53 protein-coding genes and 2 riboswitches are annotated in these 54,317 nt (G+C 66.2%); of the genes, 18 read left to right on the top strand and 35 right to left on the bottom strand.

Annotated elements, in window-relative coordinates; genetic code table 11:
* Positions 1–174 precede the first annotated feature (174 nt).
* The 7 genes from ACLQ7E_RS09080 to ACLQ7E_RS09050 form a co-directional block, all read right to left on the bottom strand.
* Entirely contained in the window at positions 175–339 is a 165-nt protein-coding gene (locus ACLQ7E_RS09080; RefSeq protein WP_411732261.1) for a hypothetical protein, read from the bottom strand.
* A gap of 12 nt (positions 340–351) precedes the next feature.
* Positions 352–1,068 (bottom strand): response regulator, encoded by a 717-nt coding sequence (locus ACLQ7E_RS09075; RefSeq protein ID WP_411732260.1) that lies wholly within the window; start codon positions 1,066–1,068, stop codon positions 352–354.
* Positions 1,069–1,077: 9 nt separating this feature from the next.
* On the bottom strand, positions 1,078–2,415 hold the full coding sequence (locus ACLQ7E_RS09070; RefSeq protein ID WP_411732259.1) for a sensor histidine kinase: 1,338 nt from the start codon (positions 2,413–2,415) through the stop codon (positions 1,078–1,080).
* A 30-nt stretch (positions 2,416–2,445) separates the two neighbouring features.
* Entirely contained in the window at positions 2,446–3,309 is an 864-nt protein-coding gene (locus ACLQ7E_RS09065) for an ABC transporter permease (protein ID WP_411732258.1), read from the bottom strand.
* Positions 3,306–4,256 (bottom strand): ABC transporter ATP-binding protein, encoded by a 951-nt coding sequence (locus tag ACLQ7E_RS09060; RefSeq protein WP_411732257.1) that lies wholly within the window; start codon positions 4,254–4,256, stop codon positions 3,306–3,308. Before ACLQ7E_RS09060 ends, ACLQ7E_RS09065 begins: the two co-directional genes overlap by 4 nt.
* Positions 4,257–4,461: 205 nt before the next feature.
* Positions 4,462–5,130 (bottom strand): response regulator, encoded by a 669-nt coding sequence (locus tag ACLQ7E_RS09055; protein ID WP_411732256.1) that lies wholly within the window; start codon positions 5,128–5,130, stop codon positions 4,462–4,464.
* Positions 5,118–6,359 (bottom strand): sensor histidine kinase, encoded by a 1,242-nt coding sequence (locus ACLQ7E_RS09050; protein ID WP_411732255.1) that lies wholly within the window; start codon positions 6,357–6,359, stop codon positions 5,118–5,120. Before ACLQ7E_RS09050 ends, ACLQ7E_RS09055 begins: the two co-directional genes overlap by 13 nt.
* Before the next feature lie 133 nt (positions 6,360–6,492).
* Here ACLQ7E_RS09050 and ACLQ7E_RS09045 point away from each other — a divergent pair, with 133 nt between their 5' ends.
* On the top strand, positions 6,493–7,557 hold the full coding sequence (locus tag ACLQ7E_RS09045) for a lysostaphin resistance A-like protein (protein ID WP_411732254.1): 1,065 nt from the start codon (positions 6,493–6,495) through the stop codon (positions 7,555–7,557).
* Between the two features lie 155 nt (positions 7,558–7,712).
* The gene (locus tag ACLQ7E_RS09040) at positions 7,713–8,450 is read left to right on the top strand and encodes an SGNH/GDSL hydrolase family protein (RefSeq protein WP_411732253.1); all 738 of its coding nucleotides are present in this window, start codon (positions 7,713–7,715) and stop codon (positions 8,448–8,450) included.
* 12 nt (positions 8,451–8,462) lie between these two features.
* On the opposite strand, the gene ACLQ7E_RS09035 is transcribed toward ACLQ7E_RS09040, so the two are convergent.
* From ACLQ7E_RS09035 to ACLQ7E_RS09010, 6 genes are all read right to left on the bottom strand, one after another.
* Positions 8,463–9,098 (bottom strand): response regulator transcription factor, encoded by a 636-nt coding sequence (locus ACLQ7E_RS09035; protein ID WP_411732252.1) that lies wholly within the window; start codon positions 9,096–9,098, stop codon positions 8,463–8,465.
* Positions 9,098–10,321 carry a sensor histidine kinase gene (locus ACLQ7E_RS09030; RefSeq protein ID WP_411732262.1) on the bottom strand — a complete coding sequence of 408 codons (1,224 nt, stop codon included), beginning with the start codon at positions 10,319–10,321 and terminating at the stop codon, positions 9,098–9,100. The genes ACLQ7E_RS09035 and ACLQ7E_RS09030 overlap by 1 nt, the downstream gene beginning before the upstream one ends.
* Before the next feature lie 238 nt (positions 10,322–10,559).
* Positions 10,560–11,972 (bottom strand): phytoene desaturase family protein, encoded by a 1,413-nt coding sequence (locus tag ACLQ7E_RS09025; protein WP_411732251.1) that lies wholly within the window; start codon positions 11,970–11,972, stop codon positions 10,560–10,562.
* A complete protein-coding gene (locus ACLQ7E_RS09020) occupies positions 11,962–13,401 on the bottom strand; it encodes a glycosyltransferase family 87 protein (RefSeq protein ID WP_411732250.1) in 1,440 nt (479 codons plus the stop codon). Before ACLQ7E_RS09020 ends, ACLQ7E_RS09025 begins: the two co-directional genes overlap by 11 nt.
* A 75-nt stretch (positions 13,402–13,476) precedes the next feature.
* The gene (locus ACLQ7E_RS09015; RefSeq protein WP_411732249.1) at positions 13,477–13,923 is read right to left on the bottom strand and encodes an SRPBCC family protein; all 447 of its coding nucleotides are present in this window, start codon (positions 13,921–13,923) and stop codon (positions 13,477–13,479) included.
* 209 nt (positions 13,924–14,132) lie between these two features.
* Positions 14,133–14,447, bottom strand: a complete 315-nt coding sequence (locus ACLQ7E_RS09010; RefSeq protein WP_411732248.1) for a DMT family transporter — start codon at positions 14,445–14,447, stop codon at positions 14,133–14,135.
* An 11-nt stretch (positions 14,448–14,458) separates the two neighbouring features.
* Positions 14,459–14,523: riboswitch (guanidine-III (ykkC-III) riboswitch) on the bottom strand.
* A gap of 228 nt (positions 14,524–14,751) precedes the next feature.
* Here ACLQ7E_RS09010 and ACLQ7E_RS09005 point away from each other — a divergent pair.
* A complete protein-coding gene (locus tag ACLQ7E_RS09005; RefSeq protein ID WP_411732247.1) occupies positions 14,752–16,446 on the top strand; it encodes an alkaline phosphatase D family protein in 1,695 nt (564 codons plus the stop codon).
* A 53-nt stretch (positions 16,447–16,499) separates the two neighbouring features.
* Here ACLQ7E_RS09005 and ACLQ7E_RS09000 read toward each other — a convergent pair whose 3' ends face one another.
* Positions 16,500–17,453, bottom strand: coding sequence for an acyl-CoA thioesterase (locus ACLQ7E_RS09000; protein WP_411732246.1), 954 nt, complete (start codon positions 17,451–17,453; stop codon positions 16,500–16,502).
* A 205-nt stretch (positions 17,454–17,658) separates the two neighbouring features.
* Positions 17,659–18,213, bottom strand: a complete 555-nt coding sequence (locus ACLQ7E_RS08995) for an NAD(P)H-dependent oxidoreductase (RefSeq protein WP_411732245.1) — start codon at positions 18,211–18,213, stop codon at positions 17,659–17,661.
* Between the two features lie 644 nt (positions 18,214–18,857).
* Here ACLQ7E_RS08995 and ACLQ7E_RS08990 point away from each other — a divergent pair.
* Positions 18,858–19,622 (top strand): matrixin family metalloprotease, encoded by a 765-nt coding sequence (locus tag ACLQ7E_RS08990; RefSeq protein WP_411732244.1) that lies wholly within the window; start codon positions 18,858–18,860, stop codon positions 19,620–19,622.
* A gap of 109 nt (positions 19,623–19,731) precedes the next feature.
* Here the strand turns inward: ACLQ7E_RS08990 and ACLQ7E_RS08985 are convergent, their stop codons facing one another.
* Together ACLQ7E_RS08985 and ACLQ7E_RS08980 are read right to left on the bottom strand one after the other, a co-directional pair.
* The gene (locus ACLQ7E_RS08985) at positions 19,732–20,400 is read right to left on the bottom strand and encodes a hypothetical protein (protein WP_411732243.1); all 669 of its coding nucleotides are present in this window, start codon (positions 20,398–20,400) and stop codon (positions 19,732–19,734) included.
* Positions 20,401–20,489: 89 nt separating this feature from the next.
* A complete protein-coding gene (locus ACLQ7E_RS08980; protein WP_411732242.1) occupies positions 20,490–20,900 on the bottom strand; it encodes a DUF302 domain-containing protein in 411 nt (136 codons plus the stop codon).
* 233 nt (positions 20,901–21,133) lie between these two features.
* Between ACLQ7E_RS08980 and ACLQ7E_RS08975 the strand changes: the two genes are divergently transcribed.
* Both ACLQ7E_RS08975 and ACLQ7E_RS08970 read left to right on the top strand, forming a co-directional pair.
* Positions 21,134–21,673: a hypothetical protein gene (locus ACLQ7E_RS08975; protein ID WP_411732241.1), complete on the top strand. Its 540-nt coding sequence runs from the start codon at positions 21,134–21,136 to the stop codon at positions 21,671–21,673.
* 406 nt (positions 21,674–22,079) lie between these two features.
* The gene (locus ACLQ7E_RS08970) at positions 22,080–22,391 is read left to right on the top strand and encodes a hypothetical protein (RefSeq protein ID WP_411732240.1); all 312 of its coding nucleotides are present in this window, start codon (positions 22,080–22,082) and stop codon (positions 22,389–22,391) included.
* A 93-nt stretch (positions 22,392–22,484) separates the two neighbouring features.
* On the opposite strand, the gene ACLQ7E_RS08965 is transcribed toward ACLQ7E_RS08970, so the two are convergent.
* Positions 22,485–23,789, bottom strand: coding sequence for an NERD domain-containing protein (locus ACLQ7E_RS08965; RefSeq protein ID WP_411732239.1), 1,305 nt, complete (start codon positions 23,787–23,789; stop codon positions 22,485–22,487).
* Between the two features lie 292 nt (positions 23,790–24,081).
* Here ACLQ7E_RS08965 and ACLQ7E_RS08960 point away from each other — a divergent pair, with 292 nt between their 5' ends.
* Positions 24,082–25,983 (top strand): metallophosphoesterase family protein, encoded by a 1,902-nt coding sequence (locus tag ACLQ7E_RS08960; protein WP_411732238.1) that lies wholly within the window; start codon positions 24,082–24,084, stop codon positions 25,981–25,983.
* 87 nt (positions 25,984–26,070) lie between these two features.
* Here the strand turns inward: ACLQ7E_RS08960 and ACLQ7E_RS08955 are convergent, their stop codons facing one another.
* Both ACLQ7E_RS08955 and panD read right to left on the bottom strand, forming a co-directional pair.
* Positions 26,071–27,759, bottom strand: coding sequence for a long-chain-fatty-acid--CoA ligase (locus ACLQ7E_RS08955; RefSeq protein WP_411732237.1), 1,689 nt, complete (start codon positions 27,757–27,759; stop codon positions 26,071–26,073).
* A gap of 48 nt (positions 27,760–27,807) precedes the next feature.
* Positions 27,808–28,230: an aspartate 1-decarboxylase gene (gene panD / locus ACLQ7E_RS08950; protein ID WP_411732236.1), complete on the bottom strand. Its 423-nt coding sequence runs from the start codon at positions 28,228–28,230 to the stop codon at positions 27,808–27,810.
* Positions 28,231–28,718: 488 nt separating this feature from the next.
* On the opposite strand from panD, the gene ACLQ7E_RS08945 reads away from it, so the two are divergent.
* A complete protein-coding gene (locus ACLQ7E_RS08945) occupies positions 28,719–29,762 on the top strand; it encodes an NAD(P)-dependent alcohol dehydrogenase (protein ID WP_411732235.1) in 1,044 nt (347 codons plus the stop codon).
* Between the two features lie 107 nt (positions 29,763–29,869).
* Positions 29,870–30,142 carry a DNA gyrase subunit A gene (locus ACLQ7E_RS08940; protein ID WP_411732234.1) on the top strand — a complete coding sequence of 91 codons (273 nt, stop codon included), beginning with the start codon at positions 29,870–29,872 and terminating at the stop codon, positions 30,140–30,142.
* On the opposite strand, the gene moeB is transcribed toward ACLQ7E_RS08940, so the two are convergent.
* From moeB to thiO, 5 genes are all read right to left on the bottom strand, one after another.
* Positions 30,137–31,321, bottom strand: a complete 1,185-nt coding sequence (moeB, locus tag ACLQ7E_RS08935; RefSeq protein ID WP_411732233.1) for a molybdopterin-synthase adenylyltransferase MoeB — start codon at positions 31,319–31,321, stop codon at positions 30,137–30,139. The two genes, ACLQ7E_RS08940 and moeB, sit on opposite strands and share 6 nt — an antisense overlap.
* A gap of 118 nt (positions 31,322–31,439) precedes the next feature.
* The gene (locus ACLQ7E_RS08930) at positions 31,440–32,117 is read right to left on the bottom strand and encodes a 4a-hydroxytetrahydrobiopterin dehydratase (protein WP_411732232.1); all 678 of its coding nucleotides are present in this window, start codon (positions 32,115–32,117) and stop codon (positions 31,440–31,442) included.
* Between the two features lie 24 nt (positions 32,118–32,141).
* Complete coding sequence (locus tag ACLQ7E_RS08925) at positions 32,142–32,945, bottom strand: thiazole synthase (RefSeq protein WP_411732231.1); 804 nt, start codon at positions 32,943–32,945, stop codon at positions 32,142–32,144.
* A 50-nt stretch (positions 32,946–32,995) separates the two neighbouring features.
* The gene (gene thiS, locus ACLQ7E_RS08920; RefSeq protein WP_411732230.1) at positions 32,996–33,235 is read right to left on the bottom strand and encodes a sulfur carrier protein ThiS; all 240 of its coding nucleotides are present in this window, start codon (positions 33,233–33,235) and stop codon (positions 32,996–32,998) included.
* Positions 33,232–34,464, bottom strand: coding sequence for a glycine oxidase ThiO (gene thiO / locus ACLQ7E_RS08915; protein WP_411732229.1), 1,233 nt, complete (start codon positions 34,462–34,464; stop codon positions 33,232–33,234). Before thiO ends, thiS begins: the two co-directional genes overlap by 4 nt.
* Positions 34,459–34,592, bottom strand: a riboswitch (TPP riboswitch). Its footprint overlaps the gene before it by 6 nt.
* A 14-nt stretch (positions 34,593–34,606) precedes the next feature.
* Here thiO and thiE point away from each other — a divergent pair.
* A complete protein-coding gene (thiE, locus tag ACLQ7E_RS08910) occupies positions 34,607–35,287 on the top strand; it encodes a thiamine phosphate synthase (RefSeq protein ID WP_411732228.1) in 681 nt (226 codons plus the stop codon).
* Positions 35,288–35,416: 129 nt separating this feature from the next.
* Here the strand turns inward: thiE and ACLQ7E_RS08905 are convergent, their stop codons facing one another.
* Complete coding sequence (locus ACLQ7E_RS08905; protein WP_411732227.1) at positions 35,417–36,100, bottom strand: hypothetical protein; 684 nt, start codon at positions 36,098–36,100, stop codon at positions 35,417–35,419.
* A gap of 411 nt (positions 36,101–36,511) precedes the next feature.
* Here ACLQ7E_RS08905 and ACLQ7E_RS08900 point away from each other — a divergent pair, with 411 nt between their 5' ends.
* Positions 36,512–38,899: an ATP-binding cassette domain-containing protein gene (locus ACLQ7E_RS08900; protein ID WP_411732226.1), complete on the top strand. Its 2,388-nt coding sequence runs from the start codon at positions 36,512–36,514 to the stop codon at positions 38,897–38,899.
* A gap of 4 nt (positions 38,900–38,903) precedes the next feature.
* On the opposite strand, the gene ACLQ7E_RS08895 is transcribed toward ACLQ7E_RS08900, so the two are convergent.
* From ACLQ7E_RS08895 to ACLQ7E_RS08870, 6 genes are all read right to left on the bottom strand, one after another.
* Complete coding sequence (locus ACLQ7E_RS08895) at positions 38,904–39,395, bottom strand: hypothetical protein (protein ID WP_411732225.1); 492 nt, start codon at positions 39,393–39,395, stop codon at positions 38,904–38,906.
* On the bottom strand, positions 39,392–39,994 hold the full coding sequence (locus ACLQ7E_RS08890) for a signal peptidase I (protein ID WP_411732224.1): 603 nt from the start codon (positions 39,992–39,994) through the stop codon (positions 39,392–39,394). The genes ACLQ7E_RS08895 and ACLQ7E_RS08890 overlap by 4 nt, the downstream gene beginning before the upstream one ends.
* Before the next feature lie 38 nt (positions 39,995–40,032).
* Positions 40,033–40,575: a hypothetical protein gene (locus tag ACLQ7E_RS08885; RefSeq protein ID WP_411732223.1), complete on the bottom strand. Its 543-nt coding sequence runs from the start codon at positions 40,573–40,575 to the stop codon at positions 40,033–40,035.
* A gap of 37 nt (positions 40,576–40,612) precedes the next feature.
* Positions 40,613–41,140, bottom strand: a complete 528-nt coding sequence (locus ACLQ7E_RS08880; protein WP_411732222.1) for an alternate-type signal peptide domain-containing protein — start codon at positions 41,138–41,140, stop codon at positions 40,613–40,615.
* A gap of 378 nt (positions 41,141–41,518) precedes the next feature.
* Positions 41,519–41,752: a hypothetical protein gene (locus ACLQ7E_RS08875; protein WP_411732221.1), complete on the bottom strand. Its 234-nt coding sequence runs from the start codon at positions 41,750–41,752 to the stop codon at positions 41,519–41,521.
* A 68-nt stretch (positions 41,753–41,820) separates the two neighbouring features.
* Positions 41,821–42,351, bottom strand: coding sequence for a MarR family winged helix-turn-helix transcriptional regulator (locus ACLQ7E_RS08870; protein ID WP_411732220.1), 531 nt, complete (start codon positions 42,349–42,351; stop codon positions 41,821–41,823).
* A 573-nt stretch (positions 42,352–42,924) separates the two neighbouring features.
* Between ACLQ7E_RS08870 and ACLQ7E_RS08865 the strand changes: the two genes are divergently transcribed.
* From ACLQ7E_RS08865 to ACLQ7E_RS08835, 7 genes are all read left to right on the top strand, one after another.
* On the top strand, positions 42,925–44,148 hold the full coding sequence (locus ACLQ7E_RS08865) for a cytidylyltransferase domain-containing protein (RefSeq protein ID WP_411732219.1): 1,224 nt from the start codon (positions 42,925–42,927) through the stop codon (positions 44,146–44,148).
* A gap of 87 nt (positions 44,149–44,235) precedes the next feature.
* Entirely contained in the window at positions 44,236–45,129 is an 894-nt protein-coding gene (locus ACLQ7E_RS08860; protein WP_411732218.1) for an N-acetylneuraminate synthase family protein, read from the top strand.
* Between the two features lie 129 nt (positions 45,130–45,258).
* Positions 45,259–46,284 carry a glycosyltransferase family 2 protein gene (locus tag ACLQ7E_RS08855; protein WP_411732217.1) on the top strand — a complete coding sequence of 342 codons (1,026 nt, stop codon included), beginning with the start codon at positions 45,259–45,261 and terminating at the stop codon, positions 46,282–46,284.
* Positions 46,281–47,645 (top strand): polysialyltransferase family glycosyltransferase, encoded by a 1,365-nt coding sequence (locus tag ACLQ7E_RS08850; protein WP_411732216.1) that lies wholly within the window; start codon positions 46,281–46,283, stop codon positions 47,643–47,645. The genes ACLQ7E_RS08855 and ACLQ7E_RS08850 overlap by 4 nt, the downstream gene beginning before the upstream one ends.
* Entirely contained in the window at positions 47,632–48,648 is a 1,017-nt protein-coding gene (locus ACLQ7E_RS08845; protein WP_411732215.1) for a hypothetical protein, read from the top strand. Before ACLQ7E_RS08850 ends, ACLQ7E_RS08845 begins: the two co-directional genes overlap by 14 nt.
* Positions 48,645–49,877 (top strand): DUF6716 putative glycosyltransferase, encoded by a 1,233-nt coding sequence (locus tag ACLQ7E_RS08840; RefSeq protein ID WP_411732214.1) that lies wholly within the window; start codon positions 48,645–48,647, stop codon positions 49,875–49,877. The genes ACLQ7E_RS08845 and ACLQ7E_RS08840 overlap by 4 nt, the downstream gene beginning before the upstream one ends.
* Before the next feature lie 130 nt (positions 49,878–50,007).
* Positions 50,008–51,093 carry an inositol-3-phosphate synthase gene (locus tag ACLQ7E_RS08835; protein WP_411732213.1) on the top strand — a complete coding sequence of 362 codons (1,086 nt, stop codon included), beginning with the start codon at positions 50,008–50,010 and terminating at the stop codon, positions 51,091–51,093.
* A gap of 97 nt (positions 51,094–51,190) precedes the next feature.
* Here the strand turns inward: ACLQ7E_RS08835 and ACLQ7E_RS08830 are convergent, their stop codons facing one another.
* The 3 genes from ACLQ7E_RS08830 to ACLQ7E_RS08820 form a co-directional block, all read right to left on the bottom strand.
* The gene (locus ACLQ7E_RS08830; protein WP_411732212.1) at positions 51,191–52,003 is read right to left on the bottom strand and encodes a DUF559 domain-containing protein; all 813 of its coding nucleotides are present in this window, start codon (positions 52,001–52,003) and stop codon (positions 51,191–51,193) included.
* A gap of 235 nt (positions 52,004–52,238) precedes the next feature.
* Positions 52,239–53,921, bottom strand: a complete 1,683-nt coding sequence (locus tag ACLQ7E_RS08825; protein WP_411732211.1) for a formate--tetrahydrofolate ligase — start codon at positions 53,919–53,921, stop codon at positions 52,239–52,241.
* Between the two features lie 49 nt (positions 53,922–53,970).
* Positions 53,971–54,317: glycosyltransferase (locus ACLQ7E_RS08820; RefSeq protein WP_411732210.1), on the bottom strand; the 347-nt coding region annotated here is incomplete at its 5' end.

Raw genomic sequence — 54,317 nt, 5'->3', positions numbered from 1 at the left:
CCCGCCTCGGCGGCGGCGTGGAAGGATGAGGGAGAGTCCGCGACGAAGGCGGAAAGGTCGTTGATGTGCTCGATTGCTGCGCTGGACATGCGTGGGTTCCCTTGACTCGTGGACGTGCGGGGGTGCCGGCAGGACGGCGGTGGCGGCAGGGTGCGCGGGGGCTCCCGGGGGCGCCTAGGCGCGGGTGCGGACCAGGGCCACCACGAGGGCGCCGACCCCCAGGACGATGCTAGCCCACCCGGGGATGGGCAGGGCGAAGAGGGTCAGCAGGAAGGCGCCGAGGACTCCCAGCACCACGGCCAGCAGCAACCAGGGGCTGCGCAGGAATTCGGAGTTCATCGGCATCCGTCCCTAGTAATCCAGTCCCTGGCTGGGGATGACCAGCCCGGTTTCGTACGCGTAGACCACTGCCTGCACGCGGTCGCGCAAATGCAGCTTGGTCAGGATCCGGCGCACGTGGGTCTTCACCGTGGCCTCGGAGAGGAAGAAGCGGTGCGCGATCTCGGCGTTGGACAGCCCCTCGGCCATGGCCCCAAGCACCTCGAGCTCGCGCGGGGTCAAATCCCCCAGCAGCGGGTCGCGTTCCGGCGCCGGGGCGCTGGAACGGTTCGGGGCGCCGTCGCGCACATAGGTCTCCAGCAGCCGGGCCGTGACCCGGGGTGCCACCACCGCATCCCCGGAGGCCACCAGGCGCACCGCGTTCACCAGTTCCTCGGGCGCCACGTCCTTGAGCAGGAAGGCGCTGGCCCCTGCCTGCAGCCCGGCGAACGCATATTCATCGAGGTCGAAGGTGGTCAGGATGATGACCTTGGTGTCGGGTAGTTCCTTGACGATGCGGGCGGTGGCCTCGATGCCGTCCATGGTGGGCATGCGCACGTCCATGAGCACCACGTCGGGCCTCAGCTTGGTGGCTTGCCGCACGCCCTCGGCCCCGTCGGAGGCCTCGCCGAGGATTTCCAGGTCGTCCTCGCCCTCGAGGATGAGCCGGAATCCCATGCGCAGCAGCGGCTGGTCATCTACCAGCAGCACCCCGATGTGCGCGGCGTTCTTGTCGGTGGTTTCGGCCATGGGTGGTTCTCACGATCCTTGGTGTTGGGTCTTGGGTGCAGGGTGCCTGCCTTGCGGCGGCGCGGTGTCCGGCGGGCAGCGGGTCGGGTGCGGCAACTTGAGTTTAGCCACGACGGTCCACCCGCCACGGGAGGCGGGCCCGGCGCACAGCGTGCCGTCGAAGAGCGCAGCGCGCTCCTTCATGCCGCGGATGCCCTGGGCGGATCCGATGATCTCGCGGCGCGCTTCCTGGTGCGTGCCGTCGTCGTGGATGCGCACCGTGACATCGTCGCGAAGCCTGTGCACCGTCACCTCCACCGCGCCCACGTTGCGTCCGTAGCGCAGCACATTGGTCAGGGACTCCTGGATGATGCGGTGGACGGTGAGCTGGAAGGTGGCATCCTCCGGCAACGCGGGGCCCGACTGGGTGTAGCGCAGCGGCAGGCCCGCAACCGTGAAGCCGGCCAGCATCTGTTCAAGGGATCCGCCGGCGGGCTGCGGTTCCAGCGATGCCCCGTCCCCGGTGCGCAGTACCCCGATGACCCGCCGCATGTCAGCCAGGGCCCGGCGCCCGGTGGTGGACAGTTCGCCGAGCACCTCCCCGGCCCGCACCGGGTCGCGCTTGAGCACCACCGCGGCACCGTCGGACAGGGCGATCATGACCGAGAGCGAGTGCGCGACCACGTCGTGCATCTCGCGGGCAATGCGGTTGCGTTCGCGCACCTGGGCCAGGGTCTGGACGCGTGTGGCCCAGTTGTCCAGCTCGGCCTCGTGCAGCCGGTGGTTGCGCACCGCCGCGCCGATGGCCACGGCCGCGGCGTTGGTGCCCAGCAGGAAGGCCAGGGACAGCGTGATCGTGAGGGGCAGGCCGCCGATTTCCGCCAGCGCCGCCTGGTCCTCGGGTGAATCGGTGAACATGGACGGCAGCCCCAGCGTGACGAAGACCAGCCCCTGAAGGGCGGTGATCAGTGCGGTGAGCGCGAACATGCGCCGGGCGGCATACTTGGTTGACGCCGTATACAGCGCGATCCACAGCCCGACGCTGCCGCCGAAATACGAGGAGTCCAGCATGATCGCGGCGGAGTCGAAGAGCACCACCACGATGAGCACGAGCATGGGCCGGCGACGGCGGAAGAACAGTGAGGCCCCTGTCAGCGTCAGCAACCCGAGGGTGGGCCAATGCGCCGAAAGCGCCGCCTCGACAATGCTCGGGGCGGTCATCAGGAAGTACAGCAGCACCACGGCGGTATCGACCAGCACCGGGCGGCGGCGCATGAAGCCGCGCAGCGGGCCGATGCGTTGCGCCGAGATCTCGGCAAGGCCCGCCTCCGGGTCCCCGGAGGCGAGCGGTGCCATGTTTTCGCTCATGTCCCTGAGCCTATCGAGCAATGGCCTGTTTTAGATATCGCGGCGCTGCAGCAACAGGGCGGCGGCGGCCAACGGGATGACTATCCAGGCGCAGACCACGAGCCCGGAGGCCCAGGTTTCCAGGGCGCCCTCGGCGCCGGGCATCTGCATCAGTGCGCTTCCGGCATGGTCCGGCAGGAAGCGTGCGGCGTCGGCCAGCCAGGACACAATGCCCGACAGCCCGTCCACGGCGATGGGAATCACGAAGAACAGGGCGGCGAGCACGACGATGCCGCCGGCCGAGTTCTTCAGCAGCGTCCCCAGGGCCAGGCCGATCAGCGACACCATCACCACGTAGAGCACCCCGAACCAAAGGTTGCGCTGATACACCTCGGAGGCGAAGTCCAGCGGCAGGTCGTAGTTGTCGGCGATCGGCTTGGCCACCAGGAATGCGGCCAAGATGGAGGCGAGGGCAACAAGGGCCGAAACGACGGTGACCATCAGGGTCTTGGCCCAGAACACCGGTTGCCGGGTGGGAGTTGCCACGAAGGTGGAGCGGGCCGATCCCGTCGCGAATTCGGAGCTCATCACCATCACGGCGAGGGCGCCGATGATCAGTTGGGCAAAGATCAGCCCGCTGGCCGGAAGCGAGGCGGAGAGCTCATTGATGTCCCCCATTTGGGCCGCCATCTCCGGATCGGCCGCCATGGTTTCCAGGGATGCGCCGACGCCCCAGACGCTGAGTGCTGCGATCCCCACCATGACCACGAAGGTAGACAGGATCAGGATGAGCGTGGAGGGCAGCGAGAAGAACTTGATGAACTCGCTGCGCAGCACGCCGGCAAAGCTGAGCTCTCCGCTTCCCGCGGCACCGGGAGCGGCGGAACGTGGTCGTTTCATGGTTGTGGTGCTCATGGCTGGTCCTGCTTTCCGGTGGTCGTGGCGGCAAGCTCGTTGCCAAGGTGCGAGTGGTATTCGACCTCGTCCTGGGTCAGTTCCATGTAGGCCTCTTCGAGGGATTGCGTCACCGGCGTCAGCTCGTAAACCAGGATCTGCGTTTCCAGCGCGCGGGCAGCAATTGCCCGGCCGTCGAGGCCGGCGACCTGGATGGTTTGGGCGTCCAACCGGGTCAGGTGCACGTCCTGCGCGGCCAGCGCGTTCATCAGCTCCTCAACCGAATCGGTCTTGACCTTGACGGTGGGCACATTGCGCCCGCCGATGATCTGCTCGATCGGCGCATCGGCAATGATGCGGCCGCGGCCGATGACGATGAGGTGGTCGGCTGTCAACGCCATCTCGCTCATCAGGTGCGAGGAGATGAACACCGTCTTGCCTTGCGCCGCCTGGTGGCGGGCAAGGTTGCGGACCCACAGCACGCCCTCGGGGTCCAGTCCGTTCACCGGCTCGTCAAGGATCAGCGTCTGCGGGTCGCCCAGCAGTGCCACGGCGATGCCCAGGCGCTGGCCCATGCCCAGGGAGAAGCCGCCAACCTTCTTGGACGCGACGGCGCCGAGCCCGGTGAGTTCGATGACCTCGTCGACCCGGGTGTTGGGGATCGAGTGGGTTGCCGCAAGGGCCCGCAGGTGGGTGCGGGCACTGCGGGACCTGTGGACGGACTTGGCTTCGAGCAGGGCGCCGACCTCGCGCAGCGGCGCGGAGTGTTCGGCGTACCTGCGGCCGTTAACAGTCACGCTGCCGAAGGTCGGCCGGTCCAGGCCGACGATCATGCGCATGGTGGTGGATTTCCCTGCGCCGTTGGGGCCGAGGAATCCAGTGACTTTCCCCGGCTGGACGGTGAAGGAAACCCCGTCCACCGCACGCTTGGTGCCATAGTTCTTGGTCAGTGCCTCTGCTGTGATCATGTCTTCAACGTTACGGAGGATCGCTCCCGCAGTCGCCGCCCAAGCGGATGATCTTCACCGAATAAACCCTCACTCTTTCGGCGTACGGGCGATCCACTAGGGGGCTCCCCCTGCCCTCCGGGCTCCCGTTCGGGGCCAGACCTGCGCAAGAATGCATATGGGCATGCCAGGTCCGGATTGTCACGCCCTGCGAAGTCACCGCGCGCTAGCCTGCCTCTGATTCAAAGACGCATAGCGCAACCTGGACGCGGTTGTCCGCGTCCAGCTTTTCCAGCACTCGGCCGATGTGGGTTTTCACCGTTGCCAGCGGGATGAACAGCCGGTCGGCGATTTCCTGGTTGGAGCAACCTCGCGCCATTGCCGCGGCGACCTCGCGTTCGCGCTCGGTGAGCACGGCAAGCCGTTCAAGTGCCTCGTTGCGCCGTGAGGATTCGGGCCGGGAGCCCGCGACGGCAATGAGCTGCTTGGTCACCGATTCCGAGAGCATGGTCCGCCCGGCGGCCACCTGGTTGATGGCAGCCATGAGCTCGGCCGGCGGGGTGTCCTTGAGGAGGAAGCCGCTGGCTCCCATCCTGAGCGCCGAAAGCACCATGTCGTCGGTGTTGAATGTCGTCAGGATCAAGATCTTCTGGTCCGGGCGGGCCTGCAGGATCGCCTCGCTGGCCGCCAGCCCGTCCATCAGAGGCATGCGGATGTCCATGAGCACCAAATCCGGCGCCAGCGTCTCGACCATGGAAACCGCCGAACGGCCGTCGGCGCATTCGCCGACCACGTCGATGCGCGGGTCGGATTCGAGGATCATGCGCAGTCCGGCGCGCACCAGGTTCTCGTCATCGACCAGCACCATGCGAATCGACTCGCTTACGCTCCCCATGGCAGCCACACTTTCAGCACGAATTCTCCCTTGGTATTCGGGTCGAGATGCAGTTCCCCTCCGGCCAGCCGGACCCTTTCGGCCAGACCCGTCAAGCCCAGGCCCGAGCTGGGCATGGCCCGTGCACCGCAGTCCTGGTGCGGCACCTCGGCCAACCGGTTGGAAGCGCGCAGGAACAACCGCTCCTCCGCGTGGCCGCCGATCTCCAGCGTGACGTCCTGCCCGGGCGCGTGGCGGCGGGCATTGGTCAGCACCTCCTGGACGATCCGGTACAGGTGGCGGCCGGTGGCCTCGGGCAGGGATTCCAGGCGATCCCTGGTTGCCGGTTCCAGGTGAAGGTCCACCGCGGTGCCGACGGTTCGACTTTCTTCCAGGATTTCCTGCAGTTGTCCCAGGTTCGGTTGCGGTCTGGCCAGCTCGTCGTCAAACAGCGTGTTGGGGTCGCGCAGCATGCCCAGCACCTCGCGCAGTTCGCCCAGGGCCAGATGTGAATTCTCCCGGACGACGCCTGCCGTCAGCTTCGTTTCCTCCGGCGTCAGGTCGCTGCGGTATTCCAGCGCGCCGGAGTGCAGGGCGACCAGCGAGAGCCGGTGCGCCAGGACATCGTGCATCTCGCGGGCAATGCGGGTGCGTTCGTCGGCCTTGGCCGCGTGGATCTGCGCCTGCCTTTCGCGCTCGGCGCTGTGTACCTGTTGGCGCAGGGATTCCGCCAGTTGCCGCCGTCCCCCGATGTACATGCCCAAAAGCACCATCAGGCCAACCATCACCACGAAAACGATGCCCAGCTGCCACCAGGTGGTTCCATCGTCCTCACGCGGCAGTACGGTGCCCACAAAATGTTCCCCCGCAAAGGCGGCGGCAAGGAACAGCGCGGAAACGCCAAGAATCTCGAGCGGCCTGCGCCGGGTGGCCAGGGAGACGACGCCAAGGATGGCGAAGCCGGCGGCGGACGTGGAGGGGCCCGCGAGCAGCACCAGTACCGCCACGACGGGCACCGGGAAGCGATCCCGCAGGGGGTAGAGGACCAGCACCGCCAGCCCACAGAGCATGTCGAGAGCGATCACCGCCCCCAGCGCATCCACGTCGGGTGCCGTGTCCGGCGAGTACTCCCCATAGGTCAGGGCGAGAAGGATCAGGCCCAGCACCAGGCCCAGCCCGATTCGCCATGACTGCGACAAAACCCGACGCACTCTCGAGCGCGGTGCGGCCGGTTCGTAAACGGTGGTCATTGGCTTAACGTTACCGGCGGGGCCCACGGGCGGGCATCGACCGAAAGGACCACAACGGTCCGCCCCGCCGGAGGCGAAAAGATCGTCCCAAATGTCGAGGCGATTAGGCCACTTGTTGATACAGAATGGTGGCATGAACACGATCCCGCCGCCGTACCAGCCACCGGCACAGAATCCGCAGCCCGGCCAGTATCCAGCCCGATGGGTTCCGGTGCCCCCGACCCCGACGGCCCCGGCCGAACCGTTGCCGTTTCACCGGCTGGCCCGCACCTACGCCGCCTACCGCTGGTGGAAGCCCTTGATGGTGGGACTCATTGCCCTGGGCCTGTATCTGGGCCTGATCTTCCTGTCCGCGATCGTTTTCCTCTTCGTTGCCATGGGCAACCCTGAGCTGGAGAGCACCGCTGACGAAGCCCTGATCTCCCTCGAGTCCGTCGACATGTCCGACCCGTTCATTTTTGTCATCTCCATGGTCTCCCTGGTTCTGATGCTTCCGGTGATCCTGCTGGCCACCCGGATGATGAATGTCCAGAAGGTCGGGTCCCTGACCTCGGTTGCCGGACGCATGCGTTGGGGCTGGCTGGGGCGGTGCATGGTGGTGGCCCTCGGGGTCCTGGCGCTCAGCTTCGGGATCACCTTTGCCATCGACGCCTTGGCCGGGCATGCCTTCGAGCCGGATTTCGGCGCCCCGGACATGTGGCTCCTGCTCGGGCTGACCATCCTGCTCGTCCCGTTCCAGGCCACGGCCGAGGAATACGTTTTTCGCGGGTACCTGATGCAGCTGGTTGGCGGCTGGCTGCGCCACCCCGCCTTCGCGATCCTGTTGCCCATCCCGATCTTCGTGCTGGGACACGCCTACGACATCTACGGGCAGCTGGATGTGGGCTTCTTTGCCCTCGCTGCCGGTTGGCTCACCTGGCGCACCGGCGGACTGGAAGCGGCCATCGCCCTGCACGTGGTCAACAACTCCGTCATCTTCGCACTCGGCGCCATCGGCCTGGTCGATGTCAGCGTCACCGAAAGCGATCTGCCCAGCCTCCTCGCCTCGATGGCCACCACCACCGTGTTCGTCCTGGTCATCGTCCGGCTTGCGAGCAAGCGCAAGATCCAGCGGCTCAGCGTCCCGCCCGTGCCGGCACCGGCGATCGCCGCACCCGGCTATTGGGTCCAGCCCGGGGACGCACCGCGCCAGCCCTGAGCCGGGGCGCCCCCCGGCAAACCCCTGGCTGGCTGGGGTCGTGCACGGAGAACCATGGCGGCCCCACGACGCTGCGCTTACGCTGGGATATCGACGGGCGAACCAGACGGCGCCACAAGGATGGACGCGCCCTTCGCCCGAAGAAGGGACCACACATGGAGCACTCCCCACGGCGTTGGAGACAATCAGTTGCTCCCCTTCTGCTGTCGCTGTCGGCGGCACTGGTCCTGACCGGTTGCCAAGGCGCCGGATCCACAACAAACGCCCCGGCGTCTTCGTCCGCATCGTCGGGAACCGCGCGCAACGTGGTGGTCATCGGTGATTCGATGAGCACCGGTTTTGGCACCAGCGCCGGGATCGCATGGCCGAACCTCATCGCCGCGGCACCCCGGGATGACTCGATGCCGCTTAAGATCCTCAACACCGCACAAAATGGCAGCGGCTACCTCAACGTCGGCATCACCGGCTCCACCTTCGCATGGCAAGTGGAGCAGGCGGTGTCGCCGGACGCCGACCTGGTGGTGTTCTTCGGCTCGGTCAACGACCTGCACCACGACCCCACGGAGCTGGCGGCCGCCATCGCCGGGATCTACGCATCGGCCAAGGAAAGGGCACCGAGTGCCACCCTCCTGGTGATTGGACCGCCTGCATACAGCACCCTGCCGGAGGCCCACTACCTGGCGGTCCGGGACGCGGTCAAGCAGGCGGCGCAGGCCGCGGGCGCCATCCACGTCGACCCCATCGCGCAGGGCTGGTTCGTCGAAGATGTCGACCGTCTCGTGGGGCCCGACGGCCTGCATCCCTCGGTGGCGGGTCAGCATTATCTGCGGGAAAAGATCGAGCCCCTCATTCTCGAGACGCTCAGGCAACACTCCGACGTCGCCGGCCGGTAGCCAACCAAGGGCTCAGCGGATCAGCCTGATGCCCCGGGCCCTGTCGATGGCGGCAGTGCGGTTGTCCACCCCGAGCTTGTCGTAGATGTGGATCAGATGCGTCTTGACCGTGGACTGGGAGATGAAGAGTTCCGCGGCGATCTCCTTGTTGCTCTGCCCGCGGGCCAGCAGCTGCAGCAGCTCGAGCTCGCGCGGACTCAAATCAGTGGAGTTGGCACGCGCCTCGGGGGTGATGCGCGCGGCGATGTCTGCCGAGAGCACCTGCTCCCCCTTTGCGGCGGCCTCGACCGCTGCCAGCACGTCGGGCAGCGGGGCGTCCTTGAGCAGGTAGCCTGCAGCCCCGGCAGCCAGCGCCGCCCGGATGTCGGCATCGGAGTCGTAGGTGGTCAGGATCAGCACCGGCGGTCCGTCCGCCGCGCGGATGCGTGCGGTCGCGGTGACCCCGTCCATGCCGTCCATCTGCAGGTCCATGAGCACCACGTCCACGCGCTGGCCCAGGGTCTTCAGCCGCTCCAGCTGCGCCAGGGCCGCGGCCCCGTCGGAGGCCTCGGCCAGCACTTCCAGCCCGCCCTGTTCGGTGAGCACCGCGCGCAGGCCCGCGCGCACCACGGGATGGTCATCGACCAGCATGATCTTCAGGTTGGGCATCAAGAGTCGCTTTCTGCCGTGGCGAGCGGGATGCGAACGGCCAATACCGTGCCCTCCCCGGGGGTGGATTCGATCTCCAGGCTTCCTCCCAGCAGTCCCAGGCGCTCGCGCAGCCCGGCCAGCCCATATCCGGTTCCGTCGGCGCGCGGCTTGGCGGGCAGGTCCCCGGGACGCATGCCGGTTCCGTCGTCAAAGACATCCAGGGTCACGGCATCGGGCAGGTACCCCAGGCTGAGGACCGCGCGTTTGGCGTGCGCGTGGGCGGCGACGTTGGCCAGCCCCGACTGGGCGGCTCGAAGGAGCGCGGCGGAAATCTCCGCCGGAAGCGGGGTGGCGGTGCCGTCCTGCCGGAAGGCGACGTCGAATCCGTGACCCGCTGCGGCAGCGCTGCGCTCGGTGCCTGCGCAGAGCCGGCGCAGCTTCCCGGCCAGGGAATGGGCTCCGTCGCCGGCGGAGGACAAATCGGCGACGAAATCGCGGGCCTCGGCGAGGTTCTCGGCGGCGGTGGCGCCGATGGTTTCGAGCCGTTCGGCCGCGGCATTGGTGTCCCCCGCCGCCAGGGCAGCCGATGCGGAGCGGGAGACGAGCACGATGCTGGAGAGCCCCTGGGCCAGGGTGTCGTGGATTTCGCGGGCCAGCCGGGTGCGTTCGGCCAGGGTCCCGGCGCGGTGCTGCTCCTCGGCGAGCGCCGCACGGGTGGCGCGCAGTTCGTCCAGGGCCAGCCGCTGGTTCACGCCCTCGGTGTACAGGGCCTGGTACGCCATGCCCATGATGACAGCGAAGATCGCTCCGACCACCGGACCCAGGATCTGGGGAAGCGCGAGGGACCCGGAGTGGTACCGGCCGGCGGCAACGACGGCGGCGGTCAGCAGCGCGACGGCAACCAGGGAATGGCGCTGGCCCAGGATGTGCAGGTGCAGGAAGAAGAGGGGGAATGCCAGCCAGGAGTAGTCGGCGTGCAGGTAGAGCAGCACGAGCCACAACAGCACGACCCCCGCAAGCCACCATGGGGCCCAGCGCACCGTGCTGGGTGCCCGACCGGCGGCATGCCGCTTTTCCGCGACGGTCCCGGCCAGGTAGAGCGCGGCCAGCAGGCCGGTGAGCGCAATGGCGGTGATCCGCCGGGGCATCGTCGTTTCGGAAAGCAGCACGCGCACGAGTCCGACGCCCAGCAGGGCGGCGAAGCCGACGTGCAAAGCCACGCGCAAGACGCGCAGCACCATCTCACCGGCCGAGGCCCCAGGGGCATCTGCGAGGCTCGGCGTGGCACCGGGGCTTGGATGCTGGGCAGGAACGGTCACATCACCCAGCGTAGCGCCGCGGGCGCGCGGGCCGGCTCCACCAAATGGTTGAGTCCATGCTTCGTCTCCCTCAGGAAATGGCCGGAGCTACGGAAGTATGTGGATGTGTACGTCCGTATAGGAAATTTTCTATACTTTCGCTCCGCGGAACACCTGGCGCCTACTGATGAATCCCGAACTCGTGGCGCAGGGCGCTTTGTGCGGCCAGGTGGCCACTCATTCCATGCACGGAGGGACCTGGCGGGGTTGAGCTGGAGGCCAGGTAGATTCCCTTCGTCGGGGTCCGCCACGGATCGGTGGACAGCGTGGGGCGGACAAGCATGCCGCGCATGTCGGTCACCCCGCCCGAGAGGTCCCCTCCGACCAGGTTGGGGTTCTGGGCGGCCAATCCCGGCGCGGTGACGGCCTGGCTGTATTCGATGGTGTCGGTGAAGCCCGGGGCCACTGCCTCCAGCTGGCGGCTCATGACGGCCGTCAAGTCGGCGGGGTTTCCGTTGGGCACGTGGCAATAGGCCCAGAGCACGTGCTTGCCCTCGGGCGCCCGGCTGGGATCGAAGCGGCTGGGCTGGGAAACGATCGCGTAGGGCGCATTCGAGACATCGGTGCGCACCCGGCGTTCCTCCCGCCCGATCTGCGCGGCGGTGCCGCCCAGGTGGATGGTGCCGGCGTCGGCAAGCTGCCGGTTGCGCCACGGCACCGGCGCACCCAGCACATAGTGGATGAGGCAGGAACCGGGGGCCCGGCGCGTGCCGGTGAGGATGCCCTTGTACTTTTGCGGCAAGGCCCGGTCCGCAATGGCGGCCAGGGCCTCCGGCGAGGTGTCGAAGAGGACTGTCTTTTCCGGGATCTGGGCCAGGTCGGTGACCTCGGCACCCAGCTCGATGTTGCCGCCGGCCTCGGTGAAGAGGTCGGCCAGCGCGTCGGAAATGGCCTGGGAGCCGCCGACGGGAATCGGCCAGCCGCCGGAGTGGGCGGCTGCACCAAGGAAGAGTCCGGCCCCCGTTGCGGCGGGTCCCCGTCCACCTCCCGCGGCGTGTGCGGCGCACCCGGCAATCATCGCCGCCGCGAGCTCCCCGGTGCCCAGGCCCGGCACCATGAGTTGGGCCGCGCGCAGCCCGAAGACCGTGAGTGCACCGAGTTGCCGCGGGAAGCGCAGCAGCGGATGCAGCAGCAGATCCGAAGTCGCTGCCATTCGCTCGACGACGGGTCCAAGGATCCTGCGGTAGCCGGGGCCGTCGGCGCCCAGCGCCTGGACGGTCCGTTCCAGGTCCCGCCAGGCGATGCCGGCCCGCCCGTCGGCCAAGGGGTGGGCGAAGGAGATCTCCGGAACCACGAAGTCAACGCGGTCCCGCAGGCCGATCTCCTGGAAGAACGGGGAGAGCAATGCCATCGGGTGCACCGCCGAGCCCAGGTCGTGGATGGCGCCGGCGTACCCAAGCTCCTTGGTCCGCGCTGCACCGCCCACGGTGTCGTTGCGCTCGATGAGCCGCACCGACAGCCCCGCCCGGGCCATCGTGAGGGCGGCTGCCAATCCGTTGGGACCTGCACCGATCACCGCGACGTCATGCGCCATGCCTTGCCCCCAAAACGAACTTGTCTTTCGCCCCGGCAAACGCGCCGGCCTGCGGATCGGACTGGCCCACCCGGCGCACCGGGTCCAGCTCGGGGTCGTACATCGACTGGACCACCCGGAACATCAGGTACCCGGTGGCGACCATGTGCCCCAGCACGGCGAACACATAGAAGGAGGTGGGGAACGTGTTGGAGGGCTGGATGTCGGCGGTCGTGGCGTAGAGGTACATCCAGATCGCCCAGAAGTGCAGCACCTCGAAGAGCTGCCAGAGCAGGAAGTCCTTCCACTTCGGCCAGGCCAGCGCCGCGAGCGGGATCAGCCACACCACGAATTGCGGGGAGTAGACCTTGTTGAACATGATGAAGGAGGCGACGATGAGGAACACCAGCTGGCTCAGCCGCGGGGCCACCGGCGCGCGCAGGCCCCAGTAGGCGATGGCAGCGCAGCTGGCCACGAAGAGCCCCAGGGCCAGGGCGTTGATGGTGGCGGCATCCAGCGCCTCCATCTTCGGCACGACCGCGGCGGTGACGTTGAAGATGTGCCAGAAGGAGGACAGCCCCGCCCCGCGGTCCTCCGTGAAGGTGAAGAAGTGCTTCCATGCGTCGAAATTCGTCATCGCCAGCGGCAGATTCACCGTTAGCCAGGACAGTGCCGCCCCGGCCAGGGAGACGATGAGCGGCTTGTATCGGCCGCTGCGGATGGCCAGCACGATCACGGCGCCGAAGAAGAGCAACGGGAAGACCTTCATCGCGGTGCCCAGGCCGATGAGCACTCCGGCCAGGAAGATGCTCTGCCGCGACCAGGCGAGCATGGCCAGGGCCAGGAACGCCACGGCCCACATGTCCCAGTTGATCGAGGAGGCCAGGATCATCCCCGGGGCCAGCGCCACCATGGCCGCGTCCCAGGGCCGGCGCCCGGCGGTCCGCGCGGTGGCCACAACCACCACCAGCCACAGGACAGCCACCAGGAAGAAGTTCAGGTCGAAGAATGCAAGTGCCCGGTCGAATTCACCTTTCGGGATCAGCGCCGCGGTCAGCGAGGCAACCACCGACATCAGCACCGGGTACTCGAATTCTGCACCGGAGGCGAAGGGCGCGAACGCGTTCTCGGCGAAGCCGCGGGCATGGAAAAGCGCTGTCCAGTCCGAATAACAGGCCCACGCGTAGGGGTTGGTCCCGCCCCAGCCGTTGAGTCGGCAGGCATTCTTCGCAAGAACCGCCAGCAACGCCCCGATCACCGTGAAGACGACCAGTACGCGCTCGATGGTGAAGAAGCCGGGGGTTATCCGCCCGGGGCTGGTGTGCCTGCCCAGCGGCCCGCCAATGACCTCGGTGAACTTGCGCAAGAAGGCGTCGCTGCGGCTCGGCACGGTGATGCGCATCGGGGCGAGCCGCGGTTTCGACGGGCCCGGGACGGGTGGTTGGCTCATGGCTTTCAGCCTAGTGCCCCACGCCCGGCGGTGCGTGATGCACGCTGCCGCACGGTGTTTTGCCCTCCGTAGGGTCTACTCTGCGCGGTCGGGGAATTGCGCGGCGAGCCGCTCGAGGGTCCGTTCCATGTTCGGCCCGGTGGTCCGGGTGAAGCCCAGGAGCCGAAGCATCCATTTGTGCCGCAACCGGCTGGCATCCCAGGTTTCGCTGACCATTGTCCCGGACCCCTCGGGTTCAAGTTCGTAGCGCCAGCGGTGTCCGCTGAAATGCCTCCACGCAATCGACCGGTCCTGCTCGAATTCGACCACGGTGTTGCTGATGCGGTAGGGCACGCCCAGGCGCATCTGCATGCCAAATTCGCTGCCCAAGGTGAGCCTCTGTGCCTGGCTGCTTGAGGCCCGCACCGTTCCGGAGCCGTCGATGACCGGGTGCATCGCAGGATTCGTCAGCAGCTCGAAGACGTCATGTGGAGCGGCGGCGATGAACCGTCGGCGGGTCTGCAGGTATGCGGAGAGGCTCATCAGCCCATACTATGCATTGCCCGGGCCGCGGCGAAGCGCATCGGTGTCCGGGACAAGGTGCCGGCCAGTCGCACCTTGCGACGTTTGCGGCGCAGCCTGCCGCCCGGAACCCTCACATGCAAGGATCCCCAACCGGTGGTCCGCACGGCAATCCGCAAGCAGGACGCACCCCAACGGCTCAGGGAACCCAAATCCGGGCAGGCGGCCTGTTAGTGAAGGGACTTGAGCCCCACGACGCCGCCGACAATCATGATGAGGAAGAGAACTTTCAGCAGCGAAACGGATTCGCTACCCGTGGCCATCGCATAGATGACAGTTAGGGTCGCACCGATTCCGACCCACACGGCATATGCGGTACCAAGCGGAAGTTCCTTCATCGCGTATGCCAGACCAAGCATGCTGGCAATAAGGCCCACAACAAAAACGATGGACGGCGCCAGACGGCTAAAGCCTTCGGACTTTCCCAGGGCCGTGGCCCAAACGGCCTCGAGAACACCGGAAACAATAAGAACGAGCCAGGACATGGCAGTCTCCTCAAGGGCCGTCTTGTCGCACACCGGGTACGGCACCCATCGTCCGGATCCCCTGTATAGGGTCTTCTCCAAGATCGCACACCCCCTGCCCGATGGCAACTTCACCGATCAGGCCTTTGATGCCCCGGCAGCGCACTCGAATCGGGCGTTTTGACCGCACTTCGGAACTGAGGCAGTACCCCAGTCGATCGAGTGCCGGAAAACGGGCCGGATCCGACTTCCACCGGAAACCGGTCTATGCCGAAAGATTCCGGTGTGCCATTCTTGATTGATCGGCACCACCAGGGGAGATCCGATGAGCACTGGAACCACACCCGCCGGCTCCGGTCCGGAAACCGCCCAGGGCCTGCTGCTCGGGCCGATGCTCCGCCATGTGGACGACACCTCCGCCAGCATCTGGGTCGAAACGGCAACGGCCTGCACCGTCGAGGTCCGTTCCGGCCCGGACGCCTGGCGGGCCGCGACATTTGCCGCCCACGGCCACCACTACGCCCTGGTCGAGGTGTCGGGATTGACGGCCGGAAGCGTTCGTCCCTACGCCGTGTACCTGGACGGGGTTCCCGCCTGGCCGCTCGAGGACGGCTTCCCTGACTCGATGATCGCCACCCTCGACCCCTCCAGGAAACCACGGTTGGCCTTCGGGTCCTGCCGCACGAGTGTTCCGCACGACGAATCCGGCAACCGCACGCACGGGGTCGACGCGATGCGCGCCTATGCCCTGTCCATGGCCGCCCCCGGGCACGGTTCCTGGCCCGATTTGGTGCTTTTCCTCGGCGACCAGGTTTACGCCGACTCCACCAGCTCGGAAATGCAGGCGTTCATCCGCAAGCGCCGTAACATCAAGGAAGAACCCGGGGCCGAGCTGAAGGACTACGAGGAATACGCCCACCTGTATCGGTTGGCCTGGTCGGACCCTGCCAACCGCTGGCTTCTCTCAACCCTGTCCAGCGCCATGATCTTCGACGACCACGACATCCGTGACGACTGGAACTCCTCCATAAGCTGGAAACGTGACATGCAGAAGACCAACTGGTGGCACGAACGCATTGTTTCCGGTCTCGGTTCCTACTGGATCTATCAGCATCTTGGCAACCTCGCGCCCAAGGAACGGGCGGCGGATCCGTTGTGGCGGCGCATCCTGGCCCACGAAGGTCCCGGCGAGCTGGATCTGACCGCGGACCTGGACGAGTTCGCCGGGCGCGTCGATGCCGCACCGGAAAGCTACAGGTGGAGCTACTGCCGCGACTGGGATGCGGTGCGCCTGATCGTGGTGGACTCCCGGGCCGCCCGCAAGCTCGAACCCGGGCAGCGAGCCCTGCTCGACCCGGCGGAACTCGCGTGGCTCGACGAGCGGATGCGCGGCGGCTTCCGCCACTTGCTGATCGGCACGTCCCTGCCGTTCCTGCTGCCCATGGGCCTGCACCACGTGGAATCCTGGGATGAAGTCCTCTCCTCCGGGAAACGCGGACGACCCCGGGCGTGGCTCGGCGAACGATTGCGCAGGGCAGTGGACCTTGAACATTGGGCGGCGTTCCAGCGCAGCTTCCAGGATGTGGCCCGTTTGGCCACCGAGGTCGCCGACGGCAAGCGCGGACCCGCCCCGCAGACCGTCACGTTTCTCTCCGGCGACGTGCACTTCTCCTACGTCTCCGAAGTCGCGCGCAAGAACGGGAGCAGGATCCTGCAGGCGGTCTGTTCGCCAATCCGCAACCCGCTACCCCGGTTCCTGCGCTACTTTGCCGCAGCCTTGGCCTTTGGGCCCGCGGTCCCGTTCGGTGCCTGGATGGCGCGGACTGCGCACGTGCCAAACCCGCCGTTTCGCTGGAACGGCATCAAGGGCCCTTGGTTCGACAACAACCTGGCCATCCTCGAGGACACCGGCGAGGGCCTGGAGTTCAGCTGGCTCACCGGGGTCGTTCGGGACGGGGACCACCTGCACCCGAGGCTGGACACCGTGGAAGTCGCCACGCTTCAGTCGCGCAGGGAATGAAATCCCTCAACGGGGGGGTGCTGCAACCTGCCGCGTATTGCCTTGCGGCTGCCTCAGTACACCCGGGCCTCGGCGAAACGCAGTGGGGCCAGCGCCGCCCGCCGGCGCACCAGGTCAAGGGCGTGCGCGTCCAGCCGTCGGTCTTCCTCGCTGGCGAGCACCAGCTGCCGCACCTCGGAGGCGTGACCGGAATCGTCGCGGGTGACGAAGATGGTCATGCACTGGGTCGTGCCGCGCCACTGGGTTTCGCGCGGGTCCCGCGCCCGCACATGCACCGCAATGTGCATGGAGTGCGGGCCGGTGTGGATCAACCGGGCCTCGAGTTCCACGATGTCGCCGATGTGGATCGGGTTCATGAAGTGGATGCCGCCGGAGTAAACGGCCACCGCATCCTTGCCGCACCAGCCCATGGCGCAGGCGCGTGCGACCTCGTCGATCCAGCGCATGACGATCCCGCCGTGCGCATTCCCGCCCCAGTTCACGTCGCCGGGCGAGGCCAGGAACCGGAATCGCTCCCGCGGCGCGGTGCCCGCATCCGTGTATTCCTGGGCCCGCATGGCGTCGCGGATCTCGGCACGCGCGGCAACGCGGTCGGCGGCCCCCTGGGCCAGCTGGGCCGCCGCGGCATCGGCCGGCTCCCAAGGCGGGACTGCCTTGGCGCGGCGGTCCTCGTCCATCGCCACGAAGACCAGGATGCAGTCCATGGCGGGCCTGAAGATACGTTCGCGCACGTCGGCTGCGTCAACAGTGACCACCACCTGCATGCTGCTGCGCCCGGTGTGCACGATCCGGGCGGTGACCTCGATCAGGTCGCCGTTTTCGATGGGACGGGTGAAGTGGACGTTCCCGACGTAGGCGGTGACGCAATACCCTCCGGAATAGCCGACGGCGCAGGCGTACCCGGCCTTGTCGATCCATTCGAGCACCCGTCCGGCCTGGACCGTGACCCCGTCTTCGGAAACATCGGTCGGTGCCGCAAGGAAGCGCAGCGTCATCACGTCGTTCATGTGCCAATACTAGCCAGGCACGCGTTCCCGCAACGATCCATTACGGGCACGGAAAACCAACCCCGGTACCCGGCCCCGGGCGCCGGGCGCCGGGCATACGCTTCATCAGCGCACCGCCGCCACAGACACCTGTGGCCGGCACCTAGGGAAAGGCGCCGGCCACGGGTGTGTTCATCGACCCGGACGGGTCAGCGGGATTTCGGGACTAGTTGCTCTCGGCGGCGGCGCGGATGCCTTCGAGCACGGCTGCGACCTGGCCGACAACCTCTGCGTCGTCCTTCGGGTGGGTCTCGGCGAAGCGGACCAGCGAACCCGGGATGGAGAGCTTGACGTCTTCCAGCACGGTGGCGCCGGCGATGCCAACTGCCTTGCGGGCCTCGTCTTGGGCCCACACGCCGCCGAACTGGCCGTAGGCAGTGCCGATGACGGCGGCCGGCTTGCCGGTGAGCGCGCCCTCGCCGAACGGGCGGGAAAGCCAGTCGATGGCGTTCTTCAGTACGGCCGGCATGGTGCCGTTGTATTCCGGGGAGACCAGCAGCAGGGCGTCGGCCTGGCCGGCTGCCTCACGCAGGGCGGCGGCGGCGGCCGGAACCTGGCCCACGACGTCGATGTCTTCGTTGTAGAACGGGATGTCCTCGATGCCGGAGTAGAGGTTCACCTCGACGCCCTCGGGGGCATTCGCGACAGTGGCCTCGGCCAGCTGCTGGTTGGTGGAACCGTTGCGCAGGGAACCGACGAGGGTAAGAACTGTGGTTGCCATAAGAGGGAGTCTCCTGTGTGTTTTTGGGGGGTGTGCTTGATGCGTCAATCAAAGATAACCGCGCAGCGGAGCTCGCGATTCCCGGCATGGATGTGAGTAGAAACACACTTGATCATTCAAATGCTTCACCATGAGGTCTTGAGTTGTCCGCGACTTATCCACCGTTCCCCAACGCGCTTCCCCGCGGCAATTCCGCTCAACAAGGTCGGGCTCTTCCACAGAGTGGCCACCGGAGGCACCGACGCGGTGAAAGCGAACGCGTCAGGCTTGCGGTTTTCCGCACGCCGGGAAGCGACGCTCGCGACATGGGAACCATCAAGTCGGGAACGGGAAGAAGCTTCCGGCCCCAAATTGCCGCGCCTTCGGCCTATGCTGGGTTGTGGGGGGCTGGGGAGCCCCGCACAGGCACAAACCTTGGGGGGAAAATGCCGCACGAGAACCAGTGGAACCAGGAACCCGGATTCGGGAACCGGAGTGAGCGGCCGCGGCGTTCGCCCAGCGGAAGGGTCCCGCAATGGGTACTTGACGAGGATGTACGCCGTGCCGAGGCCCTGGTGTTCGGTTCCCGCCCCGGTCCTCCCCCCAGGCCGTCCGGCCTTCGGAAATCCCGGCGCGGGCGCGGGGCGCGCCGCACATGGAACCTCTTGCTGGTCATCGCACTGCTGGTCGGGCTCTATTACAGTCCGGTGATCCTTGATCGTCACATCATGCCCGCGCTTAATCCCTTGGTTCCCGGATCCAATGTGCCGCCGCGCGGCGTCGAGGCGGCCGCGGATCCCTTGGGCAGGCCGCCGGCGGGGACCGGCTCCGGATCCTTTCGCCTGCAGGAGTCCCCCGATCCCAAACAGGAATTCGTCGCCTACGACCCCTGCCGCCCCATCCATTACGTGATCCGCCCGGATAACTCCCCGGTCGGCGGCGAGATCCTGATCCACCAGGCGGTTGCCGAGATTTCCGCCGCCAGCGGCTTGCGATTCGTCTACGACGGTCCAACCGCCGAGGGGCCAAGCAAGGAACGGGACACCTACCAGCCCGAGCGCTACGGCAAACGCTGGGCTCCGGTCCTTCTCACCTGGTCCGACCCCGCGGAAACACCCGGCTTGGCGGGGGACGTGGGCGGCCTGGGTGGAAGCGACTACGCCCACACTCCCGGGCACCCCTTCGTCTACGTTGCCGGACAAGTGATGCTCGATGCCCCGGGCCTGGCCCCGATCCTGGGTTATCCCGGAGGTGCCGAGCTGCTCCGCTCGGTCGTCATCCACGAGCTCGGACATGTCCTGGGGCTCGACCATGTCGATGACCCGAGCCAGCTGATGTACGGCGGCAGGAATGACCGGCCGTCGTTGGCGGACGGGGACCGGGCCGGGCTTGCCCTGCTGGGCACCGGGGCCTGCGTGCCCCAGCTCTAGCCTCCGATGGCAAACATGGTCGGCCGGCCGTCGCGTCCAGGACGCCCACGTGACCTTGCGCTGGCGGGGGGCGAACACTCCGCTCCCCGTCAGCGCACGCGGCCGGAGATCAGCCCGGGAAGCCGAAGCACGGGAAGAACTCCTCAACCCCGCGCCGGGCCACCTCCACGCAATTGGCCTTGACCAGTTCCAGGGTGGCCTCCGGATCGGTTCCCGACACCGAACGTCCGGCGACCTTCACACTGACCTCGGCGACCGCGGCGCGGCGCAGGTTGTTGTCGACAGCCACTACGTTGCCCTCCGGGAAATGGGTCGCGTCGCTGAGTGTGGTGTGTTCAAGCTCCCCGGTTCCGGTCCAGGTGGCGTCAAGTTCCACGGTGACCGGGTTGCCGTCGGCGTCCGTGCCCTCCATCGCGGTGGACACCGAAGCCTTGCGCAGCCTCGGGTCGGCCACCATTTTGGCCATGTTCATGGCCTGGGCCTCGAACAGGACGTCCCCGCCGCCACCGGCGGCCGCGGCCACTGGCACGCAGGTGTCGGTGACGCGCACGAAGACGGAGGTCAGCCCCTGCTTGTTGACCGGGCCCGGCTGCGCCGCATACATGGCCACGCTCGACGAGAGGAACACCTCCGTCAATTCACAGCCGTCCGGGACTGCAACATATGCACTCCCATTACTGGAGGAAATCACATGGTAGATGTTCGGGGCCGCAACCGCTGGACCGGCGCCGAACGTGGCCAATGCCAAGACCGCAACCACGGCCAACAAGCGCTTCATGGCGTACTCCCTCTCGTGCGACACCTACAGGGTAGATCCCGCGGTGTCGGCATTCAATGGCCAGTATGAGCCGACGGCAACGCCGCCCTTCAGGCGCCGCGCAGCTGGTCCAGCGCCGCCTTCAACCGGGTGTCCGCGTCAGCGGCGACCTCGCGTATGGCCGGGTTTCCGCTGATCCGGGCCAGGACCTGCGCGTCGATGGTTTCTATAGTGGTTTCGGTCGCACCCAATGCCCGGCGGACCACCACGTTGCACGGCAACAACGCACCGAGCTCGGGCTCGGTGAGCAGTCCCCGATTGGCCAGATGCGGGTTGCAGGCCCCCAATATCAGGTAATCGCCGATCCGGTCGGCCGATTCCTGGCTGATCTTCGCCGTCAGGACGGCACGCACGTCGATCTCGGTGAGCACCCCGAAGCCCTGGCGTCCCAGGGCCTCTCTGGTGCGGGCCACTGCTTCCTCCCAATCCAGCGAAACGGTGATGCTGTGCGTGTATCCCATGGCAGTGGTCCTCCTGCTCGTGCGGCGCGCTGCGCGTCGGGTTGCCGGTGTTTGCGGCCCAGCCTAGTCGCGATCCGGGCCGCTGTCTGCCCCGGGGCAGGGCGCCGCTGCGGCCATTTTCCTCGCGGGTTGCACGGACTCTTTACAGGGTCAACAAGCATCTGCTAACGTCCATGCCAGCGCCCTTTTTAAGGCCGTGTTTTTGGGGAAACAACTGAATCATGGGGGAAATCATGAAGAAATCGATGGCTCTATTTGCCATGTCCGGAATCGCGGCTGCGGTCCTGTTTGCAACCACACCGGCATCGGCTGACTGGTCGGTGGATGCGTCCACCGGAACCGGGTTCGTGGGCAAGGGCGACGTGCAGGACGCGTTCGGCTGGAACGACCGCGACCTGCAGGCCAACCACGGCGGAGTGTCATTCGCGCTGACTGCGGAATCGACGTCAACCACTACCTGGTCCTGCTTCAACTCAAAGAACCAGAAGACCCAGGACCGCTGGCACACTGTCACGGCCAACACCACCGGCGGGCTCGTGCACGACGCACGCACCAATCCACAGGACAAGGTCACGGGGTTCCTGCTCACAGGGCTGGCCGAGGGATCGACCTCCGTGTCGGAAACCGACGGCCAAAACCTGAACACCTGCCCCGGTGGCCCCTGGGCGATCGTTGACGGCAGCTCGAGCACCACTGTCACCGGCGACGAATCGGAATTGACAGTCCGCTTTGCCGACCATTCGCAGGTGCTCACGCACGCCATCGCCGAGTAGCTAGATGGTGGGGCCGGATGCCGCGCAGCGGTGTCCGGCCTTGCAGCACCGCCGCGGGCATGGACCCTTCGGTCCCGATTCCGCACCGGAAGGCAAGGGCGAAATTCACGTCGCGGCCGGTGGTTCCGGCGCCCTTGACGGCCGCACCGCACGGGGTAGACCGGGGCTTCAGGGTTCCTGCATTCCGGGGAGCTGGCGTGGTCGAGGTTTACTGCCGGCCTTCAAATGACTGCCGTCAGGGCCAAGGCCCGGAAGCCCTAAATGTACCTCGGGTCCTTGACGCCGGGGCATGCCGATTTGGGTCCAAGAAGCTCTACAACAAATCTTGTGAATTGTCCGGCCGGGGCGCTTACTAAGGGTGGGACGCGGTCCCGCGGCCCACCCTACTCGCACAGGAAACACACCCATGGGAATCATGAGAAGTTCGTTGGCTGCTGGTGCCGTGCTCGCCATGGCAACCTTCGCCTTCATGCCGGCCGCTTCGGCGACCATCCACCCGATCGTTGAGTCGGTCGACTGCGCCAACGCCACCGCCAACGCGCATCACCCGCTCGGCGACGTGGCAGAGGTTCCCGGCGTTACGCCCGGATACGGCCACCACTCAACCAAAAGCGACCTGAGGTCGCTCATCGTCACCTCCGACGGATTCACCGATTTCAGCAGCCCCGCTTGGTTCGGACACAAGCTCGACGGCGAGTGCGGACACTCCGGCCCGTAGCGGCACGCTATTCGACAAGGGAACCACCTTATTCGGCGGTTCCCTTGTCCACATCCGCCGCACCACGGGTCAGTGAATCGTTCGCAAGCGCCGCTACTTGAGCATCGCGATCATCCGCGCCATCACGTAGCGGTCGACGAATCCGGATTTCGGGCACTGCAGCAGCCAACGACCGATCATTTCCATGCCGTCTTGGATATCTGTTGCCGGAATGCCCGTCGGGGAAATGTGCCCACCCGGCGTGAACGTGATGGCCCCTTCGGCATTGGGATGGATCAACACGTGGCAGCCGACCTCGGCAGCGGCCTTGGACGTTAAGGGGTGCCGCTGAACGTGGTCCATGTGGATGTCGCGCCGGTCGACGCGCCGGCCGCGGACGTAACCGAGCTTGTCCGCATCCAGCCACCGGTATTCCCCCGGCTTCCAGAACTTACTGTCAATGAATAGCACGCGGTCGCCGTTGACCACCGCGTGGTCGATGTCCGCCACCGTGCTGCCGGGAAACCGCAGCCCGTGGAAGATCCGGGTTCCCGGGATGCGCAACAGCGCCTCGAGGGCCAGGGCGGTCCGCCGCTCGCCAGCCACGCCCTTGGCCACGTTTTCCTTGCTGAACCGGCTCCGGCCTTCGGACAATGCGCCGCCGCCAATGCCAAACACCCGCTGGTTGACCGCCCGGCGCGAAGCCGCCCGCGGCCAGAGGCGCCCAAGCAGAATCAAGGCCAGCGCAGACAGCACGATGGGCAGCACCGTGGCAACCGATGGCGCCAAGATCACCGGGTTGATCATCGGCCCCAGCACCATGGCAATGATGCCGATCTTCACCAGCAGGCGCAGCCCGTTGTGGCCTGGCCCGACGCTCTCCTGGCGTCCCATGGCCTCATGCCACCAGGACAGCTGCTCCGGGTCGAATGGCCACTGGGCTGCCGGAGATGCATCCGGCGGTGTCGTTGGCGGCGACGGGGGTGGCTCTGCACCGATGCGCGTTGCAGCTGCCGTGGCCGACTGGGTTCTGTCCCCGGCGGGCATGACGGACATGGCCGGCTCCGCCTCGGCTGACGCAAAGGGCGGGCCGAACACGCGATCGGGCGCCGGCGGCCCAAGTACCCGGCGCTGCTTGACGGCATCCGCGGCGGCCCGGGGTGGCTCGGCCTCGGGAACCAGTTCCGCGGCGGCCCTTCGCTCCACCGACGGGTATTGTTCACCGGGCGGAGGGTCGGTCAACAGCCAGAAATCGTAGTCGAACCGCCGATCCGTGTCCCCCACGATGTACCAGGCGGCCATGATCCGCTCGGTTTCCGCTGCATCGCCGCGGTTCCGCCAAATCGCCATCCTGGCGGCGGCGTTGATTTGGTTGGGCGACGAGGCGCGCCCGACTTCCAGATACTGGTAATGATCCAAGGCTTCTCCCCCAAGAAAACGGCCATCGATTCCCCAAACCTAAGCCCGCACCCGGCCAAGCCGCAAGGGTTGCGCGACGGAGAGGTCACCGGCTGCGGGTTTCCCGCCGCCGATGCACCGCCTCGGCCAGGAAGCACTGGACGCCGACAGCAGCGTGAGGCCGGTCAACGGCTCCGCCCGGTCACCGTCCGTTTACCCGTGCGCCACCGTCGGTTGGCGTGGCTCGGGGAGGATGGGGGACGCGCACCGCTCCCCCGCCGCGCCATCACACCACCGCACCGTAAGGCAACGAATGAAGAAGTCCCTGTCCGCCGCTTTGGCCCTCGCTGTTCTGGCCACTCCTTTGCTGACCGCACCTGCAAGCGCCACTCCCGAACCTTCCAACACCACGGTCGGCACCCGCGCCGCCCAGCCCGGTTTCCGTGTCCTGCCGTACCTGCAGAACCCGAAGTCGGACTCCATGACCATCAGCTGGATCAGCGAGACCGGCGACCCGGGCACCCTGACCGTCACCGGTCCGGGCATCGGCAACGGCAAGGGCCGCGGAGCCGGCAACCAGCGTGTGCTTCAGTCGGTCCCCGAGTACCTGCCGCTGATGGAATACACGCAGAAGGAACTGGACCAGAGCATCAGCGGTCTGGTGAAGGGCTCCTGGCTCAAGGCCAACACCAACTACAAGCACACGCTCACTGTCGAGGGGCTGAAGACCGGCAAGGACTACGGCTACACGGTCGACCAGGGCGGCCAGCTCCACAAGGGCACGTTCGCCACGGCCCCGGACGCCGATTCCTGGGAGGACCTGCGGCTGATCGCGTTCTCCGACTCGGAGACCGAACCCATGGGCCGCACCGAGCACCGCGAATGGGAACTGAACCCGGCCAACGGCTACACCGCCGATTCCGAGCAGCGCCCCGGTGCCGACTCCGCCTGGGCGCAGACGTTCGGTTCCACCACCCGCTACGGCGACTTCACGCTGCGCTACCCGCTCAGCCAGGACACCGCGATGCGAGAGAACATGGCAGCCATCGAGGCCGCCGACCCCGACCTGATGCTCATCGCCGGTGACCTGGTCCAGGGCGCCGGCTACCAGCCGGCCTGGGACGAGTTCTTCGGTTACTTTGCCGGCGAGCACGGCGACCTGGCCTCGAACGTCCCGCTGGTGACGGCGCTCGGCAACTGGGAAACCTACGCAGCGATCAACGGCGGCTACGGCACGCCCGCCGACCAGTCACCCGCGGTTATTTCGCGGAACAAGTACCTCTCCTACTTCGACAACGACGGGGACGCCGCCAACGCGGCGGCCCAGGGCTCCTACTACCGCACCGACCACGGTCCCGTGACCGTGCTGACCCTGGACTCGACCAACGGCGAACCGGACGAGAACACCAAGACCGGCACCCTCTCCGGGGCACCGTTCTCCGGCGATGACAGCAACCTCACCGAGGAAAACCTCTCCACCGACACACAGGGCGAATTCACCGACGCCGACTACGACAAGGCCTACACCGAGGTCTTCGAGGGCACGACCGCGCAGGATTCCGACCTGCCGAACATGAGCGTCGGCGGCGAGCAGTGGAAGTGGGCCGAGCAGCAGTTGGCCGATGCCCGCGAGCAGGGACAGATCGTCATCGTGCAGTTCCACCACGCCGCCTACTCTTCCGGCGTGCACGGCACCCCGCCGAACCACGAGCATGCAGACAACCAGTCCGGGACCGCGATGCGCGCCTACTCCCCGCTCTTCGAGCAGTACGGGGTTGCCGCGGTGCTCTCCGGGCATGACGAGATGTTCGAGCGCTCCTGGGTCGACGAGGACGGCGACGGGGAGGGCTTCCACTCCTACGACGTCGGCGTCGCCTCCGACGGGCTGCGCGGCGAGCAGCTGGTGAAGAACGACGCGGGCGAGTACGAGCCGTTGCGCTTCAACACCCACTCGCAGTGGTCCGCCGCGGCCAACCAGCCCGAAACCTGGGCCGCCAGCGAAAGCGGGACCCCGCAGCTCGTCGACGGCGGCCTGCACTACGGGCACCTGCAGATCGACATCAAGCGACAGGGCGACGAGGCCGAGATCAAGCTCAGCCCGGTCTACCTCTTCCCTGTCCTGGATGAGGACTACAATCTGGTGAAGACCGAACGCCGCGTCTACGGCGACGTCGTGACCCTCGCGGTCGGCGCCGACGGCACAGCCAAGAAGTAGCCGGATTCAACCATGAAGCCCCGGTGGGCAACGCGGCAAAACGCCGTGCTGCCCGCCGGGGCTTCGTTGTGGGTGCCTTCCGGCCGCCTACAAGCCGGGCGTGACCTGCTCACGGACCTGCTTGCGCAGGATCTTGCCGAGCATCGAGCGCGGCAGGTCCTCGATTGCCACGATCCGCTTGGGCACCTTGTAGCCGGCCAGCTGTCCGCGGCAATGCTCGCGCAACGCGTCCTCGTCCAACTCCGTCCCGGGCTCGAGTTCCACCGCGGCAACCACCATTTCCCCGCCGCGCTCCAGCGGCTTGCCGAAGGCGGCTGCGTCGCGCACGTCGGGGTGGGCGCGCAGCACGGACTCGACCTCGGTGGGCGAGACATTGAAGCCGCCGGTGATGATCAGTTCCTTGGCCCGGTCCACGATCGTGGCGAAGCCCTCGGGGTCAACCGTCACCACGTCTCCGGTGCGCAGCCAGCCGTCAGCGGTGAGCGCCTTGGCGGTTTCCTCGGGGTTGTTCCAGTAGCCGGCGAACACCTGCGGCCCCTTGATCAGCAGCTCGCCGGGCTCCCCCTGCGCCACCTCGATCGACGGATCGTCCAGGTCCACGACCTTCATAAGCGTCGAGGGGAACGGCACGCCAATGGTGCCGGTGCGGCGGGTCGGGTGGAACGGGTTGCCCAGGGCCACCGGGGAGGACTCGGTCATCCCGTAGCCCTCCACCAGCAGGCCGCCGGAGACCGACTCCCAGAGCTCGACCACGTGGTCGGGCAGGTTCATGGCCCCGGAGATGCAGTACTTGGCCGAGCGCAGCGAGATGCCCTTTTCCTTTGCTGCCATGGCCGTGCGTTCGTAGATCGGCGGGACCGCGCAGTAGACGGTTGCAGGGGACTTCTTCATCGCCGCCAGGACCAGGTCCGGGTCGAACTTCGGGAAGAGCACCAGCAGGCCCTGCTTCTTCACGCCGAAGGTCAGGTACAGGGTCATGCCGAAGGCGTGGAACATCGGCAGGATCGCGTAGAGGATTTCCTTGCGTTCCTGCGCCCCGGCCATCCAGGCCTCGCCCTGCAGGGCGTTGGAGTACAGGTTGTAGTGGGTGAGCATGGCACCCTTGGGGTTGCCGGTGGTCCCCGACGTGTATTGGATGACCGCCAGGTCCTCCACGCCCGGACGGGGATGGGACGCCTCGATCCGCTCGGCCTTGAGCAGTTCCTTCCACGGCGTGGTCCCCGGTGCGGCCGCAGTCAGCGCGGCCTTGGATGCCCGCAGCTGCTTCAGCGGCAGGTTCAGCGCCAGTCGCTTCACGGCGGGGAAGGCCTCGAGCAGGTTCACTGAGATCAGCGCATCGATGCGCATGTCCTTCGGGAACTGGCGCACGGATTCGGCTGCCTTGTCCCAGGCAATGACGATGCGGGCCTGGTGGTCCTCGAATTGGTGGCGCAGTTCGCGGGAGGTGTACAGGGGGTTGTGCTCAACGACCACAGCGCCCAGGCGCAGCACCGCGTAGAAGGCGATGACGTGCTGGGGGCAGTTTGGCAGGATCAGCGCGACGCGGTCCCCGGCGCGGACCCCGAGTAAGCGCAGGCCCTCGGCGGCGCGCTCCACCTGCTCACCGAGCTCGCGGTAGCTGGTGCGCCGGCCGAAGAACTCGGTGGCGGGACTCTCCCCGGCCTCGGCGACGGACCGCTCGAACATCGCGCTCAGCGATTCGGTGGGCAGTTCGATCTCGGCCGGGACGCCCGGCTGGTAGTTCCTGGTCCAGGGGCGGGCGGCAGTGTTCTCCATGGTCCCATCATGCCGCTTTTGCCTGCCCGGGAACGACTTGGCGGATTCTCAGGCGTCGACGAAGATGGCGAACGGCGGGGTTTCCAGGCCGTCCGCAAGCGCCTCGGCCGGGTTGGTTCCCAGCGCGAGGATGGCGTTGTTCCCGTCGACGTGCACCACGGAGGGCTTGAAGGCGCGGGCCTCGGCATTGCTCATGGAGGCATAGGTGATGATGATGACCAGGTCCCCGACATTGACCAGGTGGGCAGCTGCGCCGTTGATGCCGATCACCCCGGAACCGCGCTCCCCGGCAATCGTGTAGGTCTCCAGCCGGGCACCGTTGGAGACATCGACGATCGAGACCAGCTCTCCGGGCAGGATGTCCGCGGCGTCCAGCAGGTCGGCGTCGATGGTGATGGACCCGACGTAGTGCAGGTCAGCATGGGTGACGGTGGCGCGGTGGATCTTGGACTTGAACATGGTGCGCTGCATTGGGGGGATCTCCTGGAGGGGGTTGTTCAGGGGTCGGCATTCATCCTTGGATGCCCGCCCCGGGCCGCCGGCTTTGTGCAGTGAGTGTTCCAGCGCCTAAGACATTGTAGACGCGCCTGCTTCCAGTTGTCTGTGACGTACTTCGGGTCCGGGCGCCGCTTCCGTGGATAACCACCGGTTGTCTTGGTTCGGAACCGGACCGGCGGGACAGCAGGAATTCGCCTTTGGACTGGCTGTCTGCGTCGTTGTTGCCGATGGCAACAACGATAGCCATCGCGGGAGCGCTGAGGCATGCCCTGAAGATACGTGTACCAACAGGGCCTCCCTCAGCCGACTCCCCTGGTGGTTTGATTGACTGGGACGGATCGACGCACCAAGAGCGGTGCGGACCGGGAACATGCCGCCATCGCCGCCACGCGGCGGGTGCGCGTGGGTCTGCGCCTGATCCGTCCCGCAGTGAAAACCTTCCTATCGCCAAACGGAGAACCATGCCTGAAGTCAATGCCTATGCCGCACCGTCCGCAACGGAAGACCTCGTCCCCACCCGCATCAACCGCCGTGAGGTCGGGGAGCACGATGTGCTGATCGACATCAAGTACTCCGGGATCTGCCACTCGGACATCCACACCGTCCGCGGGGAGTGGGGAGGACAGCAGTACCCGCTGGTCCCGGGACACGAGATCGCCGGAATCGTCACCGAGGTCGGCGCATCGGTCACCCGCCACGCCGTTGGCGACCGCGTGGGTGTTGGCTGCATGGTCAATTCCTGCCGCGAATGCATCCACTGCCTCGCCGGCGAGGAGCAGTACTGCCTGAAAGGCAACATCGGCACCTATGGTGCCAAGGACGTCGACGGAACTCTCACCCAGGGCGGCTACGCCACGGCCGTGGTGGTGACCGAGGACTTCGTGGTGAGCATCCCCGCGGCCCTGGAACTCGACGTCGCCGCACCCCTGCTCTGCGCCGGCATCACCACGTACTCCCCGCTGCGTCACTGGGGCGCTGGACCGGGCAAAAAGGTTGCTGTCATCGGGCTCGGCGGGCTCGGGCACATGGCAGTCAAGATTGCACACGCCATGGGCGCCGAGGTCACCGTCCTGTCGCGGACGCTCAAGAAGCAGGAAGACGGCCTGAAGCTCGGTGCCGAGAACTACTTCGCCACGGAAAACCCCGAAACGTTCGAGGTGCTGGCCGGCTCCTTCGACCTGATCATCAACACCGTCAGTGCCGGCATCGACATCAGTGCCTTCCTGCAGCTGCTGACCCTTGACGGCACCCTGGTCAACGTCGGTGCCCCGGCCGAGCCGCTGCCGGTCAATGTCTTCTCGTTGATCATGGGCCGGCGTTCGTTTGCGGGCTCGATGATTGGCGGCATCCGCGAGACCCAGGAAATGCTTGATTTTTGCGCCGAGCACCAAATCGCGGCCGAGGTCGAGGTCATCGCGGCCGAAGACATCAACAAGGCCTACGAGCGTGTGCTTGCCTCGGACGTCCACTACCGCTTCGTGATCGACGCGGCAACGCTGGCCTAATCCACGTCACCCAAGGGCGGACAATTGTCCCCACGCAGGTCTGGTGTCGCTCCGCGGAGCGTCACCAGACCTGCGTCGGCGGGACAGGTCCATGGCAAGATGGCGACATGGAACCTGACCGGCGCGAAAAGACGCTTACGGAAGTTCAACTCCTTGAATCCCTGGTGCAGGCCATTGACAGGCGCGAGGAAGTTTTCCGGGCCATTGAATCGACGGAAACCGACGACGAGGCCCGCGACGCAGTGGCAGCGCTCCTGGACGTCGGAGAGATCCAGGCCCGCATCGTTCTCGACATGCAGGCAAGACGTTGGACGCTCGGGCACCGCCGGACGATTGCCGGTCACCTAAAGAGGCTGCGATCCGAGCTGGACTCACTATAGATTCTTCTTCTGCCAGGCATCGATCCCACCCAACAGGTGAACGACGTCGTCATGGCCGGCTGCGCGCAGGGATTCCAGCGCCTGCCCGGAGCGAACCCCCGACTTGCAGTGCAGGACCAGGGGCACACCGCGCGGGATAGTATCCAGCGCCGACCCGTCCCGGATCCCGGCGAGAGGTACCAACACGGACCCGGGGATGCGTGAGATCTCGAATTCCACCGGTTCTCGCACATCAAGGAGGATGAAGCCCTCCTCCCCCGCTTCCCTTTTGGCCAGCCGGGCGGCCAGCTCATCGACTCCAATCAGCACGTCGTCCGCGGCAGCCTGATCGCCTGCCGCGTCGAGTCCGCAGAAGATCTCGTAGTCAACGAGCTCGGTGATCGGGGAGGCTTCCGGGTCCTTGGCGATGCGCAATTCGCGCCATCGCGCGCCGAGCGCGTCGAAGACCATCAGCCTGCCCAGGAGGGTTTCGCCGACGCCGGTGATGAGCTTGACGGCCTCGGTGACCATCATCGCCCCGATCGAGGCGCACAACATCCCGAAGACCCCGCCCTCCGCGCAGGAGGGGACGGTGCCCGGGGCCGGCGGCTCCGGGTAGAGGTCTCGGTAGTTCGGGCCGTGCTTCGCCCAGAAGACGCTCACCTGCCCGTCGAATCGCAGGATCGAACCCCACACATACGGCTTGCCCAACAATGCCGCTGCATCGTTGACCAGGTAGCGCGTGGCAAAGTTGTCGGCCCCGTCCAGGATGACGTCGTAGCCGCAGAAGATCTCCAGCACGTTGGAGGAATCCAGCCGCACCGGGTGCAGCACGACCTCCACCCCCGGGTTGATGGCGGCAATCGAGTCCCGGGCCGACTCCAGCTTGGTGCGGCCGATGTCTTCTACCCCGTGGATCACCTGGCGCTGCAGGTTGCTCAGCTCCACGGTGTCGTCGTCGACAATCCCCAACGTTCCCACGCCGGCCGCGGCCAGATACAGCAATGCCGGCGAGCCCAGGCCGCCGGCACCGATGACCAGCACCTTGGCATTGCGCAGCCGCCGCTGCCCCGTAAGGCCGATCTCCGGCATCAGGGCGTGGCGGGAGTAGCGTTCGAGTTCCTCGACGGGCAGCGGCGGCCCCGGCTCCACCAGGGGCGGCAACGATGCAATGTTGTTTTCGACGAGCGTCCTACTCAATGAAACCTGCCTTATAAGACAAACGGGACAACAAAAAATGATTTGTCGCCTGCAACCAGAATAAAATTGACCATCCCCGAGAATCCCTTTCGGGGATGGTCTTCAATCAATAAATCCATTAACCGCCCAGGGGAGAGCCGTCGATTTCGCGGCCTTCCTCGGTGCAGAGGCAAAGCCTGTTGCCCTGCGCATCGGTGGCCACCACGAACCTGGGAGCTGCGTCGGGGTCCAGCGCCGCCCCGGTGGCCTCCAGCGCGTCAAGGATGGACGAGCTTTCGCTATGCGGCACCGTGATGTCCAGGTGGAAGCGGTTGGCGTTGGGCGTGGCGGTCGTTTGGAACCACAGGGCCGGTCCGCGGCCGAAGGGATCGGCCAGGCTGCCGTCCTTCTGCCGCTTGTAGCCCAGCGCCGTGCGCCAGGTCTCCGAGATGGCGTCCTCGTCGTCGGTGTCGATGGCAATCTCCACCACGCGCAGCAGTTCCGGCCGCGCCGTGGCGCCGGCGTTCAGCGCCTCGGCGGAAATCGACCTGGCCAGCGCCGCATCCCGAGCGCTCACCCTGCTCCCCGCATCGTGCGAGGTCAGGGTGATGAACAACGTGTCATAACGCCAATCGATGTCCGGGTGGTGGTTGGCTTCCTGGGCCAGTGCGCCGATGGTGGAGAAAAGCGCCAGCGCCGAGGCCGAGGACTCGCACTTCAATGCGGTGCGCAGAGCCCCCAGTCCGTAGCGCCACTGCGGCAGCTGCAACAGGTTCGCCTGGATTTGTTCAATGGTCAGAACATCTTTTGCTGGCATGGTTCTCTCCTTCGGGTTCCGGTTCTAAAGATCCGGGCGTCCCTCCATGGCGGAGGAGGCCAGGGCATGTGTGCGCCTGGGGATGCGCCCTGCTTGTGCCGCCAGTCTGCCACCAATGACCGCATGTCTAAAGGCCTGTGCCATGCGGACCGGGTCCTGGGCGCGGGTCACCGCCGAGGCCAGCAACACCGCGTCGCATCCCAGCTCCATGGCCAGCGCCGCATCGGAGGCGGTGCCGATGCCGGCATCCAGAATCACCGGGATCGAGGCCCGGGAGACGATCAATTCGATGTTGTGCGGGTTCAGGATCCCCAGCCCGGTGCCGATCGGGGAGCCCAGCGGCATGACTGCAGCGGCCCCGAGCTGCTCGAGGCGCAGCGCCAGCACCGGGTCGTCGTTGGTGTAGGCGAAGACCTTGAAACCGCGCTCCACCAGGGCCTCGGTGGCCTCGACGAGTTCGACGGCGTCGGGAAGCAGCGTGTGCTCGTCGGCAATCACCTCGAGCTTGACCCAGTCGGTCTCCAGGGCCTCGCGGCCCAGCTCGGCGGTCATCAGCGCCTCGCGGGCGGTGAAGCACCCGGCGGTGTTGGGCAGCACGCGGATGTTGTTCTCGAGAAGCAGGTCAAAGAGGTTGGTGCCGCCGGTGGACCCGGGGCCGGGCGCGCTGTAGCGGCGCATGGCAACGGTGGTCAGCTCGGTGCCCGAGGCGACCAGCGCGGCGCCCAGCCCGTCCAGGCTCGGGGCGCCGCCGGTGCCCATGATGAGCCGGGAGCCCAGGGTGATGCCGTCGATGACCAGCGGATCGGTCTCGGTCAGTGTTTGCGTCATGGTCCTTCGCTTTCTTCCAAGAGGGGGGTGGTGCGGACGTGCTGGGGGGATCAGCCGCCCTGGACGGCCGTGACGATCTCGATGTCGTCATGTTGCACAAGCGTGGTCACCGACCACTGGCTGCGCGGGACGATCCCGGAGTTGCGGGCCACCGCCACGCCGAGGCGTCCGCCGTCCGCGGGCTTGCCGGTGGGCAGGAGCTCCCGGCCGGTGACGGCGGTGACCAAACCGGCCAGGGTGGTTCCGGCGGCCAGCGGGCGGGTGGCGCCGTTGAGTTGGATGGTGCTCATGCATACTCCTTGGGTTGCAGTGCAGGTGAAAACCGATCGGGACGGAAGCGGTCCCACGCCGGGTCGCGGCGGCCGGCGATCAGCTCGACGATGACATGGGCGGCGATGGGTGTGAGCAGCACGCCGTGCCGGAAGAAACCGGTGGCGATGAGCAGCCCGGGCACATCCGGCCCGTCTGCCGAGGCCACGCGCCCCAGCAGCGGCGCATTGTCTGGCGTTCCGGGGCGGGCGCGCGCGGTGGTCTCGATCAGTTCGAGCTCGGCGACCGCGGGCAGCAGCACCTGGGCATCGCGCAGCAGCTGGTGAACTCCCCCGGCGCTGACCCCGGGGTTGCCGTCTTCGCGGGCCGTCGCGCCAATGACCACGGTGTGGTCCTCGCGCGGGACCACGTAGACCGGAAGCCCGCGCACCATCCCGCGCAGCGTGACGGTGGTCAGCGGGCGCAGGTGTTCGGGCACGCGCAGCCGCAGGATGTCCCCGTGCACCGGACGCAGCGGAAGCACCAACGAATCGGGCAGTGACCCGAAGCCGGCGGCGCCCAGGCCGTTGGCGAGGATTGTCTCGCGGGCGTGGATCTGGGTGCCGTCGGCAAGCAGCACCCCGGTGACCCTGGAGCGGGAATCCGCTGGGTCCTCGTGCAGCAGGGTCGTCGCCCGGGTGCGGACCAGGGTTTGCTCCGGCTTCACTCCGTCGCGTTCGGCTCCCACGGCCGCAAGGCGCGTCATGATGGCGTTTGCCAGGGCGCGCGGATCGACCTGGTGGTCCTGCTCAATCAGGTGGGCGGCGGTAATGCGCGGGGAAAGCAACGGCTCGCGCACCCTGGCTTCGCGGGTGGTCAGCCGGGTGACCTGTAGTCCCTGGCGGGTTTGCGCCTCGCGCAGGTCGCCCAGGGCCGCACGGTCGGCGGCATCCGCGCCAAGTGCCAGCGTGGGTGTGGTGCGGAACCCGGTGTCCAGGCCGGTCTCGGCGGCCAAGTTCCCGGCGAAGGCGGGCCAGCGTGCGGCAGAGGCCAGGGTGAGGGAGAGCAGGTCCTCTTCCTGGTAGTGCAGCTCGCTGACCGGGGCCAGCATGCCGGCGGCGGCATAGGTGGCGCCGGTGGCGGGGTCGGGGTCGATGAGCGTGACGCGATGGTCGGCGCGTTGGGCTTCCAGGGCTATGCCCAGGCCGATGATGCCGCCTCCGATGACGGCAATGTCGGTGGACAGGGGGTCGGGCACGGTGCACGACATCGAGGTCTCCTTCCCTACGCCGGTATTAGCCGGATCAGGTTCCACGCCGCCCTGGTTTCGGGTGGCGTCTGTCGGTCGGCGCAATCGGCGCCCTCTCAGCCAGCTTTCCTGGCTCCCGCGGTACTGAACTAGTCTATGAGACATGAGCCAGATCACCGCCCAAGATGAAGCGACACCCGTCTTAACCGCACCGAGCCTCGCAACAGCGCGGCTGTACCTGTGCACCGATGCCCGGAGGGAGCGCGGGGATTTCGTCGATTTCCTGCGCGCGGCCTATGCCGGAGGGGTCGACATCATCCAGCTGCGCGACAAGAGCATCGATGCCGCCGAGGAGCTTGAACTGCTCCATGTGCTGCGCGGGGTTGCCGCGGAATTCGGCAAGCCTTTCTCGGTGAACGACCGCGCGGACCTGGCAATGCTCTCCGGCGCCCCGGTGTTCCACGTGGGCCAAACGGACCTGCCGCTGCCCGGCGTCAGGTCCCTGCTCGGACCCTCGGTGATTCTCGGGCTTTCCAGCCACGATCCGGCGCAGATCACCGCGGCCGCGTCCGACCCCAACACCGACTACTTCTGCGTCGGCCCGCTGTGGGCCACCCCGACCAAGCCCGGGCGCGCGGCCGTCGGACTGGAAATGGTGGAACACGCCGCCTCGCTGGAAACGGCCAAGCCGTGGTTCGCCATCGGCGGGATCGACCTCTCAAACGTGGAGCAGGTCGTTGCGGCCGGGGCCTCGCGCATCGTGGTGGTGCGTGCGATCACCGATGCGGAGGACCCGAGCGCGGCGGCCCGGGCGTTGCTTTCAAGGTTGCCTGAACTGGCGTAGCTGGGATCCGCTCCCAACTCTCCCTCTTCCCGGCCTGACCCGTCATGTATGTGTGGCAAAAGTTCCGACTGGAAAACGTGGGTTATCGGCTACTCAAAATGGCTGAGGGGGAAGCCTAAATGACCGTCCTTACCTCCCGATGAGAGATCGATCAACTGGCGGCGGCACTGCCTGCCGGTCTGCGTCGATACTGTAGATGGTTTCGAATCTGTCAGTAATCTTGGTGATGTCTTCAATCGTGATGTTGATGAACGCTGAACGTTTCTTCAAGTGGAGGAAGAGCTCAGTGTGGGGCCAGAATACCTTTTCAATGTACGTTCCGAACGATCGTCCGCTGGCTCTCGTGTAGTTCGAAAGCACCTTCTGGTCCGTGATTCTTCTGCCGAAAGTGAGCTCGATGTCGACGTCACCAATGGGGTCGATGTCCAGGCTCAGGTAGCTCCCAAAGACCCTGAGTGTATTGATAAACATCGGTTTGTCTGGGTCGGCGTTGTATGCCAACGCACGTTCCAGAAGCCCAGAAACGAGCCGGTCTGCGGTTCTTCTGCTGATCGGTTTCCCGAAGTTTGCCATTGCCAATGCATTGCCTTGGACGGTCGTATCCCACCAAACTTCCCCGTTGTCGACACGGACCTTCTTCATATATCCGGCCGCTTCCAACCCCGCAAAGACTGCGTCGAGTTCAAATTCGGTTCCTTCGAGCAGGTCTGCGACGCACTCTGCGACCATTTCCCGGCCCCCGAATTTACGGACAATCGCGCGGGCCAACTCCGCTGGCAGTTCGGCGATGAAATCAGTTTTTGAAACCCTCATAACCAAAGACTAAGCCGCAAAGAGCGGAAGTCTTGATTGTGGGTCGCTCTCAGATAGCTGAAGGCTGGTTATGGGCGTTTGAAACGAGGTTTCTAAAGGGAATTCTTGCATTTCTGGTTGGTTCTTCTTCGGACACCTTGCTGACATGACTCTCAGGAGTCTGCCCAGGTCTGAACAAGATTAATAGCCATTCACCCGGGAAATTTCCCGGAAATTCGCGGTTTTGACTCATCCCACAGCTTGGCATGGCCAGACCCCTGATGTATTGGGACTAAGCCATTGCAGAGGGCGATGGGCCCACTGCCCTGCGAACTAAACCGAGCGGTTTCGAGAAGCCCCTATCCCTTCCGGAGCGCTAGTGTAGGCACCGGGAGTTCCGCCGACGCGGAACCGGCACGAATTGGAGAAGTCATGACCAGCGAGACCACGACCAGCACGTCCGCACCCGTGCACGCCGCCGACAGCCACGAGGTGATCCGGGTGCGCGGGGCCCGGGTGAACAACCTCAAGGACATCAGCGTCGAGATCCCCAAGCGCCGGCTCACGGTGTTCACCGGCGTCTCGGGCTCCGGCAAGTCCTCGCTGGTCTTCGGCACCATCGCCGCAGAGTCCCAGCGCATGATCAACGAGACCTACTCCGCGTTCGTGCAGGGCTTCATGCCCACCCTGGCCCGTCCCGAGGTCGACACGCTGGAGGGTCTGACCACCGCGATCCTGGTGGACCAGGAGCGCCTGGGCTCCAACCCGCGCTCCACCGTCGGCACCGTCACCGACGCCAACGCGATGCTGCGGATCGTCTTCTCCCGGCTCGCCCAGCCACATATCGGTTCCCCGCAGGCCTACTCCTTTAATGTCCCCTCGGTCTCCGGGGCCGGAGCTGTCACCATTGAAAAGGGCGGCAAGAAGATCAAGGAGCGGCGTTCCTTCTCCATCACCGGCGGCATGTGCCCCGAGTGCGAGGGCCGCGGCAAGGTCAACGACTTTGACCTGACGGCGCTTTTCGACGCCGAGAAGTCACTGGCCGAGGGCGCGCTGACCGTCCCCGGGTACTCGATGGACGGCTGGTACGGCCGCATTTTCTCCGGCTCCGGCTACTTTGACATGGACAAGAAGCTCGGCGCGTTCTCCACGCAGGAACTTGACGACCTGCTCTACCGCGAGCCGACCAAGATCAAGGTCGAGGGCATCAATCTCACCTATGAGGGCTTGATCCCGAAGATGCAGAAGTCGTTTTTGGCCAAGGACGTCGAGGCCATGCAGCCGCATATCCGCGCCTTTGTCGAGCGCGCGATCACCTTCACCAATTGCCCCGAGTGCGACGGCACCCGGCTTGCTGCGCACGCCCGGAACTCCACGATCGACGGCAAGTCAATCGCCGATGCCTGCTCCATGCAGATCAGTGATCTGGCCGCCTGGGTGCGCTCCCTTCACGAGCCCTCGGTAGCCCCGTTGCTGGAGGCACTTGGGGATACCCTGGATTCCTTTGTCGACATCGGGCTGGGCTACCTCTCGCTGGAGCGTCCCTCCGGCACGCTCTCCGGCGGCGAGGCGCAGCGGACCAAGATGATCCGGCACCTGGGTTCCTCGCTCACCGATGTCACCTACGTCTTTGACGAGCCGACCATCGGGCTGCACCCGCACGACATCGACAAGATGAACGAGCTGCTGCTCGCCCTGCGCGACAAGGGCAACACCGTGCTGGTGGTCGAGCACAAGCCCGAGGCCATCGCCATCGCCGACCACGTTGTTGATTTGGGCCCGAAGGCAGGTGCCGGCGGCGGACAGATCATGTTCGAGGGCACCGTTGAGGGCCTGCGCGCTTCCGACACCATCACCGGGCACCATCTTGATGACCGCGCCACGCTGAAGGACACTCTCCGCACCTGGTCCACGGCGCTGGAAGTGCGCGGGGCAAACACCAACAACCTCAAGAATGTGGATGTGGATATCCCGTTGGGCGTGCTCACGGTGCTCACGGGTGTTGCCGGGTCCGGCAAGAGCTCACTGATCCGCGGCTCGGTGTCCGGCCGCGAGGGCGTCATCAGCGTTGACCAGGGTGCCATCAAGGGCTCGCGGCGTTCCAACCCCGCCACCTACACCGGGTTGCTGGAACCGATCCGCAAGGCCTTCGCGAAGGCCAACGGCGTGAAGCCGGCGCTCTTCAGCGCGAATTCCGAGGGCGCCTGCCCCACCTGCAACGGCGCCGGGGTCATTTACACCGATTTGGGGATGATGGCGGGGGTCTCCAGCACCTGCGAGGAGTGCGACGGCAAGCGCTTCGACTCGATGGTGCTGGACTACCACCTGGGCGGCAAGGACATTTCCGAGGTGCTGGCGATGTCGGTGGCGCAGGCCGAGGAGTTCTTCGCCGACGGCGAGGCGAAGCTGCCTGCGGCGCACAAGATCCTCACCCGGCTTTCCGACGTGGGCCTGGGTTACCTCAGTATCGGCCAGCCGTTGACCACGCTCTCGGGAGGCGAGCGCCAGCGCCTGAAGCTGGCCACCCACATGGGCGACAAGGGTGGCATCTACATCCTGGACGAGCCGACCACGGGCCTGCACCTGGCCGACGTCCAGCAGCTGCTGGGCCTGCTGGACCGGTTGGTGGAGTCGGGCAAGTCGGTCATCGTGATCGAACACCATCAGGCCGTCATGGCGCATGCTGACTGGATCATCGACATCGGTCCGGGCGCGGGCCATGAAGGGGGCGCCATCGTCTTCGAGGGCACGCCCGCGGACCTGGTTGCGGGCCGCTCCACGCTGACCGGTCAGCACCTGGCCGCCTACATCGGCGCGTAGCCGCTTACGCGGACGGGGTGCAGGTCACGCCGGTGATGAACAGGATGGTGGTCAGTTGCGCAGTGATCTGCGCCGGCGGGCCGCTGAGCCCCGAGGCCGTCGGCGTGATGGTCACCGCGTAGACACTGCTGTCCAGAAGGGCAGCCCCTTCCAGGCGCAGCGTAGCCGTCGCGGTGGTCGTGGTCTTAGCGACCGTGACCGAGTTGCGCACGGCAGTTACCGTGTACCCGGTCGCGTCCACCGCACCCCAGTTCAGGGTCAGGTCCGAGTACTTGTCTCCCAGCAACGGCCCGTCCTTGCGGGTGCAGGTCACGGTTGCGGGGTCCACGCCCCGCGGCGCCCACGCGCCGGCCACCACGGTGGAGGCAACCGTCCCGTTCAGGCTCCACAACGCATGCGCCCCGGTGGCTCCGAGCCCAAGAACCACGATGACCCCGTAGGCAATGGCAGCGATGCGCAGCGAACCCGGCCGCTTCACGGTGCCGCGCGCACTCATGCCGACACCTTCCCGGCGGTCTCGTCGGTTTGGCCGGGGGCCTCAGCGGCGCGCCTGCGGGCGGCAAGTGACCGGATCATGGTGATCGCGCCGTAGCCAATCAGCCCGGCCGCAGCGAGGTTGCCCACCAACCCGCGGTCGTGGGTGCCCAGCCAATTTGCCGCGAATCCGGCGTAGGGCACCGCGTAGAACAGCTTCCCCCGCATCTGCATCCTGGTGACGGGGGTTTCGTCGGCGACATCGTTGTTGTCGCCCCGGGTGACCAAGGTGCGCTGGCCCAACTGGTCCGCGGCGATGGATTCGACCCGGTGGGTGATGACCCCCGGGCGGCCCGACTCCAGCTGGTAGGTCACCACGTCGCCGACCTTCAGTGATTCGAAGGGCGCGGGCTTGACGACCAGCAGTGTTCCCGGACCGTAGTTCGGCATCATGGAGCTGGTCAGCACCGAGTACGTCTGTGATCCGGTCAGCAGCGGGACCACGATGAGCACCAGTGCCGCCAGGGCGGCCGCAACCAGGGCGATGAAGCTCAATGCGGTTCCGGCCCGGTGCAATGAGGAGCGGGCGAAGGAAGAATCGGCTGCTGGGTGCCGGGACATGGGGGCCAAACCTAACTGCGTCGTACGCGTGGTGGGGGTTATTGGAGCTGCGTGACGTTGAGGTCCAAGCCCAGGCTGGCCTCGGCTCCCCCGAGCGTTGCCGGGGCACTGGCCGCCAGTGAGACAGTCAGGCAGAGCGTGCCGCTTTTGCCCTGCCCCAGCTCAAGTGCGGTTGGAACGTGGTGCGCGGTACAGGACGCGCCCTGGACCCAGTAGAGGTCGGTGGTGAGATGGGGGGCAAGCGACCCGGTTGCCGTCGGCACGCCCGGGTTCACCCGGATGCGGAAGGTCCCGCTGCCGGCGTTGCTCGAATTGGTGAGCGTGATGGCGGTGGTGCGAGTGGTTCCCGGGAGCATTCCGGTGATTCCTGGAATCAATACCGTTTGTCCCGAAACGGAGAACCGTTGGGCCGCGGCCCCGGATGCCTTGACGTCCAGCGAGAAGTCGGCACCTGACACGATTTGGGGGTTCGAGGCCGTCGCTTGGTTCCACACGGCAAGGGTTCCCTGCACCGTGAACAACGCCAGGATGGTTGCGGCCCCCAAGATCGCAACCATCCTCAACGTCGCTTTGATGCACATGCGGTGCTCCTCGTTGTTCACGGCTTCAGCGCTGGCCCTACGGCGTGGTGACAGGTGCGATCTGTTCCAGCTTGAAGCCGATGCTTCCAAGTGCGTTGCTGGCCGTCGTCCCCACGGTGCCCGTGGTTGCTTCCAGGAATGTCACGCTGACCGTGGCGGTGTATTCACCGTCCGAGTTGGCGCCAAGGGGCGCGGTGACGGTGGTTCCGCTTGAATCCTTCAGGGTTGCACTGCCGACCTCGAGGTAGGAGGCGGACTCGGATACGGCCAGATTGTTCGTCAGGGTGAGTGAAGCGCTCATCAAGTCGCCGTCCAGCGCCACGGTGACAGGCTGCGTGAAGTGCAGCTCGTCGCCCGGGACCACCTTGTAGGAATCGAGTTGGATTTGGGTGCCGGCGCCATTGGTCCAGGTACCGACGCCCGCAGTCAGCTGAAGATCTCCCGAGACGATGGACCCTGCCGGAGTGTCTACGGAGGCGTTCCAAACGGCGAGCGTTCCGCCGCCTCCCAGCAGCAGTGCCACGCCGAGGCCGATTGCAAGAGTCCCCTTGGTCATCTTGTTCATGGTGTTGATCCTCAAAGTCCTGCGCCGGCCCCAGCGACCGGTGCAAGATCAACTGTGCAGGGCAAACCGCAAGATCGAGGTCGATTTTTCCACAGGCTTCCACCAAACTTTCCGCAACAGGCTCAAGCGTCCCCAGTGCCGTTCTTGCGGAAATCTTGATCGTTGAGCGCTTTCTCAACACCAGCCGCAATAAATTGCCGTGCAATTGCGCCCGGGGCGGGAATAACGCACCAGAATGCGGGTTTGCAGGCAGGCTGCTCTAGCCAACGCATCACGCGGCGGCCGACCGCGCATCCATCCAGGTTTGCCGAAGGGCAATGTCCCCAAGGGAGGACATTGCCCTTCGGCAACTACGGAAATGGGTTGCGAGGTGCCGGATCAGCGGTCTGCGGCAGCAATAACCTCGTCGGGAGCCTGGGTCCCGGCCGCCTCGTGGGCACGAAGCACCCGGCGGGCACGATCACGTTTCAGGCGTTCACGTGGATCCCGGTGCGGAAGCTGGTCGGCAGGGCCAAAGATAGTGAATCCCAGATACTGCAGGCTCCACAGGACGCGATAGGTGCGGCTCAATCCCGTGATGTCCTCGACGATGGGCAATCTCTTGTCACTCATGGGTTTCCAGTCTCTTTCTGTGGGAGACCAACCCTCCCCTGCAGAGTGGTGTCTCCGTGGACTTCCGGCTATCTCTGCCCAATTGTAGTCCAATGGTTGGTACACCAACTAATTTTGCGGAGGCCACCGGGTGAATACAAACTCCTTAGTGGGGGGGCCTTCGAGGCCGCCTCGATGACCTTCTTCATCGTCTTGTGGAGTGCGACAAGTTCATCGCCGTCCATGTCGAGACGCCGCATCATCTCCTTGGGGACCTCGAGGGCGAGCTCGCGGGCATCCCTGCCCTTTTCGGTCAGCACGATCTCGAGGGTCCGCTCATCGGCCGCGCTGCGGCTGCGCCGCACATAGCCGAGCGCCTCAATCCGCTTGACCAGTGGCGAAAGCGTTCCTGGGTCCAATTGGAGCAGGTTGCTCAATCCCTTGATTGAAAGAGGTTCGTGCTCCCAGAGGGTCAGCATGACCAGGTATTGCGGGTGGGTCAACCCCAGCGGCTCGAGGACCGGCCGGTAGGCCGCGACCACGCTGCGGGAAGCCAAGGACAGCGCAAAGCAAACCTGGTTCTCTAACGCCAGCGGATCTGCCGGCGGTTTTTCGCTCACTTTGTTCCCTGCTTTGGTGGATGGTTCGGTCCATCCATCATAGGTACGGAAATCATTTCAAGTCGCGAGAATCCCAATTCCCGGCGGCCAGTGCGAATCTGCGATAAACGCCGGGAGCTCCCGTGAACTCCTCGACCGCACCGGCGTCGGTCTTGGTGAATCCAAGGCCCCCGCGCCCCCTCCCCGAGCGGGAAGCCCAAATCGTGCGTGCCCGCTGCGCCGCCATACGGGTCCACGTAGTCGGCCGGCACCCCCGCCGCGACGGTCCCCAAACGCACAAGATCGGGCGTCGAAGAGTTGATTCGTTGTTGAAAATCACGGTGCCCCTCGCACCCAAGACCCCGCGGCCAACCTGCTGCAGGACAGAACCCCCGGCACCTCGCCCAGGCCCCAATCCCCAACGCGTCGGCGGCAACCAGCTGCCCGAGCGATACCCAATCCTTAATTTCACCCACGAGAACAGCATGCTGACAAGGGATTATTCTCAATATTGCCCATTGGTCTCCCAGTTGTCGCCTCCCGTTAACCTAAATGCGGTCGGTTCGTTGACTTGCGGCGATAGCGTCTTTGGTTGTGAGTACGAACAGCGAAGCGAAGACCCTGGTCATCATCCCGGCCCGCGGGGGATCAAAGGGAATCCCGCTAAAAAACCTGCGCAGGATCGGCGGCCAAACCTTGTTGGCACGGGCCATTGAATCCGCGTTTGCCACGCCGTCAGTTCTCGACGTCGTGGTCAGCACGGACCACCCGGAGATCAAGGCGGAGGCACTGGAACACGGCGCAACAGTCATCGACCGCCCGGCAGAGATCGCCGGTGACACAGCAAGCAGCGAATCGGTGTTGTTGCACGCCCTGGGTACGCTGGACGTTCTCCCCCAAATCACCGTTTTCATCCAATGCACCTCGCCGGTCATCGCACCGGCAGACCTGCAAGCGGCCATCACCACGGTCGCCAGCGGAGCGGCGGATGTCAGCTTTGCGGTGGTTCCCGACCACGGGTTCCACTGGAGCTGCGACGAAACCGGGGCCGCCCATGCCAGCGGACACGACGCCGCCCGGCGTCCGCGCCGTCAGGACCGCGAACCGCGGTTCCGCGAAACCGGGGCGTTCTACGTCATGGACACCGCCGGATTCCTTGAGGCAGAGCATCGCTTCTTCGGTTCCCTGGCGCTGGCCCAGGTACCGGAGGACCACGGAATCGACATCGACACCGAGGCCGACCTGGCCCTGGCCCAATGGCGCCTGACGCACACCACTCCCGTGACCGGGATCGATGTGGACGCGCTGGTCACCGACTTCGACGGCGTGCACACCGCAGACACCGCCTACCTCAGCCAGGACGGCAGCGAAGCGGTGCGGGTCTCCCGCTCCGACGGAATGGGCATCTCGCTGCTGAAGAAGGCCGGAATCCACCTGCTAATCCTGTCCACGGAAACCAACCCCGTGGTCACCGCACGGGCCACCAAGCTCGGCGTGGACGTCGCCCAGTCCGTGAACGACAAGGCCACCGTCCTGAACCAATGGATCGCCGACCGCGGCCTGGATCCGGCACGCGTCGCCTACCTGGGCAACGACGTGAACGACCTGGACGCCATGAGCCAGGTCGGTTGGCCACTGACCGTGGCCGACGCCCGCGAATCCGTCCACCTCGCTGCCCGACACCGCCTGTCGCGGCCCGGCGGAAACGGCGCGGTGCGCGAGGCAGCCGACCTCATCCTGGCCGGCATTACCAGCCAAAACACCGCGGCGACTTCCGCCCCGACATCCGGTCCCTTGGAACCCTCCCTGGTCCACTAGACCCCCACAGTTTTCCACCAATCCTCACCGAGACCTTCACATAACCAACCCGAACGGTCCGGCAATCCACGAAAGGCAAGTCCCCCCATGACTATCTCCACCACCGAAACCGCACCCGTCGCCATTGGCGAGCAGCTCCTGGGCACCGGCCAGCAGGTCTACGTCATCGGCGAGATCGGCATCAACCACAACGGCGACATGGAGATTGCCAAGCAGCTCATCGACGTCTCCGCCAAGGCCGGCGCCAACGCCGTGAAGTTCCAGAAGCGCACGCCGGACATCTCCACCCCGATGGACATGCGCGACAAGATCCGCTCCACCCCGTGGGGCGACATGACCTACCTGGACTACCGCTACCGCGTCGAGTTCGATGCAGCACAGTACAAGGAACTGATCCGCTACGCCGCCGCACAGGGCCTGCACGCCTTCGCCTCCCCGTGGGACGTCCCCTCGGTCGCGTTCATGGAAGAGCAGGGCGCAGTGACCCACAAGGTCGCCTCCGCCTCGGTCACCGACATCGAGCTGCTCAAGGCCCTGGCCGAGACCGGCAAGCCGATCATCCTCTCCACCGGCATGTCCACCATCGAGCAGATCGACAAGGCCGTGGAAACCCTCGGCACCGACAACCTCGTCATGATGCACGCAACCTCCACCTACCCGCTGCCTCCCGAAGAGGCCAACCTGCGCATGATCACCACGCTGCAGGAGCGTTACCAGGTGCCGGTCGGCTACTCGGGCCACGAGCGCGGCCTGCAGATCTCGCTGGCTGCCGTCGCCCTGGGCGCCGTCACCGTGGAGCGCCACATCACCCTGGACCGCACCATGTGGGGCTCCGACCAGGCCTCCTCGCTGGAGCCGAAGGGCTTCGAGGCACTGATCCGCGACATCCGCATCCTCGAGCAGGCCATGGGCGACGGCGTCAAGAAGGTCTTCCCGGGCGAGCTGGCACCGCTGTCCCGCCTGCGCCGCGTTGATGCCTAAGCTGTAGCATTCTTCGCATAGTTTTAGGACCGTGGGGTGTCCGCCTTCCGGCGGGCACCCCAACGGCATTAGGTGGCCAAAACGCCGCCGACCAGCTTTCCCAGACTTAAGGACCACCCCGAGATCCCCATGCCTTCCACAGCCGCACTTCCCTCCGCCAAGGCCCGCATCCCCGGGCTCATCAGCGTCATCATCCCCGCGATGAACCAACAGGATTTCATTGGCGACACCCTGGCGTCCCTGGCCCGTCAACAACTGAAGGGACGGGAACTGGAAGTCCTGGTTGTCGATGACGCCTCCACCGATGCCACCGCGGCGATCACCGCGGAATTCGGCGCACGGATTCCTGGCCTAAAGATCATCACGCACCCGACCAACCGCGGGGTGTCCGCCGCCCGCAACACCGGGCTGGAAAGCGCCAGCGGCGAATTCGTGGTGTTCCTGGATCCCGATGACTGGTTTGCCCCCACCCACCTGGCGCAGCTGGCCGAGGGGCTTGAGGCACTGGACGTAGACTACGTGCGCTGCGACCACGTGCGCGTCACCGGCGGAAACCGGACGCTGTACCGCGCGCCGCAGGCGAACCGAAACGTCGTGTTGAATCCCTCCGACGACATCTCCCCCATCCACACCGCGACCATGATCGACTACCCCCTGGTCTGGGCGGGCATGTACCGCGCCGAGGTGCTGGAGTCCGTCGCGCCGCGCTTCAACGAGGAGCTGCGCACCTGTGAGGACCGGCCCTGGTTCTGGGAGCTCGCCCTCAAGGCAAAAAGCTACGCGGTACTCAACGCCCACGGGATTTTCTACCGCCGCGGTCTTCCCGCTTCCCTCACCCAGGTCTTCGACGATCGCCAGCTGGACTTCCTTCACGCCTTCGCCGGGATCCTGGATATGGTGCTGACGGACCCGGCGCACGAAGCCCACGGACCCAAGGCACTGCGCCAGTTCCTGGCCATCTCCTGCCACCACCTGGGCCGCTCGGACCAGTTCCCTCCCTCCCTGCGCCAGGCCCTGCGCGCGGGAATCGCGGAGCGGCTCGCAGCAATACCCGCGCCGCTGCTGGATGAAGGGTTGGCCGAACTCGACGCCAAGCGCCGCAAGACATTGACCGGCCTGCGGCCCTCCGCCGCGGCCAAGAGGGAAAGCAAATGATCCAACTTATCCAGGCGTCCGCCTACTTCCAAGTCGTCTCCCTGGCGGCAATGGTCGATGCGGGCCTGCTCCCGGAGGCCGAGCGCCGCGTCCTGGTGCTGGCCAACGGCAGCCAGATGCCAGAAATCACCACGCCATTACGGGAGAACCCGGGCTTCGCGGCCCTGGCCGCGCGCTTTGACGACGTGGTGGACCTGGGCGAACTCCTGTGGCCGCGCCGCCCCGGGCAATTCAACCCCCGGAACGAGGAGCTGCCGCTCTTCGAGAAGCTGTTGCGCCACCGCTGGGACCTGGGCCAGGACCCGGTGTCGCTGGTGCTTGAATCCATCCAGGTGAACCCGGCCCAGGCGCTGGCCCGGATCTTCTTCGACGCACCGATCTCCGTGCACTCCGACGGACTGATGTCCTACGGCCCCACGCGCAGCAAGCTGCCCCAGCATATGCTCCAGCGCCTGCGCGAAACCATCCACATCGACCTGGTTCCGGGCCTGGAACCCATGCTGCTGCTCGAGGCCCCGGTGCAACGCAAGGTCCTGGGGCTCGAGTCCCTGGCCGCGGTCTTTGCCGAACTGGCAGCGGCCGTCGATCCGGCCGGCCTCGACCTGCCCCAGCGCGCCGCCCTGGTGGTGGGGCAGTACCTGGGCTCGCTGGGCATCCTCGATACGGCCACGGAACTCGAGCTGCACCATGGCATGTTGTTGGCCGCCCGCGACGCCGGGGCGAGCTCCGTGGTGTTCAAGCCGCACCCCAGCGCCGGCCCCACCGCCGCGCTGCAGCTGCGTGCCCGCGCCGAATCCCTGGGCCTGGAGTTCCGGATCCTGGAGACCAACCTGCTGGCCGAAACCGTCATCACGCTCATGAAGCCGCTGGTGGTCATCTCCTGCTTCTCCACGGCCCTGCTCAGCGCCAAGTACATGCTCGGCACCCCCGTCGTTGCCGTGGGCACCGGGGAGTTGCTGCAGGAGCTGAGCCCCTACCAGAATTCCAACCGCATCCCCGTCTCGATCGTCGATGCCCTGCTCGTCCAGGAGCTTCAAACGCCCGCCGACGCGGGCGTGAACGACGAACTCTCGCCCCTGCTGCGCGCCGTCGCCTATTGCATGCAGTACCAGAACCTGCCCGGGCTCCGCGAGGAGGCCGTCGCGTTCCTGGCCGCGAACTACTCGCGTTTCGGGGCCCACTTCAAGCGCCGCCGCCTGGCCGCCCTGGACCTGCCCCCGAGCTGGGCCCACCCGACGCGGGCGAACCGCGGCCGCGCCTGGGGACGGCGGATCCAGCGCCGCGCCCTGCGGGTCGGCTCGCGATCGCTGGAGAGATTGGCACGCACGCTGCATGAGACCTCTACCCGTGTATCCCGCTGATTCCGCCGTCGCACGTCCTCGCTTCGGCCATGCCGAGGTGTGGGTCGAATCCCCGCTGCAGCTGCTCTCCGCCATCGAGGCGCACGGCGCCGGGCTGCTGGGAACCACCAGCCGCATCCACCCGCGCGGGGGCACCACGACGCTTGACGCCACCCTGGCCACGCTCATAGCGCAGGCTCCGGCGGGCGTGGCGTTCGCGCCGTCCACCGCGACCCCTCCTTCCCCGGGTTCCGCCGGCGCCCGGCGCTGGGTGACCGGGGACGCGTATTCGGGACGGGTCCAGCGCGCCATGCTGGGGCCCATCGCCGTGGAGGAAGTCGTGATCATCGACGACGGGCTGGCCACCCTGGGGCTCATCAAGGCGCTGGTGTCCACCGAGCCGACAGCGCTGGTGCGCCCGCGCTCCCGACCGAACCCGGCGCGCCGGGCCCTGGGCATTGCCAGCTGGTACCGCCTGCGCTCCCTGGCCCGGGCGGGCCGCCTGCTGGTCTTCACCGCCCTCCCGGTGGACCCCGAGATCGCGCAGCGCTTCCTGGCCCTTGGCGGACACCTGGAAGCACACCGCTTCGAATGGCTGAACACCCAGCCGATGACCGAACGGATCAACGAACCCACCGTGGTGGTCGGTTCTGCCATGGCCGCCGACGGGCTCATCCACGCGGAACCGTACTACCGCTGGCTGGATTCGCTGACGCTCGACGGGCCCGTCGCCTACTTCCCGCACCGCCGCGAGTCGGGGAAGTTCCTCGCCATGCTCGCGGAGCACGAGAGGATCGTGGTCCGCGAGCACACCATCCCCATTGAGATGCGCCTGCGCTCCCTGCGCCGCGGCCAGGACGTGAGGGCGCTGCCGTCCACCGCGCTGCCTTCCCTGCGGCTGCTGCTGGGTGAGACAGGGGTGCGGATCATCGGCCAGCACATCCCCGCCGCCTGGTGGAAGCCCGCCGCCTCCCTAGAACTTCGTTCCCACTTGTCCTCGTCCCTGGAGCTATTGACCCCATGAACACCCTTTCATTCAGGCCCAGCATCGTTGCGGTGGCCGACTCGGACTCGTACCTGAAGCTGGCCTGCACCACCCTTTCGGCCCTCGGACCGGAATGGGACCGCCGCGTGGTGCTCGTGCGCACCCCGATCGCCCCCACCGCAGAGCAGATTGCCGCCGCCACCGCTGGCACCTGCTTCGAGGCCGAGGACATCCCGGTCATTCCGCGCGCCGCGCTGAACTACGACTCGCTGGAGGAACACATCATCTTTGCCGCTGCCACCGGACCGGTGGTCAGCGAGCTTTTCACGAAGCTCCTGCGCTCCAAGTCCAACTCGCCGCGCCCCGCTGCGCTGATCTCGGCGTTGCCCGGTGTCGCCTACCCGGCAACCACCAAGGGCTGGGCCTACCGGCGCAGCGCGGACGCGTTCATCGTGCATTCCCATGCCGAGGCCCGCGAATTCTCCCATCTGGCCGAACAGGAAACCGGGCACTGCCCCGACATCCTCGTCTCGAAGCTCCCCTTCCTGAAGACCGCGGGGTTTCCGCAGCCCCAGGACTCCCCCATCGACACGGTGGTGTTTGCCTCCCAGGCCAAGGTCCCGGTCCAGCGCGCGGAGCGCGAAGAGATCCTGCTGGCCCTGGAGCGGGTGGCCCGGCTGAACCCGAAGGTGCGCGTGCTCGTCAAGCTCCGTGCCCGTGCCGGGGAACCGCAGACCCACGCAGAGGCGCACCCCTTTGACACGCTGTGGGAATCGCTGGTGGCCGCGGGGAAGGTCGGGGCCGGGCACGTGGAGTTCGTCACCGGTGCCATGGACCGGGTGCTGGTTCCCGGTTCCGCGTTGCTCACCGTTTCCTCCACCGCGGCGCTCGAAGCGGTGGATCGCGGCCTGCCGGTGTTGGTGCTGACCGATTTCGGGCTCAACGATGCGATGCTCAATTCGGTCTTCCGCGGCTCCGGGCTGCTGGGAACCCTTGATGACGCGGCGGCATTGCACTTTTCTTTTGCGAATCGCGCATGGCTGCGGGAAAACTACTTCCACCGCCGCGGCCCGGAATTTGTCTCGGCACTTTCCCACTACGCCCAGCGTGCCCAGAACCAGACGCTGACCACCTCTGATGAGCAACTGGCCATGGTCCGCGACGTCGCGTTCCGGCAACGCGTACGCACTTCCCTGCCGCGCCCGGCGCTCGAGGCGCTGCTGCGGATCCGGCGCTGGTGGCTGCGCGAACGCGGCTCGCGGACCTGATCCCGTACCCCGCTTGTACCACTGAAGCACCCCGTTGGGAATAACCGTCCGGCTTTCTCACTTAGCATTGTAGGTGTGCTGGACGGTGGGCCTTCCCCTGCCCAGAAGTTTTTGATTTTGAGGAGACAAGGTGTCGGAAAATCCGATTCGGGTTGCAATCGTTGGCGTAGGCAACTGCGCCACGTCATTGGTTCAAGGTGTTGAGTACTACCGTGACGCGGACCCGCAGGCCACAGTTCCCGGCCTGATGCACGTCCAGTTCGGCAAGTACCACGTCAATGACGTGCAGTTCGTAGCGGCTTTCGACGTGGACGAGAAGAAGGTCGGACTGGATCTGGCCGACGCCATCCACGCCTCCGAAAACAACACCATCAAGATCGCCGACGTCCCGACCTCGGGCATCATCGTGCAGCGTGGCCACACCCTCGACGGCCTGGGCAAGTACTACCGCGAGACGATCACCGAGTCCTCCGCGGAACCCGTCGACATGGTGGCAGTGCTCAAGGAGACCAAGGCCGATGTGCTGGTCTGCTACCTGCCGGTTGGTTCGGATGCCGCAGCAAAGTTCTACGCACAGGCATGCATCGATGCAGGCGTGGCCTTCGTCAACGCCCTGCCGGTCTTCATTGCGGGTACCAAGGAATGGGCCGACAAGTTCACCGCCGCCGGTGTCCCGATCGTCGGTGACGACATCAAGTCCCAGATCGGCGCCACCATCACCCACCGCGTGATGGCCAAGCTCTTCGAAGACCGCGGCGTCACCCTGGACCGCACCTACCAGCTGAACGTCGGCGGCAACATGGACTTCAAGAACATGCTGGAGCGCGACCGCCTTGAGTCCAAGAAGATTTCCAAGACCCAGGCCGTGACCTCCAACGTTGAGGCCGTGCTGGCCGCCAAGGACGTCCACATCGGCCCGTCGGACTACGTCCAGTGGCTCGATGACCGCAAGTGGGCCTTCGTGCGCCTCGAGGGCCGTAACTTCGGTGACGCCCCCGTTTCCCTGGAATACAAGCTGGAGGTCTGGGACTCGCCCAACTCCGCCGGCGTGATCATCGACGCCATCCGCGCGGCTAAGATCGGCCTGGACCGCGGCATCGGCGGGCCGCTGCTCTCGGCCTCGAGCTACTTCATGAAGTCCCCGCCGGAGCAGTTCAACGACGACCTCGCCCGGGAAAAGGTCGAGGCCTTCATCCGCGGCGACCTCGAGCGCTGACCCCCGAGCGCTGACCCCCCGTTTTCCCGGGTTGCCCTATCACTTTTGGTCCCCAACCCCTTGGTTTGGCTACAAATTGTTATTGGGCAACGGGCGTTTAACGCTCTTTGAGGGCGAGGTGGACTTTGTTGACCGCGCCCCGGAAGTCTTGGGCCAGATCGTCGGCATTGAACTTGCAGTACCGCCAGCCCGCAGAATTGAAAGACTCGTCGCGGCGATTGTCCCGGGACTGCTGCTCGCGCGTGAGGTGATGGCCGCCGTCGTACTGGATAGCTATGCGCTGCGCGCGGTATCCCATGTCTGCTGCCGGTGAATAGGGGTTCTCAGGCTCGACACGCAGCTGCAGTTCCGGCTCCGGCAGGCCCGAAGCCGTTAAGGCCAACCGCAGGAAGGTCTCAGGTGCAGAATCTGACCCGGGACGGATGAGTTCTGCCGCTTCCCTGGCTTTCACGATTCCCTTCAGTTTCGGGTGCCGCTTCAACATTTCCTGCAGTTGCGGAAGCGTCGACCACGGATCAGGGCGGTCATCAAGACCAAGCCGCGGCTGGCGGACCAACTGGTCACCCACGGCCACGAGGTCCTCCAAAGGCAGGATGCCAGCAAGGTCAAGCCAGGTCCGGGCAGGTGTGGAGATTCGGATTCCGTCCAGCTCCATGACCTCCTGATCAAATGCCAGGACGGTGTGGCCTACAACGCCCTTCCGCCGTACGGGCGGCAGCTTCCTCGGTTTGCTCAGGTGAAGTTCCGGGCAGTCGCGGAACCAGGTAGGAAGCCACAGTCCCAGGATGCAAGCCGCTGTCACGTGCGAGATCCATGCGCCCGGCGTCGCTGCGGATAGTGCCCTTGCCAGCCCGCGGATTTCAAAGTCCCAGCCAGCCGGCAGGTAGAGCAACCGCCCGGCAGAGGCCACGTCGGATGACCGGAGCCTGCCCCGGCTCAGACTGGCGGCCCGTGCCTCATGGACGGTAAACGGAACAGATGAAAGAGCGGCTGGCAGAGGCGAAGACGGACGCATGAGCACCATTGTTGCCCGAAGCCGACTTCGCCCGCAGAAGATATCCACAGCCCCGGTTGCTCTATCAGTTTCAGCCCTCAAAAGGGCCAGATGAGGGCTCAAAGTGATAGAGCAACCGGGGGAGTGAGGGTCAGGAGAGGCCCACGGGGTTGCCGGCGTCGTCCACGTCCATCCGCATCGCGGCGGGGGCAGAGGGAAGGCCGGGCATGGTCATGACCGCACCTGTGAGCGCCACGATGAAGCCTGCCCCGGTCTTGGGGATGAGGTCGCGCACATGGATGGTGAAGCCCTTGGGCGCGCCCAGGCGGGACGCCTCGTCGCTGAACGAGTACTGGGTCTTGGCCATGCACACCGGCAGCCCGGACCAGCCGTGCTTTTCGATGTCGGCCAGCCGTTTCAGGGCAGGGACGGAGAAGTCCACGCCGTCGGCACCGTAGATCTCCTGGGCAATGGTCCTGATCTTCTCCTCCACAGGACGGTCCAGCGGGTACAGGTGCCGGAAGTGGTTGGGCGCGGCTACCACCGCCGCCACCTTGGCCGCCAGTTCATCGCCCCCGTCACCGCCGCCACCCCGGCCCCACACATCAGCAACTGCAGCCTGCACCCCCTCCGCAGCACACCACTCCAGCAGCCAGTCGAGCTCCTCCTGGGTGTCCGTGGCAAACCTGTTGATGGCCACCACCGGGGTCACGCCGAACTTGTCCACGTTGCGCACGTGCCGCCGGAGGTTGGCGACGCCGGTCTGGAGCGCCTCGAGGTCAGGTGCCGTCAGTCTGTCCTTGGCCACGCCGCCGTGCATCTTGAGCGCCCGGACAGTGGCCACCACCACCACCGCAGCTGGCGCCACATCGGCGATCCGCGCCTTGATGTCCATGAACTTCTCCGCTCCCAGGTCCGCGCCGAAGCCGGCCTCGGTGACCACAATGTCGGCCAGGCGGCGTGCAGTCTGTGTCGCGATCAGCGAGTTGCAGCCGTGGGCGATGTTGGCGAACGGTCCGCCGTGGACCAGGGCGGGGGTGCCGGCGATAGTCTGCACCAGGTTGGGCTTGATGGCTTCTTTGAGGAGCAGGGTCAGGGCGCCCTGCACCCGGAGGTCCGCCACCGTGACAGGGGCCCGTCCGTACGTGTAGCCGAACGTGATGCGGCCAAGGCGCGTGCGGAGGTCGGCGAGGTCCGTTGCCAGGCAGAACACCGCCATGATCTCGGACGCCACCGTGATGTCGAAGCCGTCTTGGCGGGGGACACCCTGCGTGGGACCGCCGAGCCCGATGATCACTTCCCGCAGCGACCTGTCGTTCATGTCCAGGACCCGCTTGAACGTCATCCGGCGGGGATCGATATTCAGCTCGTTGCCCTGGTAGATGTGGTTGTCCACGAGCGCCATGAGCGCGTTGTTGGCGGACGTCACGGCGTGGAAATCACCGGTGAAATGCAGGTTGATCTCGTCCATGGGAAGCACCTGGGAGTAGCCGCCCCCTGTGGCCCCGCCCTTCATGCCGAGAACGGGGCCGAGCGAGGGTTCCCGCAAGGCGATCATCACCTTGTGGCCCGCCCGGGCCAGCGAATCGGCCAGGCCCACCGTGGTGGTGGATTTCCCCTCGCCGGCGGGGGTGGGTGACATGGCGGAAACCAGCACCACTTTTCCGGACGGAGAGGGGGCGTCCAGCCGTGCCGGATCAATTTTGGCCTTGTAACGCCCGTACAGTTCCAGCGCCGCGGGATTAATGCCGGCCGCTGCCGCCACCTCTTCAATCGGCCTGATCTTTGCCTGGCGGGCGATCTCGAGGTCGCTCAGGTAGATCGGTTCAGACATCTTTGTCCTTTGTTAGGGCTTCTTCAGGCAGGCGCGGGTGGCGCCTGCCTCAGGGCGCCTGGATCGCCGGGATCAGCCGGCGTTCCAGGTAACCGTCGACGGCGGCGTGGTAGCTTTCCAGCGTGATCGCGGCGGTGCGCTGCCAGCCGGAGTTCTGGACCCTGATGGAGGCGGCCCGGCCCATGTCTTCCCGGGTGGCCGGATCGTCGTAGAGGGCCTCCAGCGCGTCGGCCCAGTCCTCCGCGTGGTGGCCATCCACCAGCAGCCCTGTGCGGCCATGGCAGATGGCCCGGGAAAGTCCGCCCACCCTGGTGGCGACCACCGGCGTCCCGCAGGCCTGCGCCTCGAGCGCCACCAGCCCGAACGATTCGCTGTAGGAGGGCATCACCACGACGT

Origin of the sequence: Paeniglutamicibacter sp., from assembly GCF_046714615.1 — a bacterium.
GTDB lineage: Bacteria > Actinomycetota > Actinomycetes > Actinomycetales > Micrococcaceae > Paeniglutamicibacter.
Note: the sequence above shows the minus strand (reverse complement) of the source record. Positions and strands in the feature narration are given on the sequence as shown.

What these genes read in the sequence shown, in the direction of transcription:
- ACLQ7E_RS09080 (WP_411732261.1), bottom strand. Translation starts at nt 339, where the DNA reads ATGAACTCCGAATTCCTGCGCAGCCCCTGGTTGCTGCTGGCCGTGGTG.
- ACLQ7E_RS09075 (WP_411732260.1), bottom strand. Translation starts at nt 1,068, where the DNA reads ATGGCCGAAACCACCGACAAGAACGCCGCGCACATCGGGGTGCTGCTG.
- ACLQ7E_RS09070 (WP_411732259.1), bottom strand. Translation starts at nt 2,415, where the DNA reads ATGAGCGAAAACATGGCACCGCTCGCCTCCGGGGACCCGGAGGCGGGC.
- ACLQ7E_RS09065 (WP_411732258.1), bottom strand. Translation starts at nt 3,309, where the DNA reads ATGAGCACCACAACCATGAAACGACCACGTTCCGCCGCTCCCGGTGCC.
- ACLQ7E_RS09060 (WP_411732257.1), bottom strand. Translation starts at nt 4,256, where the DNA reads ATGATCACAGCAGAGGCACTGACCAAGAACTATGGCACCAAGCGTGCG.
- ACLQ7E_RS09055 (WP_411732256.1), bottom strand. Translation starts at nt 5,130, where the DNA reads ATGGGGAGCGTAAGCGAGTCGATTCGCATGGTGCTGGTCGATGACGAG.
- ACLQ7E_RS09050 (WP_411732255.1), bottom strand. Translation starts at nt 6,359, where the DNA reads ATGACCACCGTTTACGAACCGGCCGCACCGCGCTCGAGAGTGCGTCGG.
- ACLQ7E_RS09045 (WP_411732254.1), top strand. Translation starts at nt 6,493, where the DNA reads ATGAACACGATCCCGCCGCCGTACCAGCCACCGGCACAGAATCCGCAG.
- ACLQ7E_RS09040 (WP_411732253.1), top strand. Translation starts at nt 7,713, where the DNA reads ATGGAGCACTCCCCACGGCGTTGGAGACAATCAGTTGCTCCCCTTCTG.
- ACLQ7E_RS09035 (WP_411732252.1), bottom strand. Translation starts at nt 9,098, where the DNA reads ATGCCCAACCTGAAGATCATGCTGGTCGATGACCATCCCGTGGTGCGC.
- ACLQ7E_RS09030 (WP_411732262.1), bottom strand. Translation starts at nt 10,321, where the DNA reads ATGGTGCTGCGCGTCTTGCGCGTGGCTTTGCACGTCGGCTTCGCCGCC.
- ACLQ7E_RS09025 (WP_411732251.1), bottom strand. Translation starts at nt 11,972, where the DNA reads ATGGCGCATGACGTCGCGGTGATCGGTGCAGGTCCCAACGGATTGGCA.
- ACLQ7E_RS09020 (WP_411732250.1), bottom strand. Translation starts at nt 13,401, where the DNA reads ATGAGCCAACCACCCGTCCCGGGCCCGTCGAAACCGCGGCTCGCCCCG.
- ACLQ7E_RS09015 (WP_411732249.1), bottom strand. Translation starts at nt 13,923, where the DNA reads ATGAGCCTCTCCGCATACCTGCAGACCCGCCGACGGTTCATCGCCGCC.
- ACLQ7E_RS09010 (WP_411732248.1), bottom strand. Translation starts at nt 14,447, where the DNA reads ATGTCCTGGCTCGTTCTTATTGTTTCCGGTGTTCTCGAGGCCGTTTGG.
- ACLQ7E_RS09005 (WP_411732247.1), top strand. Translation starts at nt 14,752, where the DNA reads ATGAGCACTGGAACCACACCCGCCGGCTCCGGTCCGGAAACCGCCCAG.
- ACLQ7E_RS09000 (WP_411732246.1), bottom strand. Translation starts at nt 17,453, where the DNA reads ATGAACGACGTGATGACGCTGCGCTTCCTTGCGGCACCGACCGATGTT.
- ACLQ7E_RS08995 (WP_411732245.1), bottom strand. Translation starts at nt 18,213, where the DNA reads ATGGCAACCACAGTTCTTACCCTCGTCGGTTCCCTGCGCAACGGTTCC.
- ACLQ7E_RS08985 (WP_411732243.1), bottom strand. Translation starts at nt 20,400, where the DNA reads ATGAAGCGCTTGTTGGCCGTGGTTGCGGTCTTGGCATTGGCCACGTTC.
- ACLQ7E_RS08980 (WP_411732242.1), bottom strand. Translation starts at nt 20,900, where the DNA reads ATGGGATACACGCACAGCATCACCGTTTCGCTGGATTGGGAGGAAGCA.
- ACLQ7E_RS08975 (WP_411732241.1), top strand. Translation starts at nt 21,134, where the DNA reads ATGAAGAAATCGATGGCTCTATTTGCCATGTCCGGAATCGCGGCTGCG.
- ACLQ7E_RS08970 (WP_411732240.1), top strand. Translation starts at nt 22,080, where the DNA reads ATGGGAATCATGAGAAGTTCGTTGGCTGCTGGTGCCGTGCTCGCCATG.
- ACLQ7E_RS08960 (WP_411732238.1), top strand. Translation starts at nt 24,082, where the DNA reads ATGAAGAAGTCCCTGTCCGCCGCTTTGGCCCTCGCTGTTCTGGCCACT.
- ACLQ7E_RS08955 (WP_411732237.1), bottom strand. Translation starts at nt 27,759, where the DNA reads ATGGAGAACACTGCCGCCCGCCCCTGGACCAGGAACTACCAGCCGGGC.
- panD (WP_411732236.1), bottom strand. Translation starts at nt 28,230, where the DNA reads ATGCAGCGCACCATGTTCAAGTCCAAGATCCACCGCGCCACCGTCACC.
- ACLQ7E_RS08945 (WP_411732235.1), top strand. Translation starts at nt 28,719, where the DNA reads ATGCCTGAAGTCAATGCCTATGCCGCACCGTCCGCAACGGAAGACCTC.
- ACLQ7E_RS08940 (WP_411732234.1), top strand. Translation starts at nt 29,870, where the DNA reads ATGGAACCTGACCGGCGCGAAAAGACGCTTACGGAAGTTCAACTCCTT.
- ACLQ7E_RS08930 (WP_411732232.1), bottom strand. Translation starts at nt 32,117, where the DNA reads ATGCCAGCAAAAGATGTTCTGACCATTGAACAAATCCAGGCGAACCTG.
- ACLQ7E_RS08925 (WP_411732231.1), bottom strand. Translation starts at nt 32,945, where the DNA reads ATGACGCAAACACTGACCGAGACCGATCCGCTGGTCATCGACGGCATC.
- thiS (WP_411732230.1), bottom strand. Translation starts at nt 33,235, where the DNA reads ATGAGCACCATCCAACTCAACGGCGCCACCCGCCCGCTGGCCGCCGGA.
- thiO (WP_411732229.1), bottom strand. Translation starts at nt 34,464, where the DNA reads ATGTCGTGCACCGTGCCCGACCCCCTGTCCACCGACATTGCCGTCATC.
- thiE (WP_411732228.1), top strand. Translation starts at nt 34,607, where the DNA reads ATGAGCCAGATCACCGCCCAAGATGAAGCGACACCCGTCTTAACCGCA.
- ACLQ7E_RS08905 (WP_411732227.1), bottom strand. Translation starts at nt 36,100, where the DNA reads ATGAGGGTTTCAAAAACTGATTTCATCGCCGAACTGCCAGCGGAGTTG.
- ACLQ7E_RS08900 (WP_411732226.1), top strand. Translation starts at nt 36,512, where the DNA reads ATGACCAGCGAGACCACGACCAGCACGTCCGCACCCGTGCACGCCGCC.
- ACLQ7E_RS08895 (WP_411732225.1), bottom strand. Translation starts at nt 39,395, where the DNA reads ATGAGTGCGCGCGGCACCGTGAAGCGGCCGGGTTCGCTGCGCATCGCT.
- ACLQ7E_RS08890 (WP_411732224.1), bottom strand. Translation starts at nt 39,994, where the DNA reads ATGTCCCGGCACCCAGCAGCCGATTCTTCCTTCGCCCGCTCCTCATTG.
- ACLQ7E_RS08885 (WP_411732223.1), bottom strand. Translation starts at nt 40,575, where the DNA reads ATGTGCATCAAAGCGACGTTGAGGATGGTTGCGATCTTGGGGGCCGCA.
- ACLQ7E_RS08880 (WP_411732222.1), bottom strand. Translation starts at nt 41,140, where the DNA reads ATGAACAAGATGACCAAGGGGACTCTTGCAATCGGCCTCGGCGTGGCA.
- ACLQ7E_RS08875 (WP_411732221.1), bottom strand. Translation starts at nt 41,752, where the DNA reads ATGAGTGACAAGAGATTGCCCATCGTCGAGGACATCACGGGATTGAGC.
- ACLQ7E_RS08860 (WP_411732218.1), top strand. Translation starts at nt 44,236, where the DNA reads ATGACTATCTCCACCACCGAAACCGCACCCGTCGCCATTGGCGAGCAG.
- ACLQ7E_RS08855 (WP_411732217.1), top strand. Translation starts at nt 45,259, where the DNA reads ATGCCTTCCACAGCCGCACTTCCCTCCGCCAAGGCCCGCATCCCCGGG.
- ACLQ7E_RS08850 (WP_411732216.1), top strand. Translation starts at nt 46,281, where the DNA reads ATGATCCAACTTATCCAGGCGTCCGCCTACTTCCAAGTCGTCTCCCTG.
- ACLQ7E_RS08840 (WP_411732214.1), top strand. Translation starts at nt 48,645, where the DNA reads ATGAACACCCTTTCATTCAGGCCCAGCATCGTTGCGGTGGCCGACTCG.
- ACLQ7E_RS08825 (WP_411732211.1), bottom strand. Translation starts at nt 53,921, where the DNA reads ATGTCTGAACCGATCTACCTGAGCGACCTCGAGATCGCCCGCCAGGCA.